This window comes from Streptacidiphilus sp. PAMC 29251 (genome assembly GCF_054208735.2).
The window spans coordinates 6,730,423-6,785,140 of the sequence record NZ_CM135725.2; the positions used below are offsets into that span (position 1 = coordinate 6,730,423).

At 71.2% G+C, this 54,718-nt stretch carries 57 protein-coding genes, 1 pseudogene and 1 riboswitch (2 of these 59 running past the window's edge); of the genes and pseudogenes, 21 read left to right on the forward strand and 37 right to left on the reverse strand.

Annotation, left to right across the window (positions count from 1 at the left end; translation table 11 throughout):
* Positions 1–460 carry the end of a tetratricopeptide repeat protein gene (locus tag ACXKR8_RS32170; protein WP_458268079.1) on the forward strand. It extends 1,439 nt beyond the left edge of the window, so only the last 460 of its 1,899 coding nucleotides appear in the window; its start codon lies beyond the left edge, outside the window; it ends in the stop codon at positions 458–460.
* 17 nt (positions 461–477) lie between these two features.
* On the opposite strand, the gene ACXKR8_RS32175 is transcribed toward ACXKR8_RS32170, so the two are convergent.
* Positions 478–888, reverse strand: a complete 411-nt coding sequence (locus ACXKR8_RS32175; protein ID WP_458268080.1) for a Fur family transcriptional regulator — start codon at positions 886–888, stop codon at positions 478–480.
* A 115-nt stretch (positions 889–1,003) separates the two neighbouring features.
* Here ACXKR8_RS32175 and ACXKR8_RS32180 point away from each other — a divergent pair.
* Positions 1,004–2,457, forward strand: a pseudogene (locus tag ACXKR8_RS32180) (catalase).
* 95 nt (positions 2,458–2,552) lie between these two features.
* Here the strand turns inward: ACXKR8_RS32180 and ACXKR8_RS32185 are convergent.
* Positions 2,553–3,209, reverse strand: coding sequence for a DedA family protein (locus ACXKR8_RS32185; RefSeq protein WP_458268082.1), 657 nt, complete (start codon positions 3,207–3,209; stop codon positions 2,553–2,555).
* 114 nt (positions 3,210–3,323) lie between these two features.
* A complete protein-coding gene (gene hisN, locus ACXKR8_RS32190) occupies positions 3,324–4,115 on the reverse strand; it encodes a histidinol-phosphatase (protein WP_458268083.1) in 792 nt (263 codons plus the stop codon).
* Between the two features lie 85 nt (positions 4,116–4,200).
* Between hisN and ACXKR8_RS32195 the strand changes: the two genes are divergently transcribed.
* The gene (locus ACXKR8_RS32195; RefSeq protein ID WP_458268084.1) at positions 4,201–4,686 is read left to right on the forward strand and encodes a MarR family winged helix-turn-helix transcriptional regulator; all 486 of its coding nucleotides are present in this window, start codon (positions 4,201–4,203) and stop codon (positions 4,684–4,686) included.
* On the opposite strand, the gene ACXKR8_RS32200 is transcribed toward ACXKR8_RS32195, so the two are convergent.
* The 4 genes from ACXKR8_RS32200 to ACXKR8_RS32215 all read right to left on the reverse strand — a co-directional run bounded on the left by ACXKR8_RS32200 (position 4,667) and on the right by ACXKR8_RS32215 (position 8,216).
* The gene (locus tag ACXKR8_RS32200) at positions 4,667–4,990 is read right to left on the reverse strand and encodes a DMT family transporter (protein ID WP_458268085.1); all 324 of its coding nucleotides are present in this window, start codon (positions 4,988–4,990) and stop codon (positions 4,667–4,669) included. The two genes, ACXKR8_RS32195 and ACXKR8_RS32200, sit on opposite strands and share 20 nt — an antisense overlap.
* Positions 4,991–5,086: 96 nt before the next feature.
* Positions 5,087–6,130 carry a ribosome small subunit-dependent GTPase A gene (gene rsgA, locus ACXKR8_RS32205; RefSeq protein WP_458268086.1) on the reverse strand — a complete coding sequence of 348 codons (1,044 nt, stop codon included), beginning with the start codon at positions 6,128–6,130 and terminating at the stop codon, positions 5,087–5,089.
* Between the two features lie 11 nt (positions 6,131–6,141).
* Positions 6,142–7,479 (reverse strand): 3-phosphoshikimate 1-carboxyvinyltransferase, encoded by a 1,338-nt coding sequence (gene aroA, locus ACXKR8_RS32210; RefSeq protein WP_458268087.1) that lies wholly within the window; start codon positions 7,477–7,479, stop codon positions 6,142–6,144.
* A gap of 23 nt (positions 7,480–7,502) precedes the next feature.
* Complete coding sequence (locus ACXKR8_RS32215; RefSeq protein WP_458268088.1) at positions 7,503–8,216, reverse strand: M50 family metallopeptidase; 714 nt, start codon at positions 8,214–8,216, stop codon at positions 7,503–7,505.
* Between the two features lie 137 nt (positions 8,217–8,353).
* Between ACXKR8_RS32215 and ACXKR8_RS32220 the strand changes: the two genes are divergently transcribed.
* The 7 genes from ACXKR8_RS32220 to def all read left to right on the forward strand — a co-directional run bounded on the left by ACXKR8_RS32220 (position 8,354) and on the right by def (position 14,687).
* On the forward strand, positions 8,354–9,100 hold the full coding sequence (locus tag ACXKR8_RS32220; RefSeq protein ID WP_458268089.1) for an SOS response-associated peptidase: 747 nt from the start codon (positions 8,354–8,356) through the stop codon (positions 9,098–9,100).
* A 244-nt stretch (positions 9,101–9,344) separates the two neighbouring features.
* Complete coding sequence (locus tag ACXKR8_RS32225; RefSeq protein ID WP_458275131.1) at positions 9,345–10,079, forward strand: sigma-70 family RNA polymerase sigma factor; 735 nt, start codon at positions 9,345–9,347, stop codon at positions 10,077–10,079.
* Entirely contained in the window at positions 10,076–10,381 is a 306-nt protein-coding gene (rsrA, locus tag ACXKR8_RS32230) for a mycothiol system anti-sigma-R factor (protein WP_458268090.1), read from the forward strand. Before ACXKR8_RS32225 ends, rsrA begins: the two co-directional genes overlap by 4 nt.
* A gap of 314 nt (positions 10,382–10,695) precedes the next feature.
* Positions 10,696–12,030, forward strand: a complete 1,335-nt coding sequence (locus tag ACXKR8_RS32235) for an HD-GYP domain-containing protein (RefSeq protein ID WP_458275132.1) — start codon at positions 10,696–10,698, stop codon at positions 12,028–12,030.
* Positions 12,027–12,737 carry an HD domain-containing protein gene (locus ACXKR8_RS32240; RefSeq protein WP_458268091.1) on the forward strand — a complete coding sequence of 237 codons (711 nt, stop codon included), beginning with the start codon at positions 12,027–12,029 and terminating at the stop codon, positions 12,735–12,737. The genes ACXKR8_RS32235 and ACXKR8_RS32240 overlap by 4 nt, the downstream gene beginning before the upstream one ends.
* A gap of 308 nt (positions 12,738–13,045) precedes the next feature.
* Positions 13,046–14,002 (forward strand): tetratricopeptide repeat protein, encoded by a 957-nt coding sequence (locus tag ACXKR8_RS32245; protein WP_458275133.1) that lies wholly within the window; start codon positions 13,046–13,048, stop codon positions 14,000–14,002.
* A 64-nt stretch (positions 14,003–14,066) separates the two neighbouring features.
* Positions 14,067–14,687: a peptide deformylase gene (gene def / locus ACXKR8_RS32250; RefSeq protein WP_458268092.1), complete on the forward strand. Its 621-nt coding sequence runs from the start codon at positions 14,067–14,069 to the stop codon at positions 14,685–14,687.
* 23 nt (positions 14,688–14,710) lie between these two features.
* Here def and ACXKR8_RS32255 read toward each other — a convergent pair whose 3' ends face one another.
* From ACXKR8_RS32255 to ACXKR8_RS32275, 5 genes are all read right to left on the reverse strand, one after another.
* A complete protein-coding gene (locus ACXKR8_RS32255) occupies positions 14,711–15,451 on the reverse strand; it encodes a L,D-transpeptidase family protein (protein WP_458268093.1) in 741 nt (246 codons plus the stop codon).
* Positions 15,448–16,206 carry a hypothetical protein gene (locus tag ACXKR8_RS32260; RefSeq protein WP_458268094.1) on the reverse strand — a complete coding sequence of 253 codons (759 nt, stop codon included), beginning with the start codon at positions 16,204–16,206 and terminating at the stop codon, positions 15,448–15,450. Before ACXKR8_RS32260 ends, ACXKR8_RS32255 begins: the two co-directional genes overlap by 4 nt.
* Positions 16,196–16,717 carry a SigE family RNA polymerase sigma factor gene (locus tag ACXKR8_RS32265; RefSeq protein ID WP_458268095.1) on the reverse strand — a complete coding sequence of 174 codons (522 nt, stop codon included), beginning with the start codon at positions 16,715–16,717 and terminating at the stop codon, positions 16,196–16,198. The genes ACXKR8_RS32260 and ACXKR8_RS32265 overlap by 11 nt, the downstream gene beginning before the upstream one ends.
* A gap of 119 nt (positions 16,718–16,836) precedes the next feature.
* Positions 16,837–17,871: a ribonucleotide-diphosphate reductase subunit beta gene (locus ACXKR8_RS32270; protein WP_458268096.1), complete on the reverse strand. Its 1,035-nt coding sequence runs from the start codon at positions 17,869–17,871 to the stop codon at positions 16,837–16,839.
* Positions 17,871–20,315, reverse strand: coding sequence for a ribonucleoside-diphosphate reductase subunit alpha (locus tag ACXKR8_RS32275; protein ID WP_458268097.1), 2,445 nt, complete (start codon positions 20,313–20,315; stop codon positions 17,871–17,873). The genes ACXKR8_RS32270 and ACXKR8_RS32275 overlap by 1 nt, the downstream gene beginning before the upstream one ends.
* 90 nt (positions 20,316–20,405) lie before the next feature.
* A riboswitch (cobalamin riboswitch) is annotated at positions 20,406–20,532 on the reverse strand.
* Positions 20,533–20,696: 164 nt separating this feature from the next.
* Here ACXKR8_RS32275 and ACXKR8_RS32280 point away from each other — a divergent pair.
* Positions 20,697–21,485, forward strand: coding sequence for a hypothetical protein (locus ACXKR8_RS32280; protein ID WP_458268098.1), 789 nt, complete (start codon positions 20,697–20,699; stop codon positions 21,483–21,485).
* Positions 21,486–21,494: 9 nt separating this feature from the next.
* On the opposite strand, the gene ACXKR8_RS32285 is transcribed toward ACXKR8_RS32280, so the two are convergent.
* From ACXKR8_RS32285 to ACXKR8_RS32320, 8 genes are all read right to left on the reverse strand, one after another.
* The gene (locus ACXKR8_RS32285; protein WP_458268099.1) at positions 21,495–22,259 is read right to left on the reverse strand and encodes a histidine phosphatase family protein; all 765 of its coding nucleotides are present in this window, start codon (positions 22,257–22,259) and stop codon (positions 21,495–21,497) included.
* 129 nt (positions 22,260–22,388) lie between these two features.
* Positions 22,389–23,984, reverse strand: a complete 1,596-nt coding sequence (gene mctP, locus ACXKR8_RS32290; RefSeq protein ID WP_458268100.1) for a monocarboxylate uptake permease MctP — start codon at positions 23,982–23,984, stop codon at positions 22,389–22,391.
* Positions 23,981–24,271, reverse strand: a complete 291-nt coding sequence (locus tag ACXKR8_RS32295; RefSeq protein WP_458268101.1) for a DUF3311 domain-containing protein — start codon at positions 24,269–24,271, stop codon at positions 23,981–23,983. The genes mctP and ACXKR8_RS32295 overlap by 4 nt, the downstream gene beginning before the upstream one ends.
* A 206-nt stretch (positions 24,272–24,477) precedes the next feature.
* Positions 24,478–25,239 (reverse strand): GntR family transcriptional regulator, encoded by a 762-nt coding sequence (locus tag ACXKR8_RS32300; RefSeq protein WP_380512480.1) that lies wholly within the window; start codon positions 25,237–25,239, stop codon positions 24,478–24,480.
* Positions 25,240–25,338: 99 nt separating this feature from the next.
* Entirely contained in the window at positions 25,339–26,916 is a 1,578-nt protein-coding gene (locus ACXKR8_RS32305; RefSeq protein ID WP_458268102.1) for a glycoside hydrolase family 3 protein, read from the reverse strand.
* A gap of 64 nt (positions 26,917–26,980) precedes the next feature.
* The gene (locus ACXKR8_RS32310; RefSeq protein ID WP_458268103.1) at positions 26,981–27,871 is read right to left on the reverse strand and encodes a carbohydrate ABC transporter permease; all 891 of its coding nucleotides are present in this window, start codon (positions 27,869–27,871) and stop codon (positions 26,981–26,983) included.
* Entirely contained in the window at positions 27,871–28,854 is a 984-nt protein-coding gene (locus ACXKR8_RS32315; RefSeq protein WP_462099938.1) for a carbohydrate ABC transporter permease, read from the reverse strand. Before ACXKR8_RS32315 ends, ACXKR8_RS32310 begins: the two co-directional genes overlap by 1 nt.
* 133 nt (positions 28,855–28,987) lie before the next feature.
* Complete coding sequence (locus ACXKR8_RS32320) at positions 28,988–30,316, reverse strand: extracellular solute-binding protein (RefSeq protein ID WP_458268105.1); 1,329 nt, start codon at positions 30,314–30,316, stop codon at positions 28,988–28,990.
* A gap of 558 nt (positions 30,317–30,874) precedes the next feature.
* Here ACXKR8_RS32320 and ACXKR8_RS32325 point away from each other — a divergent pair.
* Together ACXKR8_RS32325 and ACXKR8_RS32330 are read left to right on the forward strand one after the other, a co-directional pair.
* The gene (locus ACXKR8_RS32325; protein ID WP_458268106.1) at positions 30,875–32,191 is read left to right on the forward strand and encodes an extracellular solute-binding protein; all 1,317 of its coding nucleotides are present in this window, start codon (positions 30,875–30,877) and stop codon (positions 32,189–32,191) included.
* Between the two features lie 379 nt (positions 32,192–32,570).
* The gene (locus ACXKR8_RS32330; RefSeq protein ID WP_458268107.1) at positions 32,571–34,103 is read left to right on the forward strand and encodes a sensor histidine kinase; all 1,533 of its coding nucleotides are present in this window, start codon (positions 32,571–32,573) and stop codon (positions 34,101–34,103) included.
* 382 nt (positions 34,104–34,485) lie between these two features.
* On the opposite strand, the gene ACXKR8_RS32335 is transcribed toward ACXKR8_RS32330, so the two are convergent.
* Both ACXKR8_RS32335 and ACXKR8_RS32340 read right to left on the reverse strand, forming a co-directional pair.
* Entirely contained in the window at positions 34,486–34,737 is a 252-nt protein-coding gene (locus ACXKR8_RS32335) for a WhiB family transcriptional regulator (protein WP_030257455.1), read from the reverse strand.
* A 334-nt stretch (positions 34,738–35,071) separates the two neighbouring features.
* Positions 35,072–36,019, reverse strand: coding sequence for a diacylglycerol/lipid kinase family protein (locus tag ACXKR8_RS32340; RefSeq protein ID WP_458268108.1), 948 nt, complete (start codon positions 36,017–36,019; stop codon positions 35,072–35,074).
* A gap of 82 nt (positions 36,020–36,101) precedes the next feature.
* On the opposite strand from ACXKR8_RS32340, the gene ACXKR8_RS32345 reads away from it, so the two are divergent.
* Complete coding sequence (locus ACXKR8_RS32345; RefSeq protein ID WP_458268109.1) at positions 36,102–36,542, forward strand: hypothetical protein; 441 nt, start codon at positions 36,102–36,104, stop codon at positions 36,540–36,542.
* 26 nt (positions 36,543–36,568) lie between these two features.
* Here the strand turns inward: ACXKR8_RS32345 and ACXKR8_RS32350 are convergent, their stop codons facing one another.
* From ACXKR8_RS32350 to ACXKR8_RS32365, 4 genes are all read right to left on the reverse strand, one after another.
* Positions 36,569–37,606 (reverse strand): RNA polymerase sigma factor SigF, encoded by a 1,038-nt coding sequence (locus ACXKR8_RS32350; protein ID WP_458268110.1) that lies wholly within the window; start codon positions 37,604–37,606, stop codon positions 36,569–36,571.
* Between the two features lie 174 nt (positions 37,607–37,780).
* Positions 37,781–38,194: an ATP-binding protein gene (locus tag ACXKR8_RS32355; RefSeq protein ID WP_458268111.1), complete on the reverse strand. Its 414-nt coding sequence runs from the start codon at positions 38,192–38,194 to the stop codon at positions 37,781–37,783.
* A gap of 229 nt (positions 38,195–38,423) precedes the next feature.
* A complete protein-coding gene (locus ACXKR8_RS32360) occupies positions 38,424–38,921 on the reverse strand; it encodes a GNAT family N-acetyltransferase (protein ID WP_458268112.1) in 498 nt (165 codons plus the stop codon).
* A gap of 70 nt (positions 38,922–38,991) precedes the next feature.
* On the reverse strand, positions 38,992–39,252 hold the full coding sequence (locus tag ACXKR8_RS32365) for a UBP-type zinc finger domain-containing protein (RefSeq protein WP_458275134.1): 261 nt from the start codon (positions 39,250–39,252) through the stop codon (positions 38,992–38,994).
* An 81-nt stretch (positions 39,253–39,333) separates the two neighbouring features.
* Here ACXKR8_RS32365 and ACXKR8_RS32370 point away from each other — a divergent pair, with 81 nt between their 5' ends.
* The gene (locus tag ACXKR8_RS32370; RefSeq protein WP_458268113.1) at positions 39,334–40,941 is read left to right on the forward strand and encodes a Na+/H+ antiporter; all 1,608 of its coding nucleotides are present in this window, start codon (positions 39,334–39,336) and stop codon (positions 40,939–40,941) included.
* 13 nt (positions 40,942–40,954) lie between these two features.
* Here ACXKR8_RS32370 and ACXKR8_RS32375 read toward each other — a convergent pair whose 3' ends face one another.
* The 3 genes from ACXKR8_RS32375 to ACXKR8_RS32385 all read right to left on the reverse strand — a co-directional run bounded on the left by ACXKR8_RS32375 (position 40,955) and on the right by ACXKR8_RS32385 (position 42,974).
* A complete protein-coding gene (locus ACXKR8_RS32375; RefSeq protein WP_458268114.1) occupies positions 40,955–41,770 on the reverse strand; it encodes a class I SAM-dependent methyltransferase in 816 nt (271 codons plus the stop codon).
* A gap of 50 nt (positions 41,771–41,820) precedes the next feature.
* Positions 41,821–42,291 (reverse strand): hypothetical protein, encoded by a 471-nt coding sequence (locus ACXKR8_RS32380; RefSeq protein ID WP_462099939.1) that lies wholly within the window; start codon positions 42,289–42,291, stop codon positions 41,821–41,823.
* A 338-nt stretch (positions 42,292–42,629) separates the two neighbouring features.
* Entirely contained in the window at positions 42,630–42,974 is a 345-nt protein-coding gene (locus tag ACXKR8_RS32385) for a hypothetical protein (protein ID WP_458268116.1), read from the reverse strand.
* Between the two features lie 98 nt (positions 42,975–43,072).
* Between ACXKR8_RS32385 and ACXKR8_RS32390 the strand changes: the two genes are divergently transcribed.
* Positions 43,073–43,621 carry a GNAT family N-acetyltransferase gene (locus ACXKR8_RS32390; RefSeq protein WP_458268117.1) on the forward strand — a complete coding sequence of 183 codons (549 nt, stop codon included), beginning with the start codon at positions 43,073–43,075 and terminating at the stop codon, positions 43,619–43,621.
* Between the two features lie 210 nt (positions 43,622–43,831).
* On the opposite strand, the gene ACXKR8_RS32395 is transcribed toward ACXKR8_RS32390, so the two are convergent.
* On the reverse strand, positions 43,832–44,221 hold the full coding sequence (locus ACXKR8_RS32395) for a helix-turn-helix domain-containing protein (protein ID WP_458268118.1): 390 nt from the start codon (positions 44,219–44,221) through the stop codon (positions 43,832–43,834).
* A 119-nt stretch (positions 44,222–44,340) separates the two neighbouring features.
* Between ACXKR8_RS32395 and ACXKR8_RS32400 the strand changes: the two genes are divergently transcribed.
* Complete coding sequence (locus ACXKR8_RS32400; RefSeq protein WP_458268119.1) at positions 44,341–45,060, forward strand: HAD family hydrolase; 720 nt, start codon at positions 44,341–44,343, stop codon at positions 45,058–45,060.
* A gap of 120 nt (positions 45,061–45,180) precedes the next feature.
* On the forward strand, positions 45,181–45,339 hold the full coding sequence (locus ACXKR8_RS32405; protein WP_458268120.1) for a hypothetical protein: 159 nt from the start codon (positions 45,181–45,183) through the stop codon (positions 45,337–45,339).
* Between the two features lie 109 nt (positions 45,340–45,448).
* Here ACXKR8_RS32405 and sodN read toward each other — a convergent pair whose 3' ends face one another.
* Positions 45,449–45,844 carry a superoxide dismutase, Ni gene (gene sodN, locus ACXKR8_RS32410; RefSeq protein ID WP_458268121.1) on the reverse strand — a complete coding sequence of 132 codons (396 nt, stop codon included), beginning with the start codon at positions 45,842–45,844 and terminating at the stop codon, positions 45,449–45,451.
* Positions 45,845–46,062: 218 nt separating this feature from the next.
* On the opposite strand from sodN, the gene sodX reads away from it, so the two are divergent.
* Positions 46,063–46,530, forward strand: coding sequence for a nickel-type superoxide dismutase maturation protease (gene sodX / locus ACXKR8_RS32415; protein ID WP_458268122.1), 468 nt, complete (start codon positions 46,063–46,065; stop codon positions 46,528–46,530).
* 78 nt (positions 46,531–46,608) lie between these two features.
* Here sodX and ACXKR8_RS32420 read toward each other — a convergent pair whose 3' ends face one another.
* The 4 genes from ACXKR8_RS32420 to ACXKR8_RS32435 form a co-directional block, all read right to left on the reverse strand.
* On the reverse strand, positions 46,609–47,184 hold the full coding sequence (locus tag ACXKR8_RS32420) for a CGNR zinc finger domain-containing protein (RefSeq protein WP_458268123.1): 576 nt from the start codon (positions 47,182–47,184) through the stop codon (positions 46,609–46,611).
* A 158-nt stretch (positions 47,185–47,342) separates the two neighbouring features.
* Positions 47,343–48,110, reverse strand: coding sequence for an amino acid ABC transporter ATP-binding protein (locus ACXKR8_RS32425; RefSeq protein ID WP_458268124.1), 768 nt, complete (start codon positions 48,108–48,110; stop codon positions 47,343–47,345).
* On the reverse strand, positions 48,107–49,066 hold the full coding sequence (locus ACXKR8_RS32430; RefSeq protein ID WP_458268125.1) for an amino acid ABC transporter permease: 960 nt from the start codon (positions 49,064–49,066) through the stop codon (positions 48,107–48,109). The genes ACXKR8_RS32425 and ACXKR8_RS32430 overlap by 4 nt, the downstream gene beginning before the upstream one ends.
* A 34-nt stretch (positions 49,067–49,100) precedes the next feature.
* Positions 49,101–50,042 carry an ABC transporter substrate-binding protein gene (locus tag ACXKR8_RS32435; RefSeq protein WP_458268126.1) on the reverse strand — a complete coding sequence of 314 codons (942 nt, stop codon included), beginning with the start codon at positions 50,040–50,042 and terminating at the stop codon, positions 49,101–49,103.
* A gap of 510 nt (positions 50,043–50,552) precedes the next feature.
* On the opposite strand from ACXKR8_RS32435, the gene ACXKR8_RS32440 reads away from it, so the two are divergent.
* Positions 50,553–51,749, forward strand: a complete 1,197-nt coding sequence (locus tag ACXKR8_RS32440) for an NAD(P)-dependent malic enzyme (RefSeq protein WP_458268127.1) — start codon at positions 50,553–50,555, stop codon at positions 51,747–51,749.
* Between the two features lie 164 nt (positions 51,750–51,913).
* Positions 51,914–52,873, forward strand: a complete 960-nt coding sequence (locus ACXKR8_RS32445; protein WP_458268128.1) for a zinc-binding dehydrogenase — start codon at positions 51,914–51,916, stop codon at positions 52,871–52,873.
* Positions 52,874–52,964: 91 nt separating this feature from the next.
* Here ACXKR8_RS32445 and ACXKR8_RS32450 read toward each other — a convergent pair whose 3' ends face one another.
* Positions 52,965–53,975, reverse strand: a complete 1,011-nt coding sequence (locus ACXKR8_RS32450; protein ID WP_458268129.1) for a helix-turn-helix transcriptional regulator — start codon at positions 53,973–53,975, stop codon at positions 52,965–52,967.
* Positions 53,972–54,718, reverse strand: the 3' portion of a protein-coding gene (locus tag ACXKR8_RS32455) for a DUF4097 family beta strand repeat-containing protein (protein WP_458268130.1). Its footprint extends 132 nt past the window's final position; the window shows 747 of its 879 coding nt (coding positions 133–879); its start codon lies beyond the right edge, outside the window; it ends in the stop codon at positions 53,972–53,974. The genes ACXKR8_RS32450 and ACXKR8_RS32455 overlap by 4 nt, the downstream gene beginning before the upstream one ends.

Below are 54,718 nucleotides of genomic sequence, written 5' to 3' on the forward strand. Positions count from 1 at the left end.
CTCCGCCGAGGCGGCCTTCCGGCTCGCGGTGCTGCTGGAGCGCGGCGGGGCGGAGCGGGACTCCGAGGACGTCGACCGCTGGTACGGGGTGGCCGCCGAGGCCGGGCACAACCGGGCCCAGGTCCGGGTGGGCGTCCGGGCGGCCGAGCGGGGCGACACCGCGACCGCCGAGCGCTGGTACCGCCGGGCGGCCGAGGGCGGCAGCCGCAGCGCGGCCTTCAACCTCGGGCTGCTGCTGGCCCGTGAGGGCGGCGAGGCCGAGGCGATGCTCTGGTACACCCGTGCGGCGGACGCCGGGCACGGGCGCGCGGCGCTGCGGCTCGGCCTGATCGCGGCCCGGCGCGGGGATCTCGCCACCGCGCGGAAGTGGTGCGAGCGGGCGGCCGAGTACGGCCCGGGGGGCGTGACCGAGCGCGCCGTACGCCTGCTGGAAGCGCTGCGCACCGACCTCAGCGCGTAGTCAGCCGCACCGAAGGTTCAGGCGCAGTCGGGGCAGAGGCCGCGGTAGGTGACCTCGACCGCGGCGATGGTGAAGCCGAAACGTTCCGCCGTGGGCAGCGCCTCGATCGGGTCGCCGCTCGGATGGACGTCCCTGATCGCGCCGCAGGAGGAGCAGATCAGGTGCTGGTGGGCGTGGTGGGCGTTGGGGTCGTAGCGCTTGGCGCGCCCGTCAGTGCTGACCTCCAGCACCTCGCCGAGGGTCACCAGCTCGCCCAGGGTGTTGTAGACCGTGGCCCGGCTTATCTCCGGGAGCAGTTCCACAGCGCGCGCGTGGATCTCATCGGCGGTGAAATGGACGTGGTCCCCGTCGAGGACCTGGGCCACCACTCGACGCTGCGCGGTCAGCCGCCAGCCTCGGTCGCGGAGTCGTTCCAGCAGGTCACTCATGCAGGAGAGGCTACCAGGGGCCCGGAGTCCGTTCGAGATTAGTCTTCGTATTGACTTGGACTCTGTCTAATGTAGTGTCGCTGGCACGACCGGATCGCTTTGCGGAGGTAGTGGCGTGAGTGAATTTCTGACGACGGAGACGGGCGCTCCCGTGGCCGACAACCAGAACTCGGAGACGGCCGGACCCGACGGCCCGATCCTGTTCCAGGACCAGCTGCTGTTCGAGAAGCTCGCCCACTTCAACCGGGAGCGGATCCCGGAGCGCGTGGTGCACGCGCGGGGCGCGGGGGCCTACGGGACCTTCACCGTCACCCAGGACGTCACCGCCTTCACCCGCGTGCACTTCCTCGGCGAGGTCGGTCGGCAGACCGAGACCTTCCTGCGCTTCTCCACCGTGGCCGGCAACCTGGGCTCGGCGGACGCGGTCCGCGACCCGCGTGGCTTCGCGCTGAAGTTCTACACCGAGGAAGGCAACTACGACCTGGTCGGCAACAACACGCCGATCTTCTTCATCAAGGACCCGAGCAAGTTCCCGGACTTCATCCACACCCAGAAGCGGGACCCCTACACGGGCTCGCAGGAGGCGGACAACGTCTGGGACTTCTGGGGCCTCTCGCCGGAGTCGACCCACCAGGTCACCTTCCTCTTCGGCGACCGCGGGATCCCGGCGAGCTTCCGCCACATGGACGGCTTCGGCTCGCACACCTTCCAGTGGCAGAACGCCCAGGGCGAGGCCTTCTGGGTGAAGTACCACTTCAAGACCGACCAGGGGATCAAGAACCTGACGGCCGCCGAGGCCGCGATCCTGGCCGGCGCCGACGCCGACTCGCACCAGCGCGACCTGCGCGAGTCGATCGAGCGCGGCGAGTTCCCGAGCTGGACCGTGTCGGTGCAGATCATGCCGGTGGCCGAGGCGGCGACGTACCGCTTCAATCCGTTCGACCTCACCAAGATCTGGTCGCACGCGGACTACCCGCTGATCCAGATCGGCAAGCTGGAGCTCAACCGCAACCCGGACAACGTCTTCGCGGAGACCGAGCAGTCGATCTTCAGCCCGACCCACTTCGTGCCCGGCATCGGCCCGTCCCCGACAAGATGCTGCAGGGACGGCTGTTCGCCTACGGCGACGCCCACCGCTACCGGGTCGGCGCGAACGCCGACAACCTGCCGGTGAACCGTCCGCACGCCACCGAGGCGCGCACCTACGGCCGTGACGGCTACCTCTACGACGGCCGGCACAAGGGCGCGAAGAACTACGAGCCCAACTCCTTCGGCGGTCCGGTGCAGTCCGGCGTGCCGCTGGCGGCAGCGGTGGCCGTGACCGGGTCCACCGGGCCGCAGGCGCCGACGCTGCACGCCGAGGACAGCCACTTCGTCCAGGCCGGGGATCTCTTCCGGCTGATGACCCCGGCCGAGCAGGACCGGCTGATCGAGAACCTCTCGTCGAACATCGCGGGCGTCTCCAAGGACCGCGAGGACATCGTCGAGCGGGCGATCAGCAACTTCCGCCAGGCCGACGAGGACTTCGGCAAGCGGCTGGAGGCCGCGGTGGGCGCCCTGCGCGGCTGACGCCGCGCGGGCTGCCTCACCAACCCCATGAGCCGCGGGCTCCCGAGACCTGGCGACGGCCGGTCCGGGGGCCCGCACCCATGTCGGGCGCCGGGTCAGGACGAGACCGACTCCTGCTCCGGCTCCTGCTCGAAGCGCTCGGTCGAACGCTTCTCGGCCCGGTGCTTGAGGAACAGCAGCCCGCCGACGACCACCACGATCACGCCGACGAAGATCCAGCTGGCCAGGCTGGCGTAGTGCTCTACCCGGTGCCAGCTCGCGCCGGCGAAGTAGCCCAGCAGGACGAAGCCGGTGGCCCAGAACGCCCCGCCGAGCACGTTCCAGGTCGCGAAGGTCCGGTAGCGCATCTCGGAGACCCCGCACAGGCCGGGCACCAGTGCCCGCAGCGCGGCGGCGAACCGCCCGGCGAAGACGGCGCGGCCGCCCAGCCGCTGGATCATGTCCTTGCTCTGCGCGATGTGCGCGGGCTTGATCAGCCGCTTCGGGATCCGCTTCAGCAGGCTGTCGCCCCAGCGCTTGCCGACCGCGTAGCCGATGCTGTCGCCGATGACCGCCCCGGCGGCGGCCGCCAGGATCACCACCCACAGCTGGTTGGTGCCGTTGTAGGCGGTCACCCCGCCGATGACCACGGCGGTCTCGCCCGGGATCAGGAAGCCGAGGAAGACCGAGGACTCCAGCGCGGGCAGCAGGAACACCGCGAGCAGCACCAGGGTGCCGTTGAGCGCCAGAAGATGGTCGCTGATCCAGGACACCGGTGAATCTCCTCCAGGCAGGAAGGTAAAGGGACGTTCAAATCGTATCCGGGCAACGTCGGCCCGACGCCTGAAGGTTCCACCGTGCGGAAGTTCAGCGAACTTCGGCGGACCTCAGCCGAGGCGCTGCAGCAGCTCGCCGTGCAGCAGCCCGTTGGACGCCGCGGCATTGCCGCTGCGGACGCCGGGAACCCCGTCGAGACCGGTGAAGCGGCCGCCCGCCTCCTCGACGATCACGCAGGTCGCCGCCATGTCCCAGAGGCTCAGCTCGGGCTCGGCGCAGATGTCCACGGCGCCCTCGGCGACCATCATGTAGGACCAGAAGTCGCCGTAGGCGCGGGTGCGCCAGCAGGCGCGGGTCAGGTCGAGGAAGGCCGGCAGCCGCTCGCGCTCCTCCCAGCCGGTGAGCGAGGAGTACGCGAAGGAGGCGTCCTCCAGCTGGGAGACCTCGGAGACCTGGATCCTGGTCGCCCGGGTCAGGCTGCGCCCGGTGAAGGCGCCGGTGCCCTGCCCGGCCCACCAGCGGCGGTTCAGCGCGGGCGCGGAGACCACGCCGACCACCGGGTGCTCGCCGCCGGGGCCGAGCTCCATCAGCGCGATCAGGGTGGCCCAGACCGGGACGCCGCGGATGTAGTTCTTGGTGCCGTCGATCGGGTCGATCACCCAGCGGCGCGGGCCGTGGCCGGTGCTGCCGTACTCCTCGCCCATCACCGCGTCCCGGGGCCGGGACCGCTTGAGGTCGCCGCGGAGCAGTTCCTCGACGGCCCGGTCGGCGTCGCTGACGGGGGTGAGGTCCGGTTTGGTGTCGACCTTCAGGTCGAGCGCCTTGAAGCGCTCCAGCGTGACCGAGTCCGCACGGTCGGCGAGGACATGGGCAAGGCGGAGGTCGTCACGGTAGTCGGGCATGTGCTGCACAGTAACGATCAGAGCGGGGCAGGGCCAACGTGCCCAGGCTCAGCCACCCATGGCCGGTCACTCTAAGGTGTCGGCCATGACTGAAGATGTCGGCGACGGTGTGGACGATCGGGAACTGGTCACCTGGTGGGGTCTGGTGGTCGAGGCGTACGCGCGGACCGCGCCGTTGCTGCAGGTGGGGCCGGTCGGCGGGGTGGACCTGCCGGGGCCGTGGTTCGAGGTGCTGCTGCGGCTGCTGCGGACGCCGGGCGGGCAGCTGACGATGACCCGGCTGGCCCATGAGGTGGCGCTGAGCAGCGGCGGGTTCACCAAGCTGGCGGACCGGATGGTGCGGGTCGGGTTGATCGAGCGGCGGGGCTCGGTGGAGGACCGCCGGGTCAGCCACGCGGTGCTGACCGCCGAGGGCCGGCGGGTGGCCGAGGAGGCCCAGCGGCTGCATGTGATCGCGCTGCGGGAGCACTTCCTGGGCCCGCTGGGGGAGGAGAAGGCAGGTCAGCTGGCCGCGCTGATGCGCCGGCTGCGGGACGCCAACACCGCGCCGGTCAGTGGGTCGACCCGCTGAGCTGGAGGCCGACCACGCCGATCAGCACCAGGCTGATGGAGACGATCTTGAGCACCGAGACCGTGTCGTCCAGCCAGACCATGCCGTAGATCGCCGTCCCGGCCGCGCCGATCCCGGTCCAGACCGCGTAGGCGGGGCCGACGTGCAGGCTTTTCAGCGCCGCGGACAGCAGCGCGAAGCTGCCGATGCCGAAGAGCGCGAAGCCGACGCTCGGCCAGAGCCGGGAGAAGTTGTCGCTGAGCTTCAGGCACACGGCGAAGCCGGTCTCCAGCAGTCCGGCGATGATCACCAGCAGCCAGGCCACAGGTCCTCCCAGTGGATCGGTGAACCCCCATCCTGGGCCAGCTTCCCCGGTTCGGCGAGTCATCAGTCCACTCCAGCCCCCTCAGTCCCCCTCGCGTCAGTCCCCCTCGCGGGTCTCCCGGGTCGAGAGCAGTCGGCGCAGCGAGTAGAGCCGGGCCGGGTCGGCGTGCCCGTCGGCGACCCAGGCGTCCAGGGCGCAGTCGGGTTCGTCGTGGCTGCAGGCGCGGGGGCAGCCCTCGGTGCCGGGGACCAGGTCGGGGAAGGCCAGGATCACCCGGGCCGGTTCGATGTGGGAGAGGCCGAAGGAGCGGAAGCCCGGGGTGTCGATCACCCAGCCCGGTTCGGCGCCCTTCTCGGCCTTGGGGGCCGGCGGCAGCCGCAGCGCCAGCGCCGAGGTGGTGGTGTGCCGGCCCCGTCCGGTGACCGCGTTCACCACGCCGGTGGACCGCTGGTGGGCCGGGACCAGGGCGTTGACCAGGGTGGTCTTGCCGACGCCGGAGTGCCCGATGAACACCGTGGACAGCCCGCGCAGATGCGCGCGCACCCGCTCCGCACCCTCGCCGGCCAGGTCGTCACGCCGGGTGACGACGTGCTCCACGCCCAGCGGCGCGTAGATGTCGAGCAGCGGCTCGGCGGGGGCCAGGTCGGCCTTGGTGAGCACCAGCAGCGGGACCAGACCGGCGTCGTACGCGGCGACCAGGCAGCGGTCGATCAGCCGGGCGTGCGGCTCCGGGTCGGCCAGGGCGATCACGATGGCCAGCTTGTCCGCGTTGGCGACCACGATCCGCTCGTACGGGTCGTCGTCGTCGGCCGTGCGGCGCAGCACCGAGGCGCGCTCCTCCACCCGGACGATCCTGGCCAGCACCCCGGGCTCGCCGGAGAGGTCGCCGACCAGGCCGACCCGGTCGCCGACGACGACCCCCTTGCGGCCCAGCTCCCGGGCCTTCATCGCCCAGATCTCGCGCTCGCGCTTGGTCCCGGCCTCGACCAGGCAGGTGAAGCGGCCCCGGTCGACGGTCAGCACCATGCCCTCGGCGGCGTCCTCGTGGGTGGGCCTGATCCTGGTGCGCGGGCGGGAGCCCTTGCGGGAGGGGCGGGCCCGGATGTCGTCCTCGTCGGAGTCGTTGTCGTAGCGGCGCATCGCGGGGGCCTTCAGCCCTTCGCCGGGGCGGGGTTCAGCAGGGCGTCCCAGAGTCCGGGGAAGTCGGGCAGGGTCTTCGCGGTGGTGCCCACGTTCTCGACCTGGACACCGGGCACGACCAGGCCGAGCACGGCGGCGGCGGTGGCCAGCCGGTGGTCCTCGTAGGTGTGGAAGACGCCGGCGCGCAGCGGGCGCGGGTTGATCCGCAGGCCGTCCTCGGTCTCGGTGACGTCGCCGCCGAGGCCGTTGATCTCGTCGGCCAGGGCCCTCAGCCGGTCGGTCTCGTGCAGCCGCAGGTGGGCGATGCCGCTGAGGTGCGAGGGGGAGTCGGCGAGGGCCGCCAGCGCGGCGATCACCGGGGTGAGCTCGCCGACCTCGTGCAGGTCGGCGTCCAGGCCGTGCAGCTTGCCGCCGCCGGTGAGCCGCAGGCCCTCAGGGACCGGCTCGCAGACGGCGCCCATCCGGGTGAGCAGCTCGCGCAGCTGGTCGCCGGGCTGGCTGGTGCGTTCCGGCCAGTCGCGGATCACCACGGTGCCGCCGGTGACCAGCGCGGCGGCCAGGAACGGGGCGGCGTTGGACAGGTCCGGCTCGACCACGAGGTCCCGGCCGAGCAGCGCGCCGGGGCTGACCCGCCAGACGTCCGGCTCGCCGCCGTCCTCGGGCGCGTCCACCTGGGCGCCTGCGGCGCGCAGCATCTCCACGGTCATCCGGATGTGCGGCAGGGACGGCACCAAGCCGCCCACGTGGCGGACCTCCACTCCCTGCTGGAAGCGCGGTCCGGAGAGCAGCAGCGCGCTGACGAACTGGGACGAGGAGGAGGCGTCCAGGGTGACCGTGCCGCCGACCAGGCCGCCGGTGCCGTGCACGCTGAGCGGGAGCGCGCCGCGTCCCTCGTCCTCGATCCGCGCGCCCAGCGCGCGCAGGGCGGTGATCACACCGCCGAGCGGGCGCTCGTGCGAGCGGGGGTCGCCGTCGAAGTGGACCGTGCCGTCGGCGAGGGCCGCGACCGGCGGCAGGAAGCGCATCACCGTGCCGGCGTTGCCCACGTCCACCTGGGCCGGGCCGCACAGCGGATTGGGGAGCACCCGCCAGGCGTCGCCGCCGCCCGGGTGGCCGGTGCTGCTGTTCAGGATGTCCTCGATGCCGACGCCCAGGGCGCGCAGCCCGTCCGCCATCAGCAGGCTGTCCCGGCTGCGCAGCGGGCGCCGGACGTAGCCGGGCTGGTCCGCGAGCGAGGCCAGGACCAGGGCCCGGTTGGTCCCCGACTTGGATCCGGGCACGGTGACGACCGCGTCGACGGGGTCGGTCGCGGTCGGTGCGGGCCACAGGGGTTCCAGAGTGCCGGTCATGACTCCCGAGCCTATCCGCATCATCAGCGGGTGAGCAGCCAGCGGGCGCCCGTGGCGAGGCAGCCGAGGGCGATCAGCAGGAAGAGGGTGACCCACAGCAGCGCCGGGGTCCGGGTCAGCCGTCCCAGCTGGTCGGCGTCGGAGTCGGGGGCGCCGCCGTGCCGGCGCTTCTGCTGCAGCTCGACCACCGGGCGGACGCCGGCCAGCAGCAGGAACCACACGCTCAGATAGGCGAACGCGCCCTGCAGCTGGGAGTCGCCGAACCAGGACACGGCGAAGCAGAGGCCGCCGGTCAGCACCACGGTCAGCGCGCCGTAGGCGTTGCGGATCATCACCAGCAGGGCGGCGAGCAGCAGCACCACGCCCCAGAGCAGCGCGGTGACGTGCCCGCCGGAGATCAGCCAGGCGCCGGCCAGGCCCAGCAGCGGCGGCGCGGCGTAGCCGGCGGCGGCGGTGAGCACCATGCCGGGGCCGTGCGGCTTGCCGGAGGAGACGGTGAGCCCGCTGGTGTCCGAGTGCAGCCGGACGCCGTGCAGCCGGCGCCTGGTCAGCACGGCGGCCAGGCCGTGGCCGCCCTCGTGGGCGATGGTGACCACATTGCGGGTGTAGTGCCAGAGGAACCGGGGGACCACCGCGAGCAGGGCTATCGCGGCGGTGGCCCAGAGGATCGCGGTGGACGGCGCGGTCTGGACGCCGGTGACCTGGTCCCAGACCTGGCCGATGCTCTGCGGGTGCATGGGGGTGTTTCTCGCCTCACTGGTCGGTCCGGGACGGGTCCTGGGGTACGGGGAGGAAGCCTCGCACGGGGAGACGCCGCGGGGGTAGCTTCCGGTTCGGGCCCCGGCTGTCGGTGGCTGCTGGCATGGTGTTCGCCATGTGTGGTCGATTCGTGTCCAGCCGCCAACCGGAGGACCTGGTCCAGCTGTTCGACGTGGCCCGCTGGGATCCGGCCGAGGCGCTGGCCCAGGACTGGAACGTCGGTCCGACCAAGCCCGTGTACGCGGTGCTGGAGCGGGCGGTGCAGGAGGAGGGCCCGGCAGCCGTCCGGCAGCTGCGGACGCTGCGCTGGGGCCTGGTGCCGTCCTGGGCGAAGTCGCCGGAGGCCGCCGCGAGAATGATCAACGCGCGGGCCGAGACCGTCCATGAGAAGCCGTCCTACCGGCGTCCCTTCGCCGCCCGCCGCTGCCTGATACCCGCCGACGGCTACTACGAGTGGGCCGCCCCGGAGCCGGGGAGCAAGAAGAAGCAGCCCTACTTCATCGCCCCGGCCGACGGCTCGGTGCTGGCCATGGCCGGGCTCTACGAGTTCTGGCGCGACCGCACCCTCCCCGAGCAGGACCCCGCGGCCTGGTGGTGCAGCTGCACCGTGCTCACCGCCGCCGCCGAACCCGCGCTGGCGCCGATCCACGACCGGATGCCGCTGATGCTGCCGCCGGAGCGCTGGGAGGCCTGGCTGGACCCGGCCGTCACCGACCCGGACCAGGCCCGACTGCTGCTCGCCCCACCGGCTCCTGGGCTGCTGGCGGCCCGGCCGGTGTCGGCCGCGGTCGGCAGCATCCGCAACAACGGTCCGGAGCTGCTGCTGCCGCCGCAGGCGGAGGAACCCCTGCAGCTTTTCTGACGCGTACGCACCGGGCCGGGGAATGAGTGCTGCCGCCCCGTGGTTCACACCACTGTCGGTATCCCAGCGTCATTGGAAGGCAGCGCTCATGGTTGTAGCCGCATGCCCGGCCCGTCCCGAGGGCGTCGCGAGCTCCGTTCTGTCCTGGCCCGAGTGGCCTGTCGCGGGCAAGTCCGCCCCGAGCCCGATAGTCTCCTTGGCGAGCCGGTCCACCGTTGTGGATCGTCCGTTCATCGCTGAGGAGGTGGGTCCGGTCGCCGGGACCGAGGACGAGACGGGAGCCGCGAGCGAACCGCTGCGCGACGACGACTTCGAGGGCGACACCTTCCGTGCCGCTGCCGAGGAGTCCGAGTCCGAGCGTTCGGCGCGCTTCGAACGGGACGCCCTGGGCTACCTCGACCAGATGTACTCCGCCGCGCTGCGGATGACCCGGAACCCGGCCGACGCCGAGGACCTGCTGCAGGAGACCTTCGCCAAGGCGTTCGCCTCCTTCCACCAGTTCCGTGAGGGCACCAACCTCAAGGCGTGGCTGTACCGGATCCTGACCAACACCTTCATCAACTCGTACCGGAAGAAGCAGCGCGAGCCGCAGCGGACCGGTGCCGAGGAGATCGAGGACTGGCAGCTCGCGCGGGCCGAGTCACACATGTCGACCGGGCTCCGCTCCGCCGAGACGGTCGCGCTCGACCATCTCCCGGACAGCGATGTGAAGGACGCACTGCAGTCGATTCCGGAGGAATTCCGGATCGCGGTGTATCTGGCCGACGTCGAGGGCTTCGCCTACAAGGAGATTGCGGACATCATGGGGACACCCATCGGTACGGTGATGTCCCGTCTCCACCGCGGTCGCCGCCAGCTGCGCGACCTGCTGGAGGACTACGCCCGCGACCGTGGGCTGGTTCCGGCCGGCAGCGGCGCCGGGACCGGAGTTCCCCAGACTGGTCTCTCACAGGACCTGGCGAAAGGCTCGGGCTCATGAGCTGCGGAAACCACCACGACACCGAGTGCAGCGAGGTGCTCGACCATCTCTACGAGTACCTCGACAACGAGATGGGCGAGGGTGACTGCGCCAAGCTGAAGGAGCACTTCGACGAGTGCTCCCCCTGCCTGGAGATGTACGGCCTGGAGCAGGCGATCAAGGCCCTGGTGAAGCGCTCCTGCGGCTGCGACACCGCGCCGTCGGACCTCCGCGGCAAGGTGCTCGCCCGGATCGACCGGATCCGGGCCGGGCTCCCGGTCGAGGGCGACCTGGTCGCCGAGGACGCTGCCAACCCGCGCTGACAAGCCGGCTGACGCGCGATCAGCCGCAGGAAATTCGTGGCCCCGGGGCTTGACGCCCCGGGGCCACGGGTATTGACGCTCCGAAACACGGATGTGTCACCTGATCGTGTGACTCTGCTTCCGCCGAACGTGCCAATTCCGCCTTCGGGCGGTTTTGCCTGGTTCGGGGACATATTCTCCGTGGCAGATACCGGATCAGCGCGGAGGCCGAGATCGCTACAGCAGCAGCGGAGGCGCGCAGCCACGCGCTCCCACCCGCCGCCCGCGGCTATGTCGTCCTGGTCGTCACCGCCGCGCTGGTCTGCGTGCTGCCGATGCTGCTGGAGGTCCGCTCGGGCCCGCAGTGGGCCAGGACCGGGGTGCTGGCGCTGCTGTTCGCGATCTGCGACCGACTGGCCGGCGGCGGACGGATCGGCCGGATCGGCCGGAGCAAAGACCGGCCCGGCGGCCGGCCCGGCGAGCCGGTGCCCGGGGTCGAGCACTTCCCGGTGCTGCTGGCCGGGGTGATCCTGCTGCCGCCGGCCGCGGCGGCGCTGGTCGCCCTGCCCGGGGCGCTGCTGGCGTCCGCGGTGCCGCCCCGGGCGGTTCGCAGGGCCTGGAACGCCGCCCAACTGGGACTCAGCTGCTTCCTGGGCGGCTGCGTCTTCCACGCCCTGCACGGCTCCCGGCTGCTCGCCGAGCAGCGGCTGCCCGCGCTGCTGCTGCCGGTCCTGCTCGCCGCGCTGACGTTCTGCCTGGCCAACGGGCTGCTGATGGCCGGGGTGCTGGCCGCCGCCGAGCCCGGGGAGCACCCCGGGAGCTGGCAGGCGGTGCTGCTGCGCTGCCCGGCCTCGGTGTTCGGCACCGGGCTGATCGGGCTGATGACGGCGGTGCTCTGGGAGGGCCCCTACGGGGTGCTCGCGGCCGTGCCCGCGCTGCTGCCGCTGGGCCTCTCCAGCTGGGTGTCGGCGCAGTCCCAGCGCGAGCAGACGGCGCACCGGGCCACCGTCCGGGCCCTGGTCCAGGCGGTCGAGATCAAGGACAGCTACACCAGGGGACACAGCGAACGGGTGGGCCGGGCCGCTGTGCTGATCGCCCGTGAGCTGGGGATGGCCGAGCGCCGGGTGGCCTCGCTGCGGGTCGCCGGCACCCTGCACGACGTCGGCAAACTGGGCGTGCCGACCCGGCTGCTGCGCAAGAGCGGACCGCTCACCGACGCGGAGTACCGGGAGGTGGTGCAGCACCCCGAGTACGGCCACGAGCTGGTCCGCGGCATCGGCTTCCTGGGGGAGGCCAGGGCCGGGATCCTGCACCACCACGAGCGGATGGACGGACGCGGCTACCCGCACGGCCTGGCCGGCCGGGCGATCCCCGAGTTCGCCCGGGTGATCGCGGTCGCCGACGCCTTCGACTCGATGACCTCCACCCGCTCCTACCGGCGCGGCCGGCCGGTCCGCGAGGCGGTCGCGGAGCTGGAGCGCTGCGCGGGCAGCCAGTTCGACCCGGTCATGGTGAAGGCGCTGGCCGGGGCGCTGGAGCGGCACGACTGGCAGTCCGCCCCGGCCGCCCGGGAGGACGAGCAGGCCCCCGACATCCCGCTCGGCGTCCGCGAGCCGCTGCCGGCGCTGGCCGGACCGCGCGACCGGGCCCAGCCCCGCGGGCGCCGGTGAAGACGCTGCGGGCGCTGCACGCGCTGGCCGCGGTGCTGTGCGTGGCGCTGGCGGTGACCCAGGTGGGGCTGTGGGCGCTGCCGCTGTTCGGGCTGCCGCTGCTGCTCGGCCAGCTGTCCTTCCGCCGTTACCACGCGATCCGGGCCACCCGGCGGCAGACCGTCGCCTCGCTGGCCCGTACCACCGAGCTGGCCGGCTACACCCTGCCGGGACACGCCCGCCGGGTGGCCGACCTGGCCGACCGGATCGGCCGCGAGCTGGGCCTCGGCCGACGGGAGCTGCAGCTGCTGGAGTACGCCGCGCTGATGCACGACATCGGCCAGCTCTCGCTGGTCGACCCGGTGCCGGGCGGGGCGACCGCGCTGCTCCCGGTCGAGGAGCAGCGGCGGATCGGACGGCTGGGCAGCGAGGTGATCCGGCAGGCGGGCGTTCCCGCGCAGGTGGCGGAGATCGTGGCCCGGATCGCCGAGCCCAGCGGGACCGGCCCCGGCGGGAGCGGCCCCGGCGGGACCGGCCCCGGCGGGAGCGGTCTGCCGGGCGCCTCGGCGATCATCCGGGTCGCCAACGCCTTCGACGACCTCGGCTGCGACGACGGGGGCCTGGAGGGGCAGCTGGAGGTGCTGGCGCAGCTGCGCGGGGACGCCGCCGCCCGCTACGAGCCGCGGGCGGTGGAGGCGCTGGCCCGGCTCTGCCTGCGCGCGGCGTGACCGGGCGGTCGCGCCTCGGCCGAGCCCTCGGTCGGGCCCGTATAGCAGCTTCCCGGGTCAACCCGCAGCCGCGGCGTGGAGGATCGCCGGAACATGGTTGGATGCAGGAGGAACCGGTGGCTCGCGGGTGTGTGGCGGGTTGCCCAGCGGGCATGGAACTGGACAAGGGGCACTGCTGCGCATGGCGCGGGGGGACAGGGCGACGTAGCGTGCATCCGGGGGCGGCAGTGCGTAGCGCCCCCAGCGACACCGCACCGGAGGGACCCAGCCCGGACCGCCGGGTGGCATCGGACGAGTGGCAGGCCGAGGTGAAGATCTTCAACCGGGCACGGCAGCGGCCGTCCGCCAGCTGGCGGCAGACGACCGACCGGGCCTTCACGCTCATCGGGAACGGGCGGTTCGAGGACGCCGGGGCCCTGCTGGTGCGCGCCGCCGACCTGGAGCCCTGGCTCTCCGACTCCTGGTTCAACCTGGCGCTGCTGCACAAGTTCCGCCGGGACTGGGAGCAGGCGCGGGCCGCGGGCCTGCGCGCCGTCGCCCTGCTGGACCGCAGCACCGGCGCGCCGGACTGGTGGAACCTGGGCATCGCCGCGACCGCGCTGCAGGACTGGGCGCTGGCCCGGCGCAGCTGGCAGGCGTACGGGCTGCGGCTCGCGCCGGGCGAGGGCCCGGTGAGCCTGGACTTCGGCACCACCCCGGTCCGGCTCTCGCCCGAGGGCGAGTCCGAGGTGGTCTGGGGCCGCCGGCTGGACCCGGCCCGGGTGGAGGTGCTCTCGATCCCGCTGCCGTCCTCCGGCCGCCGCTGGGGCGAGGTGGTGCTGCACGACGGCTCCCCGCACGGCGAGCGAGTGGCGGACGGGGTGCCGTACCCGGTGTTCGACGAGATCGAGCTGTGGGCGCCCTCGCCGGTGCCGACCTTCGTGGTGCTGCTGCAGGCCGCGACCGAGGACGACCGGGACGCCCTGGAGCGGCTGGTCTCCGAGGCCGGCTACGCGGCCGAGGACTGGACCTCGTCGGTGCGGCTGCTCTGCCGCGACTGCTCGGAGAGCCGGATGCCGGCCGACGACGGCCACAGCGAGCACCACGACCCGCATGACGACGGACAGCTCGGCCACCTCAGCCACCGCAGCGCGGGCGCCCTGTGGCTGCCCGAACGCGAGTGCGGGCTGGCCGCCCCGGCCGACCTGGTCGGCCTGCTGCTGGACCGCTGGGTGGCCGGCAACCGGTCCGGCCGTGCCTACCGCGACCTGGAAGAAGTCTGTTGACGGGTGTACGCCCCGTAGGCTGGGGGTTCATCCCCGGTACGGACTGAAGGCGAGTGGCAGCGGCATGTCGGAACAGCAGGTCGAGACGGCAGTACTGGAAGAGCCCGCCCCCGTTCGCGTGGTCGGCGAGGAGCCGGACACCTCCAAGGGCGCCTTCCGACCGATCACGGTCGTCGGCAATCCTGTGCTGCACCACCCGTGCGCGACGGTCACCGAGTTCGACGAGGAGCTGTCGGCGCTGGTCGCCGACATGTTCGTGACCATGTACGCGGCGGAGGGCGTGGGCCTGGCCGCCAACCAGGTCGGGGTCGGCCGCCGGGTCTTCGTCTACGACTGCCCCGACGACGAGGGCGTGCGCCATGTCGGCGTGGTGGTGAACCCGGTGCTGGACGACCTCGACCCGGCGCAGCGGACCCTGGACGAGTCCGCCGAGGGCTGCCTCTCCGTCCCCGGCGCCTACGCGGACCTGGCCCGTCCTGAGTACGCGCTGGTCCGCGGCCAGGACCAGCACGGCAAGGAGGTCGTGGTGGAGGGCACCGGCTTCTTCGCCCGCTGCCTCCAGCACGAGACCGACCACCTGAACGGCTACCTGTACATCGACCGGCTCTCCAAGCGCGACCGCAAGGACGCGCTGCGGCAGATGGCGGAGCTGACCCCGAGGTACGAGATCGTCCCCAACGACTGACCGCGCGGGCCGCTGGAAACGCCCTAGCGCTGCAGCCTGGCCCGGTCGCCCATCACCACGACCGGGTGCAGGCCGGGGTCCAGCGTGCGCAGCAGGGTCACCATGTCGGCGCGGGGGAGGCTGACGCAGCCGTGGGTGGCGCCGCCGTGGTCCACATGGAGCCAGATGCCGCCGCCGGCCGCGGCGCCCAGCGGGCGGGTCCAGTCCAGCGGGGTGGTCCCCGGGACGTGGTTGTAGTTGATCGCGATCACATAGTCGAAGGACCCGGCCAGCGGCTCCCCCGAGAAGCCGGTGCCGGTGAGGGTGTAGCCGCTGCGGGAGCGGGTGTACGGGAGCTTGGAGCCGGGGTCGGCCAGCCTGCCGCCGGCGTCGGTGAGGGTGAAGACCCCCACCGGGGAGTGCAGGTCGTCGGCCCGGTGGCGGGTGGTCCAGCCGTGCAGGGCGTTGTGGGCGGCCCAGGTCGGCCCCGGCTGCCAGCCGGCCGCGGTGAGCCGGTAGAGCACGGCGCTGGAGCGGTCGGAACCGGGGCCGGCGCCGGTGACGATCAGGACCTGGCGCGAGCCCCCGGGTATCTGCGCCAGCGTCTTCGGGCCCAGACCCGGCAGGGTGGCCGGCGGCTGCGGAGTGGGCGACGGCACGGGCGCGGCGATCGAGGCCGGCGCCGCCGCGGCGGTCACCACGGTGCTCCGGACGGGCGCGGCGCAGCCGGCCAGGACGAGCGCGGCCAGGGCGGTGGCGGCCGGGAACGCGGTGCGGCGGTTCACTGACTGGTCTCCGAGGTCGGTGCGGGCGAGAACTGCGCGGACTGGACGATGTCCTGGACCAGCGTGGTGAGGGCCGGCGTCGCATGGTTCAGACAGGCCGCTACCACCACCACGGCGCCCGGCAGGGAGGAGGCGGTGGTCAGCACGGCCGAGAGCTGGCTGGTCCCGCCGAAGGCCCGGCAGGCCGGTTCGAGTTCGCTCTTCTGGAGCTGGGCCGACGTGATCCCCTGCTTGGTGTGGCCGGGGACGTACTCGAGCTGGAACGAGAGCAGCACCCGGTTGGCGGGCGAGAGCCCGACGGCCACCGGGCAGACCTCTCCCGACCCGTCGGGGCAGGACTTCTGCACCAGTTTCAGCGGCTGGTCGGAGACAAAGGCGATCGCACCCTTGGGGGACTGCTCGACCGTGTTGACGTGGCGCCAGTGGGCCGGCAGGACCAGGCTCAGCCCCGCCAGGTCCGGGAAGCCGACGCGCGGCGGCGCGGTGGGGGGTGCGTCGGCTCCGGCAGTCGGCGACTGCGCGACCGGGATCTGCACGGTGTCGGTCGGCCGGGCCGGCCCGCTGTGCAGCGGCAGGCCGACGGCGAGGGCGGTGGCGACGGCGGCCAGGGCGGCGGTGAGCGCCCCGCCCGTCCGCCGCCGGCGGCGGCGCCGGATCCGCTCGCGGACCTGCTGCAGCCGCTGCTCGGGCGCGCCGAGCCGGGGGACGGCCCGTTCCAGCAGGATCCGGAGCTCGTTCTCCTGGTCAGTGCTCACGGCACTCACCGCCCGCCGTGAGTTCGGCGATCGGCAGCTGTGTGCGCAGCGCGCGCAGGGCCTTGAACGCCTGGCTCTTGACCGTGCCGGTGTTGCACCCCAGGGCCTCGGCGGTCTCCTCGACGCTCAGATCCTCGAAGTAGCGGAGCACGACCACCGCGCGCTGGCGCGGGGGCAGCCGCCGGACCGCCGCGGCGAGGGCCTGTTCCAGCTCGACGCCCGCGAAGGGGTCGGCCTGGACCGCCCGCTCGGGCAGCGTGGCGAAGGGCAGCTCGCCGCGCCAGCGCCGCTTCCACCAGCTGGCATGGGTGTTGACCAGGGCCTTGCGGACATAGGCTTCCGGGCTGTCGACGGCGATCCGCCGCCAGTGCGGCCAGACCCTGGCCAGCACCGTCTGCAGCAGGTCCTCGGCCTGGTGGGCGTCGCCGGTCAGCAGCCAGGCGATACGGAGCAGCCGAGGACCGCGGGCGGCGACGAAGGCCTCGAAGTCCGATTCCGTGTCGCCGTTCATCCCGCTGACCTTTGCATCGCATCCCTGTTCGGTTCGTCTCTCTCACGCCAGGTTCAACCTGGTGGGGGCCCAATCGGTTGCCCGGGGACCTGAGAAAGAGAGAGACGAACCCGGCAGGCCTAGAAGTCGTCGTCGAAGGAGACCGAGCCCTCCACCGCGACCTGGTAGGCGGAGACCCGGCGCTCGAAGAAGTTGGTCAGCTCCTGGACGCCCTGGAGCTCCATGAAGCCGAACGGGTTCTCCGAACCGTAGCGGACCGGCAGGCCGAGCCGGGTGAGCCGCTGGTCGGCGACGCACTGCAGGTACTCGCGCATGGACTCGGTGTTCATGCCGGGCAGGCCGTCGCCGCAGAGGTCCTGGCCGAACTGCAGCTCGGCCTCGACGGCCTCCTCCAGCATCGCGGTGACCTGCCGGCCGAGCTCCTCGTCCCAGAGGTCCGGCTCCTCGGCGCGGACCGTGTCCACGACCTGGAAGGCGAAGTCCATGTGCATGGACTCGTCCCGGAACACCCAGTTGGTGCCGGTGGCCAGGCCGTGCAGCAGGCCGCGCGAGCGGAACCAGTACACATAGGCGAAGGCGCCGTAGAAGAACAGGCCCTCGATGCAGGCCGCGAAGCAGATCAGATTGAGCAGGAAGCGGCGCCGGTCGGCCTTGGTCTGCAGGCTGTCCAGCTTCTCCACTTGGTCCATCCAGCGGAAGCAGAACTGGGCCTTCTCCCGGATGGAGGGGATGTTCTCCACCGCGGCGAAGGCCGCGTTGCGGTCCTCCGGGTCCGGGAGGTAGGTGTCCAGCAGGGTCAGGTAGAACTGGACGTGCACGGCCTCCTCGAACAGCTGGCGGGACAGGTAGAGCCGGGCCTCGGGCGAGTTGATGTGCTTGTAGAGGGTCAGCACCAGGTTGTTGGACACGATCGAGTCGCCGGTGGCGAAGAACGCCACCAGCCGGCCCAGCATGTGCTTCTCGTCCGCGCTGAGCTTGGCCAGGTCGGCGACGTCGGAGGCGAGGTCGACCTCCTCCACGGTCCAGGTGTTCTTGATCGCGTTGCGGTAGTGCTCGTAGAAGTCGGGGTAGCGCATCGGACGGAGCGTCAGCTCGAAGCCCGGGTCCAGGAGATTCTTTTCAGGAGTTTGGAGCTTCTCGGGGGTGGTGCTCATTACTGGCAGGCCTCGCAGGACTCGGGGTTCTCGAGCGAGCAGGCGATCACTGCTTCGTCCTCGACAACGGGGATGACGGGTGCTGCCGCCGCCGCCCGGGCGATCCGGGTGGCCGGGCGGGAGCGCAGGTAGTAGGTGGTCTTCAGGCCGACCTTCCAGGCGTACGCGTACATCGAGCTGAGCTTGCCGATGGTGGGCGAGGCCAGGAACAGGTTCAGCGACTGGCTCTGGTCCAGGTAGGGCATCCGGGCCGCGGCCAGGTCGATCAGCGCGCGCTGCGGCAGCTCCCAGGCGGTGCGGTAGAGCGAGGCCAGGTCGGACGGCAGGCCGGGGATCTCCAGGGCCGAGCCGTTGGCGGCGCGCAGCGACTCCCGGGTGGCCGGGTTCCACAGCCCGCGGGCCTTGAGGTCGGCCACCAGGTACGGGTTGACCTGCAGGAACTCCCCGCTCAGGGTCTCCCGCTTGAAGAGGTTGGAGACCTGCGGCTCGATGCACTCATAGACACCAGCGATGGAGGCGATGGTCGCCGTCGGCGCGATGGCGAGCAGCAGCGAGTTGCGCAGACCGGTCTCGGCGACCCGGGCGCGGAGGGCGTCCCAGCGGTCGGCCCAGACCGGGGTGGTCTTGAAGTGGTCGATGTGGAGCTGGCCGCGGGCGGCGCGGGTCTCCTCGTAGGCCTCGTGCCGGCCCAGCCGCTCGGCCAGGTCGCAGCTGGTCTCGTAGGCGGCGAGCATGATCCGCTCGGAGATCTGCGTGGACAGCGCCCTGGCCTCGGCGGAGTCGAAGTCGAGCCGGAGCTTGAAGAAGACGTCCTGCAGGCCCATCACGCCCAGGCCGACCGGACGCCAGCGGGCGTTGGACACCCCGGCCTCGGGGGTCGGGTAGAAGTTGATGTCCACCACCCGGTCCAGGAAGGTCACCGCGGTGCGGACGGTGGAGTCGATCCGCTCCCAGTCCATCTCGCCGGACGGCAGCACATGGGCGCCCAGGTTGACCGAGCCGAGGTTGCAGACCGCGGTCTCGCCGTCGTTGGTCACCTCCAGGATCTCGGTGCAGAGGTTGGAGGAGTGGACCGTGCGGCCCGGCAGCGCGGTCTGGTTGGCGGCGCGGTTGGAGGCGTCCTTGAAGGTCATCCAGCCGTTGCCGGTCTGCGCCAGGGTGCGCATCATCCGGGCGTAGAGGGCCCGGGCCGGGAGGGTGCGGATGGCCAGCCCGGCCGCCTCGGCCTTGGCGTAGGCGGCGTCGAACTCGGCGCCCCACAGGTCCACCAGCTCGGGGACGTCGCCCGGGGAGAACAGCGACCACTCGGTGTCGGCGTCCACCCGGCGCATGAACTCGTCCGGGACCCAGTGCGCCAGGTTCAGGTTGTGGGTGCGGCGGGCCTCCTCGCCGGTGCTGTCGCGCAGTTCCAGGAACTCCTCGACGTCCGCGTGCCAGGTCTCCAGGTAGACGCAGGCCGCGCCCTTGCGGCGGCCGCCCTGGTTCACCGCGGCGACCGAGGAGTCGAGGGTGCGCAGGAACGGCACGATGCCGTTGGACTGGCCGTTGGTGCCGCGGATCAGGCTGCCCCGGGAGCGGATCCGGCTGTAGGAGAGGCCGATGCCGCCGGCGTGCTTGCTGAGCCGGGCGATCTGGGCGTAGCGCTCGTAGATCGAGTCCAGCTCGTCCAGCGGGGAGTCCAGCAGGTAGCAGGAGGACATCTGCGGGTGCCGGGTGCCGGAGTTGAACAGGGTGGGGGAGGAGGGCAGGTACTCGAGACGGCTCATCAGCCGGTACAGCTCGGCCACCTCGGCGACGGACTCCGTACCGTCCCCGACCTGGAGGCCGCAGGCGACGCGGAGCAGGAAGTGCTGCGGGGTCTCGATCACCTGACGGGTGATCGGGTGGCGCAGCAGGTAGCGGGAGTAGACCGTGCGCAGGCCGAAGTACTCGAAGCGGTCGTCGGCGGTGAAGTCGACCACCGCGTCCAGCGCCTCGGCGTGGGCGGCCACGAAGGCGGCGGTGGTGTCGCCGATCAGGCCCTCGCGGTGGCCGACCGCGATGGAGGCGGCGAAGCAGGTGGCGCCCTGTCCCGATGCCTCCTCGCGGATCTCCTCGGCCAGCAGCCGGGCGGCCAGCCGGGAGTACTGCGGGTCCTCGGCGATCAGCGCGGCGGAGGCCTCGATGGCCAGGCCGCGCAGCTCGGAGTAGTCGGCGATGGAGCTGCGGCCGCGCAGGGCGGCGGCGGCGACCCGGCCGGGGTCCACCTCAGTGAGGTCGGGGGAGCGCTCGGTGAGGGTGCGCAGCAGCGCGGTGCCGGGGGAGTCGGGGACGACGGGGCTGTCCGGCGCCAACGGGCCCTCGCCCTGGTGCGCGACTGTCGTCGTCGCTGCTGCGGTCTCGGTGATCGTCACTGTGCGCTCCTCGTTGGCGGCCGGTCGGCTGCGGGCCGCTGCCGGAGGCATGAGGAAGCGTGACGTCGCTGCGCGGAGCGCAGCACGGAACGCGTCCCCGGCCCACCCGCGAGGCCCGGACGTGCGTCGCCCCCCGGGGCATGCCGGGGAGAGCTGTCCGCAGGTACTCGGACTCGCGGGCGCATACGAAGCAACCCGCTCACCGCTGCGGGGCAGTCCCGGAATCGCACCGGGTTCCCCTGCATGGACAGCGAGAACGAGCATACATGTAGGGGTGCTTCTGGAAAGCACCCCTACATGTAGTGTCGCGAGTGCGCGGAGTCACCCCTCCAGCGCTGCCGGAAGGCGGGACATCTGGCGGTGTGTCAGATTCGGGGGGTAGTCGCGGGGGCGTCAGGCTCCCCGGCGCGAGCGGGAGCGAGGCGGGACCGGATGACGGTGCTGGGAACGGCTGTGCGGCGGGGGATCGGGGCCGGGGCGGCGGCGGGGCTGCTGCTGGTGCTGGGCACGGCCGGGACGGCGGAGGCGGTCTCCGCCGCCGCGGCGCCACAGGTGAAGATCTGCGGGAAGAACGCCACCAACCTCCGGAAGCCGCCATTGGCGCTGAGGTTCGACAAGCTGCACAAGGTCTACTACGTCGGCGGGTCCTGGTCCCGGTTCGGGCTCAAGGCGGGGAACAGCACCGGGGCCCGCTGCGCGGCGGTCCGCCCGGTGCTGGTGTTCGGGGCCCGGAACAGGCCGCTGCGCCAGGGCGACGTCCGGCTGCAGTGGAAGGCGAAGGCGGGGAGGGGCGGCAAGGCCGGCTGGCACGGGTCGGCCATGGTCGCCGAGAACGGGGTGCTGATGGGGCTGGCCGGACCGGCCAAGGGGCTGACCCTGCCGGCCGGGGCGCGGACCACGGTGCCGCTGCGGATGCGGTTCGCCACCGGCGCGCCGACCGGGCAGTGGCTGACCCTGGCGATCGGCTACGAGCCGGTGCTGCTGGAGGGGCAGACCGTGCCGCTGCCGGTGGGGGTCTCCGACCCGCACCTGTTCCGGGTGGCCCACCGGCCCCGTCCGCAGCCCCGTCCGCACCCCCGCCCGAGCACCGGGCCGCAGCGGCCGCAGCTGGCGGAGACCGGGGCCCCGGCGGCCACCGTGGCGGCCGCCGGCACCGCGCTGCTCTCCCTGGTCGGCGGCGCGGGCCTGGTCCGGCTCTCGCGCCGCCGCAGCAGTGACTAGCCGCAACGGCTAGTCCAGGTGGGTGGTGGTGTTGTAGCAGTCCAGGGCGAGCTGCCCGGACGGGGTGCGGGACCAGCGGGTGATCGAGGCGTTGCCGACCGCGCCCGCGCGGTCCACGGCGAGGATCGCCGCCTCGTCCAGGTCGTCCAGGATGTGGCGGAGCATCAGCACCACCGCGTCGTGGGCCACCAGCAGCACCCGGCGGGACTCCTCGACCTCGTAGAGGTCGCGGAGCAGGCTGCGGCAGCGCAGGGCGACGTCCGCCAGCGACTCGCCGCCGGGCGGGCGCCAGCGCAGCTCGCCGAGCAGCCGGCGGCGGGCCGCCTCGGCCGGGTGGTACAGCTCGATCGCGGCCTTGGTGACCATCTCCAGGACGCCCAGCTCGCGGTCCCGCAGCCGCTCGTCGGTGCGGACCGAGGGCAGCGGCAGCCCGGCCCGGTCGATCTCGGCGACCACCAGCTCGGCGGTCTCCTGGGCCCGCAGGTAGGGGGAGACCCAGAGGCTCTGCGGCAGCGGCCCGTCGGTACGGGCGGCCAGCCTGCGGCCCAGCGCGGTGGCCTGGTCCCGGCCCAGGGTGGTCAGGCTGAGGTCCGCGTCGCGGCAGGTGATGCCCGTGTCCAGCGCGCCGGCCGCCTCGGCGGCGGCGAAGGCGGCGTTGGCGGTGCTCTGGCCGTGCCGGGTGACGGTCAGCGAGAGCGGGCGTGGGAGGGCGGTGTGCGGCGGCGGTGGGACGGGTGCGGGCTGGCTGCGCTGGTGATGGTCGGTGAGCTCCACGGGTTCCCCCTGCGGGTCGTCCGGCCCGGCGCGGAGGTGCGTACGGGCCGCCGCTTCCAGTGTGCGGGAGCGGCGGCCCGTCAGGGGGGCGCAAAGGTGGTGCGTCAGGGAGCGAGGGGCGCGAGCCCCCTACGGCGTGAGGGCCGGGAGGGGCGCGGTGGCGGTGAGGTAGTCGGTGGGGGTGGTCTCGTCGGGGAGGGCGGACACCTTGGCGGCGCGCAGGGCCAGGGTGAGCACGGCGGCGACGGCGAGGTTGAGGACGAAGGCGGTGACGCCGATGTAGCCGATCTGGCCGATGCCGGGGATGTTGGCGGCGCTGCCGCCGAAGTGGGAGCCGGGTTTGCCGGGTGCGGCGATGCCGTAGGCCTCGTAGGTGCCGTAGGCCATCCCGGCGGCCCAGCCGGCCAGCAGGGCCCAGTGGTGGAACCAGCGCGAGAACAGCCCGCTGACGATGGCCGGGAAGGTCTGCAGGATCCAGATCCCGCCGAGCAGCTGCAGATTGATCGAGAACTGCTTGTCGATGCCCAGCACGAAGCCCAGCGCGCCCAGCTTCACCAGCAGCGACACGATCTTGGCGACCCTGGTCTCCTGCGCCGGGGTCGCGGCCGGGCGGAAGAACTCCCGGTAGATGTTCCGGGTGAACAGGTTGGCCGCCGCGATGGACATGATCGCGGCCGGCACCAGCGCGCCGATCCCGATCGCCGCGAAGGCCACCCCGGCGAACCAGGACGGGAACATCTGCTGGAACAGCTGCGGCACGGCGAGCTGGGCGTTGTAGCCCTTGACGCCCTTGCCGACGCCGGCCGCCAGCGCCATGAAGCCCAGCAGCGAGAGCAGCCCGAGCATCAGCGAGTAGGCCGGCAGGATCGCCAGGTTGCGGCGGATCGTGTTGCGGTCCTTGGCGGCCAGCACCCCGGTCGCCGAGTGCGGGTACATGAACAGCGCCATCGCCGAGCCCAGCGCCAGCGTCGCGTACGACCACTGCGCCTTGGGGCCTGGGATCAGCGAGCCCTTGGGCTTGCCGGTGGCCGGGCTGGTCTGCGCCAGCGAGGCGGCGGCGTCGTGGAAGACATGGCCGTAGCCGCCGAGCCGGATCGGGATGTAGATCACCGCCACGATCACCACGATGTAGACCAGGGTGTCCTTGACGAAGGCGATCAGTGCCGGGGCCCGCAGCCCGGAGGAGTAGGTGTACGCGGCCAGTACCGCGAAGGCGATCAGCAGCGGCAGGTCCTTGGCCCAGCCGCTGGAGCCGCCCACCCCCATGGTGTCCAGCACCGCCTGGATCCCGACCAGTTGCAGCGCGATGTACGGCATGGTGGCGAGGATGCCGGTCAGCGCCACGGCCAAGGCCAGGTAGCGGGAGCCGTAGCGGCCCCGGGCGAAGTCGGCCAGGGTGACATAGCCGCGGGCCCGGGCCACCGACCAGAGCCGGGGCAGGAACAGGAACACCAGCGGCCAGGCGACGATCGTGTACGGGACGGCGTAGAAGCCGGCCGCGCCCACGCCGTAGATCAGCGCGGGGACGGCGATGAAGGTGTACGCCGTGTAGAGGTCGCCGCCGAGCAGGAACCAGCTGACGATGGTGCCGAAGCCGCGTCCGCCGAGGCCCCACTCGTCCAGGTGCAGGGCGTTGTCGGGGCGGCGCCAGCGGGCGGCGAAGAAGCCGATGCCGGTGACGGCCAGGAAGAAGAGCAGGAAGACGGTGAAGCTGACGGCGTTCACACCGGCTCACCGCCCTGGGCGGCATGCGCGGCGCGCTGCTTCTCCTCGCGCCGGATCAGCAGGTAGGCGCCCCCGGTGAAGACCGCGGAGACCACCACCCAGGCCAGCTGGTACCAGTAGAAGAAGGGGATGCCGAGGAAGGCCGGGTCGAGCCGGGAGTAGGAGCCGACCCAGAGCAGGGCCACGAAGGGCGCCGCCAGCAGGAGCGCGCAGGCGATCCTGGTGGGCGTGACCAGGGGCGGGCGGGCCGGCGCGGAGGGGGCGGGGGGCGGTGCTGTTTCGGCCATGGATGCGGCTCCGGGGGCTGGCGGACGACGGACCCCTGGAATCTAAGCCGTTGTCGGGCTCACGTCACGTGTGGATACAGGAATCACCGGGATCGTGGAGTGAGCCTACGGCGCACGGGAGCGCGGAACGTACCCGAACAACTGTGCCCCGACCGCGGATCGCGATCGGGGCACCGGTCCAGCTGCAGAGGACGGTTGACGGCCGGTCAGTCCGGACGGCGCAGCCGCGCGGTGAACTTGTACCGGTCGCCGCGGTAGACCGAGCGGACCCACTCCACCGGCTCGCCCGCGGCGTCGAAGGAGTGCCGGGAGAGCAGCAGCATCGGCAGCCCGACGTCGGTGCCCAGCTGTCCGGCCTCCAGCGGGGTGGCCAGCGAGGTCTCGATGGTCTCCTCGGCCTCGGCCACGTGCACGCCGTAGACCTCGCTCAGCGCGGAGTAGAGCGAGTTGTACTTCACCAGGTTGCGGCGCAGCGCCGGGAAGCGCTTGGCCGAGAGGTGGGCCGCCTCGATCGCCATCGGGTCGCCGTTGGCGAGCCGGAGCCGCTCCACCCGGAGCACCCGGCCGCCGGGGCGGATGTCGAGCAGCGCGGCCAGCCGGTCGTCGGCGGTGATGTAGCCGACCTCCAGCAGCCGCGAGGTGGGCTCCAGGCCCTGCGCCCGCATGTCCTCGGTGTACGAGGTGAGCTGCAGCGCCTGGGACACCTTGGGCTTGGCGACAAAGGTGCCCTTGCCCTGGATCCGCTCGAGCCGGCCCTCGACGACCAGCTCCTGCAGCGCCTGGCGGACCGTCGTGCGGGAGGTCTCGAACTCCAGGGCGAGGGTGCGCTCGGGCGGTACCGGGGTGCCGGGCGCCTGGGTCTGCGTGATCTGCAGCAGGTGTCGCTTGAGCCGGTAGTACTTGGGGACGCGTGCGGTGACGGTACCCTCCCCGGCCGATTCCACGTCGGGACCCCCTTCGGTCGTCATCGCCGTTCCCACTCCCTGTTCCTGTTCCTCGGCTCTCACCGGCATCTCAGTACTCCTGCGGCACTCATGGTGGCATGCCGAGCGATTGCGGACAGGCCGTCAGGCGACCCTGATGGCTCCCGAGGTCGCTCCGGCGAGTGCCTCGGCGGCGGCGACGCCGCACACCCTGGCCCCGCCGTAGGTCGTCAGGACGGTGACGCCGCGGCCTGCGAAGGTCTCCTCCAGGCCGTGCGCCGCGCCGATCTCGACCACCACCGCGTCAGGGCGTGCGGTCGTCAACTCCAGTGCGGCGCGCTTCATCCAGGAGTAGCGGTGCAGGTCGCGCACCACGATGACGAGCGGACGTCCGACGGCCGCGCCGAGCAGCGGGACGGTGTCCACCCGGCCCTCGGAGTCGTCCACGGAGGTGTTCAGCAGTCCGGCGCTCTGCAGCGTCGAGGACGGTGCGTCCACCCTGGTGACGGTGGTGCCGGGGATCAGGTCGGCGAGCGGTCCCGACAGGCCCCAGGCGGTCTCGCCGCCGACCGCGAAATTGGCGGCCGGGGAGAACTCGACCACGTGCGGGATGCCCTCCATCGGGCGGAGGTCGCCGCGGATCCGCAGCGCGCGGCGGGCGGCGGTGAGGCCGATGCCGGGCTCCACGGTGGCGGCGGCCTGCGCCCGTACCCCGGCGGACCAGCGGGCCACCGCCCGGTTGCGCTCGGCGGCCTCGTGCAGCCGCTCCTCGCCGACCCGGCCCTCGCGGACCGCCCAGAGCAGGGCGTCCCGCAGGTAGAGGAAGGTGGCCTCGTCCTGCAGGCCGCCGCCGACGCAGATGGTGTCGGCGCCGCCGGCGATGGCCTTGACGGTGCCCTCGGCGATGCCGTGGGTGCCGGAGATGGCGCCCATCTCGATGCCGTCGGTGACGATCAGGCCGTCGTAGCCGAGGTCCTTGCGGAGCAGGTCGGTGAGGATCGCCCGGGACATGGTGGCCGGCAGGTCGGTGTCGTACGCCGGGAAGAGGATGTGCGCGGTCATGATCGACTTGGCGCCCGCGGCGACCGCGGCCCGGAACGGGGCCAGGTGCGCGCCGAACAGGTCCAGCGGCATGTCGATCCTGGGCAGCCCCAGATGGGTGTCGGCGGCGGTGTCGCCGTGCCCGGGGAAGTGCTTGGCGCAGGCGGCCACGCCGGCCGACTGCAGCCCCCGGACGTACGCCGCGGTGTGGCGGGCCGCCAGCTCGCCGTCGCCGCCGAAGGAGCGGACGCCGATCACCGGGTTGTCCGGGTTGGAGTTGACGTCCGCGTCCGGCGCGTAGTTCAGGTTGATCCCGGCCGCGGCCAGGTCGATGCCGATCGAGCGGGCGACGCTCTCGGTGAGTCCGATGTCGTCCACCGCGCCGAGGGCGAGGTTGCCCGGGTACGAGGAGCCGGTCATCACCTCGAGGCGGGTGACGTCGCCGCCCTCCTCGTCGGTGGCGATCAGCAGGTCCGGGTTGAGCGCGTACATCGCCGAGGTGAGCGCGGCGACCTGGTCGCGGCCGGCGATGTTGCGCCCGTAGAGGGCGACACCGCCGAGCTCGCCCGACTCCAGGCGCCGCCGCACCCACTCCGGGGCGGTGAGGCCGGTGAAGCCCGGCTGGAGCACCGCTCCGGCGTCTGCGAGGAGTTGGACGGTGTCCTGGCCGGGATTCGTCATGGTTCCTTCCTAGCGTTTCTCAGAGTGCGGCGCGGATCAGGTGCGGACGGGGACCGACGGTGGTTCAGCCCTTGACCGCACCGGCGGTGAGGCCGGAGGAGAGGCGCTTCTGGAGGAAGACAAAGATGATGATCACGGGCAGTGACACCATCAGCGCGCCGGCCATCTGAGAGCCGTAGTCGGCACCGTGGGTGGGAGTGGTGGAGTAGAACGTCAGCCAGACCATCGCGGTGTGGTGGCTGGTGCTGCTGAGGAAGGTGTTGGCGAGGACGAACTCGTTCCAGGCCTGGATCCAGCTGTAGACGCCGGTGGTGATCAGGCCGGGCACGGTCAGCGGCAGGATCACCCGGAAGAAGGCGCCCCAGCGGGTGCAGCCGTCGACCATGGCCGCCTCGTCCAGCTCCTTGGGGATGTTGACGATGAAGGAGCGCAGGGTCCACACCACGTACGGGACGGTGAACACCAGGTAGGCGAGGACCACGCCGAACAGGGTGTCGTAGAGCTGCACCCCGTTCAGGACCACGAACAGCGGGATCACGATGGTCAGCAGCGGCACCATCTGCACCACCATCATGGCGATGATGAACTGGTTGCGGCCGCGGAAGTTGAAGCGCGCCACCGCGACCGCGGCCAGGAAGCCGATCACCAGGCCCAGCAGCACCGAGCCGATGGTGATCAGGGCGGTGTTCTTCAGGGCCGGCAGGAAGTCCGGGTCGTTGAAGATGGTGTGGTAGCTGGAGAAGTCGAAGTGCGACGGCCAGAAGCTGGGGTTCTGGGTCAGCAGGTCGTGGCTGGACTCGAAGGTGGTCAGCACCATCCAGTAGATCGGGAAGCCCATCACGATGGCGAAGCCGACCGCGACGGCGTTCCAGATCCCGGTCATCCAGCGCTTCTCGCCGGGCGCGCCGTCCCGGCGGAACGCCTTGGCCAGCAGGGGGGAGGTGGTCAGCGCCATCAGTCCTGAGCTCCGATCTTGATGATCTGGCGGATGTAGAAGACCATCACGGCCAGCATGAGCAGGATCATGGCGATGGAGATCACGCCACTGCTGCTGTAGTGGGAAGAGACGATGCCCTTCTCGTACAGGTAGATGCCGATGGTCCAGTAGCCCGGCTCGGGCGAGGACTGGCGCAGGGACCAGATCTGGGCGAAGACCTGGAAGTCCCAGATGAAGCTGAGCGAGATGGACAGCATCAGGAAGGGCCGGATCACCGGCAGCACCACGTACCAGAAGGACTGCCAGACATTGGCGCCGTCCAGCCGGGAGGCCTCGACCAGCTCCTTGGGCACCTGGGTCATCGCCGCGTTCAGGCCGATCACCAGGAACGGCAGCGCGCCCCAGACCACCACCAGCGCCACCACCACGTACAGGCCCTGGGTGGGGTTGGCGAACCAGTCGTGGTTCTGCATGCCCTTGCCGCCGAGGCGGTAGCAGATGTAGTCGATGACCCCGGAGGTGCCGGCGAACATCCAGCGGAAGATCGTTCCGGTGACGATCGCGGGGATCGACCAGACGAACATCAGCACGGTGACCACGAGCACCTTGGCCCAGGGCGACACCCGGTTCAGCAGGGTGGCGAAGAGCAGGCCGAGCGCGATCGAGAGGAAGACGACCTCGACCGTGAAGAACAGGCTGCGCCGGACGACCTCCCAGAACTGCGGGTCGCTGAGCACCTTCTGGAAGCCCTGGATGCCGATCCAGCGGACCAGGTCCGGGTTGGTGAAGGTGACGTAGCTGTTGACGTTCTGGAACGCCAGGATGACGACCTTGACCAGCGGGTAGCCCAGCACCCCGACCATCGCCACCAGGGCCGGAAGGATCAGGACGTACGGGATGTAGGCGCCCCGGACCCGGATCCCGGCTCTGCGGCTCGCCACAATGTCGGGATCCGGCCGCCCGGCGGACACCGGTGGGCTCTCAGACTCAATCGCGCTCATCAGGGTCCTTCCGGGGCCCGGTACCTCTGGTCGTTTTCGGTGGCCGTCGGCAGGGACTGCTCGGAGGCGACGGCCACAGCAGGGCGGGGGCCCGGTGCCCGGGAGTGCGGCACCGGGCCCCCGCTCGGGTGGATCAGCTGCCGTTCAGGTCACCGATGATGGTGGTCTGCGCGGTGGTCAGCGAAGCGGTGACGTCCTTGCCCGTGGCGATCGCGCTGAACGCGTTCTGCAGGGCGGTCTCGTCGGAGCCGGACCAGTTCGGCGAGTTCGGGGAGAACCAGCTCGGGGCCAGCGCCGCGTCACCGGTCGCCTTGTTGGCCGGCGCGGCGGCCTCGTAGGCGGGGATCAGGGTCTTGTTGTTCGGGATGGCGTACTTGGCGAGCAGGGTCTGCTGCGCGGTGTTGGTGTAGATCCGGATGAACTCGGCGCCCAGGCCGGCGTTCTTGGCCTTGGCCGGGACGGCCAGGTCGGAACCGCCGAGGAAGGCCGGGGTCGGGGTGCCGGCGGCGGTTCCGGGAACGGCCACCTCCGCCAGGTCGGCGGCCAGCTTCGGGTTGCCGACCTTGGGGTCGGCGACCGAGCCGGCCTCCCAGCCGTTGCCGATGATGGCGGCGATGTTGCCCTTGGCCATCAGCGCGTCCTGGTTGGACTCGTCCACGGTGGTGCCGCCGACCGAGTACGACTTCTGCAGGTCGGCCCAGGTCTGGATGCCGGAGACGAAGGCCGGGTCGGACAGGGTGCCGGTCCAGGTGGCGCCGCTGGCCTTGGCGATGACGCCCTTGATGCCGTAGCTGCCGGCGCCGAAGGAGGCAGCGGTGTACCAGTCCTTGCCCGGGAGGTAGAGCGCGGAGAAGTTCTTGACGCCGGCGTTCTTGGCCTTGACCGCGTCGAGGTCCGTCTTCAGCTCGGCCAGCGTGGTCGGCGCGGCGGTGATGCCGGCCGCCGCGAACAGGTCCTTGCGGTAGATCAGGACGCGGGCGCCCGCGTAGTACGGGACGGCGTAGGTCTTGGTGCCGTCGGCGCTCTGGCCGGAGGCCGCCAGCGACTCGAGCCAGGTGGAGGAGTTGTCGAACTTGGCCTTGGCGCTGGTCAGGTCCACCAGCTGGTTGGCGGCGATGTACTTGGCCGCCTGGGTGTTGCCCAGCTCGATCGCGTCGGGGGCGGCGCTGCTGGAGGCCAGGGCCGGGTCGACCTTGGTGGTGTAGTCGGTCCAGGTCTGCCACTCGATGTTGACCTTGGCGCCGGTCTCGGCCTCGAACTGGGTGGTGGCCGCAGAGACGACGTCCGGCCAGCCCTTCTGTGCGTCCTGCTGCATCCACACGGTGATGGTCTTGCCCTTGCCGTCGGTGCTCAGCACGCTGGCGGCCTTGGCGGGCGCCTTGGCAGTGGTGGCACTGGAGCTGCAGGCGGCTGCGCTGAGCACGGTGGCGAGCGCCGCGATGGCTGCGATCTTGCGCTTCAAAACATCCTCCGGGGGATGAGCGAGACAGGGCACCGGTGGGACCCCAGGTAGTCCTGAGCCCGGCCGTGCCAGAAGGGGTTTCCTCAATGAGGGTCTTGCAGTCTTCTTCGGCATTACTCGCGGTACTGGCGGTACCGGCAAACCTGATTGGTGTAGACCAGTGATCGGAGATTGGCATGGACCAATGTGGAGCGTCAAGGGTTCTAGACGCAGTGTGCCAAGCCGTTACCAACGCTTGACAAGCGAAGACCCTGCGGATGAACGCTGGAACCAGGACTGGACCAATCTGCAGTCTCAAAACGGTACAGGAGCGGACAGTTGGGGCCGATCGTCGGCAGGTGTCGGTCCGGTAACAGCTTGGGCCGGAGGGCTTGCGCTTCCTTGACGGTTATTGCAGTCGGGGACAAGACTCCGGCAATTGGTCTATGCCAAAGGCGTTCTGGCGCCGCAGGTCATGGTGTGGACCGATTTCATTCGCACTGAACTTCCGTGTCCGGGGGGGACACCGGCGAAACCGCTGGAACGGAACGGGGTTCGAGGCATCCTGAGGAGGATGGTGTGAACCGACGACGGAAAAGCGCTTCTGGACGCCTGAGACGCTCGAGACGCTGGGCGACCGCGCTGACCACGGCGGCACTGCTGGCGGGGGTCGCCGCCTGCGGCTCCGGGGGCGGCGGAGCCAAGGGCACGCCGGTCTCCTACCGGGGCAAGACCCTCACCGTCTGGCTGATGGCCGGTGACAACCCGCAGAGCTGGGTCGACTCGGTCACCGCGCAGTTCGAGACCGCCTACCCCGGCGCCAAGCTGGTGGTCCAGCCGCAGCAGTGGACCGGGATCCAGTCCAAGCTGACCTCCGCGCTGGCCGGGCTGACCCCGCCGGACGTGGTCGAGATCGGCAACACCCAGACCGCCTACTACGCCTCCACCGGCGGCCTGCTCCCGCTCGACCCGTACCGCACGGACCTCGGCGGCGACAGCTGGACCCCGTCGATGGACAAGTCCACGATCGTCGGCAACCAGCACTTCGCGGCTCCGTGGTTCGCCGGCAGTCGGGTGGTGATGTACAACAAGAAGCTCTGGCAGGCCGCCGGGCTCAAGCCGCCGAAGACCATGGCGGAGTGGCTGACCGACCTGGCGAAGCTGCAGCACACCAAGGGCGTCACCTCCGCGCTCTACCTGCCCGGGCAGAACTGGTACGCCTTCGACGGCTTCCTCCAGGACGCCGGCGCGGACATCCTCACCCTGAAGGACAACCGCTGGGTGGGCGACCTCGACAGCCCGGCGGCGCTGCAGGCCGCCCAGCTGTTCAAGACGCTCCAGTCCTTCGGCAAGGCCCCCAAGGACCAGGACGAGCAGCACCCGGTCCAGGCCACCGTGTTCGCCAAGGGCAATGTCGCCTCGATGATCGCCATGGGCTACGAGGAGTCCGCGGTGACCGCGGCCAACAAGAGCATGGCGGGGAACATCGGCTACTTCCCGATCCCCGGCGCCAAGGCCGGGACGCCGGCGAAGACCTTCCTCGGCGGGTCCAACCTCGCCGTGGCGCAGACCTCGACCCAGCGGACGCTGGCGCTGGGCTTCCTGAAGATCGCGCTCGACGACCAGAACGAGAAGGCCTATGTGAAGCTCAACGGCTTCCTGCCGAACCGGGCCAGCCTCTACCCGGCCCTGGACGGCAACGCCTACGCGGCGGCGGCGCAGCAGGCCGCGCCGAACGCGGGGTTCACCCCGCTGGTGACGGCCTGGGGGAATGTGGAGAGCCCGCCGAATCCGATCTCCACGCTGTTCCTGACCCCGATCCTGGAGGGGCACGACCCGGTCGCGGCGGCCGACGCGGCCGACGCCAAGCTGGCGGCGCGGATCAGGATGGGCTGAGCGGGGCTGGGCTGAACGGTGCTGGGGCTTCGGCCCCGGCCCGGACAGCACGACGGGCCGCGGCGCCGTACAGGACCCTCAGCCTGTCCGGCACCGCGGCCCGAGGTAGAGCCGGCTGGGTCCGTACGCGGCGGGTGTGCGGGCCCGCGGGGCGTACCGGACGGTCTGGCCGGCCTTCTTCAAGCGGGGAGATCCGGTGCGCGGTCAGGGCAGATAGCGCGGTGGAGGCTTCCCTTGGTGCTGTTCCCCATTGTGGACTAGACCAATTGAAGTTGTCCAGACCAATGCGCAACCTTGTCGAAACATCCTGGTCGGAGCCCCGCGACAGGCCGGGGCCCCGCGACAGGTCGGGCGGGCGCGGGCCGGATACGCTCGGTGGATGCCTTCCCTCAATGAGCTGGTGCGCCACCACACCAACCTGGACACCGCCGACGTGGAGTGGATCCACCTGCTGGTGTCCGAGTGGCAGCTGCTCTCCGACCTCTCCTTCGCCGACCTGGTGCTCTGGGTGCCCACCCGGGACGGCAGCCGCTATGTCTCGCTGGCGCAGATGCGGCCCAACACCGGACCCACCTCGTACCAGGACGACATGGTCGGCCACCTGGTCCCGCGCGGCCGCCGGCCGATGCTGGACGTCGCGCTGGACGAGGGGCGGATCGTCCGCGAGGGCGATCCGGAGTGGCGCGAGGACGTACCGGTGCGGGTCGAGTCGATCCCGGTCCGGCGCGAGGGGCGGGTGCTGGGGGTGATCGCCCGCAACACCAACCTGCTGACCGTGCGCACCCCCAGCCGGCTCGAACTGACCTATCTGCAGAGCGCCTCCGACCTGGCCCAGATGATCGCCGCCGGGACCTTCCCCTTCCCCGGCGAGCAGGTCGACATGGACGCCTCGCCGCGGGCCGGCGACGGCCTGATCCGGCTGGACGCCGAGGGCCTGGTCACCTATGCCAGCCCCAACGCGCTGTCCGCGTACCACCGGCTCGGTCTGGCCACCGACATGGTCGGGCTGCACCTCGGCCGGACCACCGCCGAACTCGCCCCGCCCACCCGCGGCCCGGTGGACGAGGCGCTGGCCAAGCTCGCCAGCGGCTGGGCGCCCCGGCAGACCGAGGTCGAGTCGGTCGAGGGCGTGGTGCAGCTGCGGGCCATCCCGCTGAAGCCCAAGGGCGAGCTGATCGGCTCGCTGGTGCTGCTGCGCGACGTCACCGAGCTGCGCCGGCGCGAGCGCGAACTGATGACCAAGGACGCCACCATCCGGGAGATCCACCACCGGGTGAAGAACAATCTGCAGACCGTCGCCGCCCTGCTGCGGCTGCAGTCCCGCCGGATGGACAACGAGGACGCCAGGGCCGCCCTGGACGAGGCGGTCCGCCGGGTCGGCTCCATCGCCATCGTGCACGAGACGCTGTCGCAGAACCTGGACGAGCACGTCGCCTTCGACGAGATCGCCGACCGGGTGCTGGCCATGGTGATGGAGCTGTCCCAGGACGGCCGGGTCACCGCGCGGCGCAGCGGCAGTTTCGGCATCCTCTCCGCCGACGTGGCCACCCCGCTGGCGATGGTGCTCACCGAGGTCCTGCAGAACGCCCTGGAACACGCGTACGGGCCGAAGGCGGGGGGCGCGGTCACCGTGCAGGCGGTGCGGGGGCGGATGCCCGCCGGGGACGCGGGCTGGGCCAGTTGGGGGAACGGCGGCGGGAACCGGGGCGAGGAGCAGTTGCTGATCACGATCACCGACGACGGGGTCGGACTGCCGGAGGGCTTCGACCCGCAGAAGGCCGGGAACCTGGGGCTGCAGATCGTCAGAACCCTGGTGGTGGGGGAGCTCGGGGGCAGCTTCGACATGGTGCCCGCGGCGTCCGGCGGCACCAAGGTGGTGCTGGAGATCCCGGTGGTGCGGAACAGTCGCTGACGCTCCGTCAGAAGCCGGTAGGGGTGCCTGAATCGGGAGCGAATAAACGAGGCCCTGTCGACCGGGGGGGAGGGTCGACAGGGCCTCTCAGACCTGTTCCGGCCGTCGGGGGGAGTCGGCCGGAACAGGGGTTCTGGGTGCGGGCTGTACCGCGTGCATCGCACGGGCGGCTGCCCTCGGTTCCGACGGTATCAAACTGTCGGGACCGGTGAGCGCCGCGAGTGGTGTGCGTTGCCTCGGAAGTGCCTCGGGGCCTGCTCCACCGGTGTGGCGCGGAGCGGCTCGTGACACTCGATCAAGGGCTGATCAGGTGATGCGCTGCTTTGCTTCGGTGCTGCTTCTGGTACTGCTCTGCTGAATGCTGGGTCTGAATGCCTGAACGTCAGGCGGTGCGCGCACGGTTGCGGGCGGCGCGGCGCTTCATGGCGCGACGCTCGTCCTCGCTCATTCCGCCCCAGACGCCGGCGTCCTGACCGGTCTCGAGGGCCCACTGCAGACAACTCTCCATGACCGGGCAGCGACGGCACACAGCCTTCGCCTCCTCGATCTGCAGCAGGGCGGGCCCCGTGTTGCCGATGGGGAAGAACAGCTCGGGGTCTTCTTCCCGGCAGACAGCGCGGTGGCGCCAGTCCATGATGATCCAACTCCTCCAGCCGAACGGGTGGTCCCGACGGCTCATCGGTGGCTTGTGAATGTGAACGCTTTCACGAACCCGGTGGCAGACACAGGTCAACGGGTGGGTCGACATGGGGGTGCCTGCGACATTGCAGTGGATTCGGGCGACTCAGGCGGGTCTCCGGTAACGGTCCGTCCCGATCGCCATGTAAAGGTTCGCAAACCTCGACTCCGGATACAACCCCCTTCGAGTAGGAATTTTTGATTCGTCGGTGTCGCCTAGGTCACACCCTGTACTTCTATGGAGTGAAGGGGTTCGCACGTTCGAGAAGAAGGACTTTCGACCCTTCTGATCACACAATCACACGCAGTGCGCGACGTACGCCTGAGAAGGTGACTTCGTTCCGCTCTCCAAGGTGGTCTCCATCGACCTGAAATGGCAGGGTTTCCTGGGAATGCAAGGTGAATTCCTGCAGATCGTGGTAAGCGACCACATGTTTGCCCCGCGGACCGGCCGCTGAGGCGTCCAACAGCTGCGGGATCATGCGCAAGGTCTGGGGCAGGGTCATCCGGGTGAGGCCGAAGAGGTCCAGATCGGTGTCGAATCCGGCCTCGGGGGAGGCGTAGAGCGGGCGGTTGCCCAGGAAAGTCCAGGGCGAGGTGTTGGCCACTATGGACACGACCAGCCCGTCCACCGGCTCGGCGCCGGGAATGCGGAGAGTGATCGGGCCCGCCCTGCGGTGCTCCCGTTCGCCCAGGTAGTGGCGTACGGCCTGCTTGATGTAGAGCGTGTGGGTGGAGCGTCTGCCGCTGCGGCGGTGCTGCTCCACCCGGCCCACCACGCCGGCGTCGAAGCCGAAGCCCGCGGTGAAGGTGAACCAGCGCTCCGGCAGGCCCTCGGTGACCGCCCGGCCCAGCCCGATGGTCCGCTCGCTGCCCGCGGCGAGCGCGTCCAGCAGGGCGCCGGTCGCCTCGACCGGGTCATTGGGAAGGCCCAGGGCGCGTGCGAAGACATTGGTGCTGCCGCCGGGGACGACCGCGAGACGGGGCAGGTGTTCGGAGGGTCCTTCGGCGAGCAGCCCGTTGACGACCTCGTTCACCGTGCCGTCCCCGCCCAGGGCGACCACCAGGTCGACGGTGCCGGAGGCGGCCGCGTCCCTGGCCAGATCGCGGGCGTGGCCCCGGTACTCGGTCGCCGCGACCTCCAACTTCAGGTCACTGGCCAGCGCATGGGCCAGGACGTCCTTGGTCCGGCCGCTGGTGGTGGTCGCCTTCGGGTTGACGACCAGGAGCGCACGCATACCGTCAGCTTACCTACCGGCAGGTATGTGTCGGCGGAAGGGGCCACCGCAATCGTGGCGGGCGGCCCGCTAGCCTGGTTCGGTGACTGCCGACATCTCGCCGAACACCCGCACCGCCGCTGCCGCGGCCGACCGTCCCTGGACCCTGGTGGGCGGCGCCGCCATAGCGCTGGTCCAGGGGGTGCTGATCAGCGGGTACGGCGCCTACCTGATGGTCGCGGCCCTGTTCACCCACACCAGGACCGGCGTCGGGCTGACCGAGTACGGCGCGGCCATCGTGCTGCTGCTGGGCCTGCTGCCGCTGTTCGCCGGCCGCGCGCTGCTGCGGCTGCAGCGCTGGGGGCGCAGCCCGGCGGTGATGGTCGACACCCTCTGCCTGGCCGTCACCTACTTCACCTTCCAGAACGGCGGCGGGCAGATCGCCTTCGGCGTGCTGAGCGCGGCCTTCGGCGTCGCCGGGGTGCTGCTGCTGCTGCACCCGAGGACCACAGCGGCGCTGTGGCCCTCGGATGACAAGCGGTAGCCCCACCCGGACTGCCGGCTGGGCGGCTACTCCTCGAGCAGCAGCTTGTCGCGGAGCTGGGCCAGGGTCCTGGCCAGCAGCCGGGAGACGTGCATCTGCGAGATGCCGACCTCGGCCGCGATCTGGGACTGGGTCATGTTGCGGAAGAACCGCAGCACCAGGATCCGCTGCTCCCGCTGCGGCAGCTGGGCCAGCAGCGGCTTGAGCGACTCGCGGTACTCCACGCCCTCCAGCGCGTCGTCCTCGGAGCCCAGGGTGTCCGCGACGGCGGGCGACTCGTCGTCCGTGTCCGGCACGTCCAGCGAGAGGGTGCTGTAGGCGTTGGCGGACTCCAGGCCCTCCAGCACCTCCTCCTCGGAGATGCCGAGCCGCTCGGCCAGCTCGTGCACGGTGGGGGAGCGGCCGTGCTGCTGGGACAGCTCGCCGGTGGCGGTGGTCAGCGAGAGCCGCAGCTCCTGGAGCCGGCGCGGAACCCGGACGGCCCAGCCCTTGTCCCGGAAGTGCCGCTTGATCTCGCCGACGATGGTGGGCGTGGCGTAGGTGGAGAACTCCACGCCGCGCTCGACGTCGAACCGGTCCACGGACTTGATCAGCCCGATCGTGGCGACCTGGGTCAGGTCGTCCAGCGGCTCGCCGCGGTTGCGGAAGCGCCGGGCCAGGTGCTCGACCAGCGGGATGTGCATCCGGACCAGCTGGTTGCGCAGCTCCACCCGCTCCGGCGAGTCCTTGGCCAGGTCGGCCAGTTGGACGAACAGGGCCCTGGCCGCCTCGCGGTCGGGCGCGCCGTGGCGCTGCGAGGCCGGCCTGCCGCCGCCCCAGACATGGGGCGGGGCGGGGGCGTGCTCGGGATCCGCCCCCTCGGCCTCGGCCGCCTCGGCGGCGACCTCGCCGAGGACGTCGGCGGCCACGTCGGCGAGGACGTCGTCGCCGTCCTCGCCGTCGTCGACCTCCACGTCCGCGTTGTCCACCTCGGCGGCGTCGACCTCGGCGCCGACCGTGCCGCCGGGGACCGTGCCGCCGGGCCCGTCCTTCTGGTCCGGACGGTCGGGATCGTCTGCGAACACCCTGTCCTCCGCCTGCTCCGCCCCGGCGCGTACCGGCTCAGGGGCGCCCGCCTGTGCGGGCACAGCTGACTGCACCCCGGCACCGCTTGTGCGGTCCAGATCACTCACGGCGATCCCCCGTTCCATTCCGTTCCGGGATCAACTTGTTTGCACCGCTACCGCTGCTGCCGTCGGTTACGGCTGGCCCGGCCCCGCGCCGCGCTTCTTGTGCAGGCTGATGGAGACCGTGCGGTCCTCCCCGACCGTGGCCTCGACCTCGCCGGCCAGTGCGGAGAGCACCGTCCAGGCGAAGGTGTCGCGCTCGGGAGCGCGGCCGTCCGTGGTCGGCGCCGAGACGGTGATCCGCAAGGAGTCGCCGACCAGGCGGAACACGCAGGTCAGGACGCTGCCGGGAACCGCCTGCTGAAGCAGGATGGCGCAGGCCTCGTCCACCGCGATCCGGAGGTCCTCGATCTCGTCGAGGGTGAAGTCGAGCCGGGCCGCGAGGCCCGCTGTCGCGGTCCGCAGGACCGAGAGGTAGGCACCCGCCGCGGGCAGCCGGACTTCGACGAAGTCCTTCGCCTCGGGCTCGCCGTCGATCTGGGACACCCTCACCTCCGATGGTGTTGCGCCGCAGCCGCGGATGGTGCCGCGGCGGCGGTTGACTCACAGTTGCTTCAGCTGTTGCTTCGGCAGTTGCTCCGGTGCGGAGGACGCTGACGCCCTGCCGCGAAGTGACGCTACCGCGATCCTCGGCGCGGTGTCGCCCACGTCCGCCGCAGGTGACTCATGGTAAGTCGTCAGAAGCGAAGCGTGGCAATGTGGGTGAGGATATCTCTCACCCGGTCCCATCCGTCCCGCCGGCTGCGCCCAGCTCCGCCAGCGGTCGGCCGCTCAGCCGGAACACCGTCCACTCGTCCATCGGCAGCGCGCCCAGCGAGCGGTAGAAGCCGATCGAGGGCTCGTTCCAGTCCAGCACCGACCACTGCAGCCTGCTGTAGCCGCGCTCGGTGCAGATCCTGGCCAGCTCGACCAGCAGCGCCTTCCCGTGGCCGCCGCCGCGGGCCTCCGGGCGGACGTAGAGGTCCTCCAGGTAGATCCCGTGCACGCCGTCCCAGGTCGAGAAGTTCAGGAACCAGAGCGCGAAGCCCACCGGCTCGCCGGTGGCGTCGTCCTCGGCGATGTGCGCGAAGGCGGCCGGGCTCGGGCCGAACAGCGCGGCGCGCAGCTGCTCCTCGGTGGCCCTGGCCTCGTGCGAGGCCTTCTCGTAGAGGGCGAGGTCCTGGACGAACTGCAGGATCTGCGGGACGTCCTCGGGACGTGCGGTTCTGATCATGCCCCCAGCCTACAAACCGGCGGCTCGGAGCAGTGGTCGGATCTTCAGACCAGCGGCTCGGACCGGCCGCTCAGACCAGCGAGCGGTGCTCGTAGCACCAGCGCCAGGAGTCGCCCGGCTCGAAGGAGCGCATCACCGGATGCCCGGTGGCCCGGGAGTGCGCGGTGGCGTGCCGGCTGGGGCTGGAGTCGCAGCAGGCGACATGGCCGCAGGTCAGGCAGAGCCGCAGCTGCACCGGATGCTGGCCGATGGCGACGCACTCCTCGCAGTCCTTGGAGAGCGGTTCGGGCTCGGGCGAGGGGAGGTCGGTGGTGTGCGAGCAACCATGCATTCCAGCCATACCGGCCAGCCTACGCGCCCGTCCGCGCGCCGCACGCCCCACCCGCACGCCCCCTGTGCTTCGGTGTGTGCCATGTCCTCCAGCGCACTGCTGCCCCTGGTCGCGGGCAGCGCCGCCGTGGCCGGCCTGGCCCGGCGGCTCCGGCTCTCCGCCCCGCTGCTGCTCGTCGCCGCCGGGCTGCTGGCCTCCTACCTGCCCGGAATCCCCGACTACGCGCTCGACCCGGAACTCGTGCTGCCGCTGGTGCTGCCGCCGCTGCTCTACACGGCGGCCCTGGACAGCTCCTACCGCGGCCTGCGCGCCAACGTCCGCCCGGTCGCGCTGCTGTCCGTCGGCTACGTGCTGTTCAGCACCGTCGCGGTCGGCCTGATCGCCTACGCGGTCATCCCCGGGCTGCCGATCGCCGCCGCCTTCGTGCTCGGCGCGGTAGTGGCCCCGCCGGACGCGGTCGCGGCCACCGCCATCGCCCGCAAGGTCGGGCTGCCGCGCCGGATCGTCACCATCCTGCAGGGCGAGAGCCTGGTCAACGACGCCACCGCGATCACCGCCTACCGGGTCGCCGTGGCCGCCGCCGTCGGCGAGGGCTTCTCCTGGGGGACGGCCTTCGGCGAATTCCTGCTGGCCGCGCTCGGCGGCACCGCGGTCGGGCTGGTGCTGATGGTGCCGCTGCAGTGGGCCAGGACCCGGCTGCGGGACCGGCTGCTGCTGAACACCTTCTCGCTGCTGGTACCGTTCGCCGCCTACGCCGCGGCCGAGGCCTTCCACGCCTCCGGGGTGATCGCCGTGGTCGTGGTCGGCCTCTACCTCGGCCACCACGCCCACACCGTCGACTTCGCGCTGCGGCTGCAGGAGGACTCGGTCTGGCGGATGGTCGCCTTCATCCTGGAGTCGGCGGTGTTCGCGCTGATCGGGCTGCAGTTGCCGGTGGTGCTGCGGGCCCTCGGCCACTACTCGACCGGCGAGCTGCTGCTCTGGGCGGTGGTGGTGCTCGCGGCGGTGATCGTGATGCGGTTCGTCTGGTGCTGGCCGGCCACGTACCTGCCGGTGCTGCTCAGCCCGAAGCTCCGGGAGCGGGAGGGGATGCCCGAGTGGACCAGGCCGTTCGTCATCGCCTGGGCCGGGATGCGCGGGGTGGTGTCGCTCGCGGTGGCCTTCTCGATCCCGGAGACGGTGACCGCGGGCAAGGGCGGGACCCCTTTCCCCGACCGGGATCTGATTCTCTATCTGACTTTTGTGGTGGTGATCGGCACCCTGCTGCTGCAGGGCCTGACCCTGCCCCGGCTGGTCCGCGCGCTGCCGCTGCCCGAGCCCGACCCGCAGCGCGAGGTGCTGCTGGAGGCCCAGGCCCAGAACGACGCCTCGCTGGCCGCCACCGAGCGCCTCGACGTCCTGCTCACCGAGGCCCGCAACCGGCTGCCGGAGGCGCTGGAGACCCGGCTCCGCAGGGTCCTGGACCGCCGTCAGAACGCCGTCTGGGAACGGCTGGGCCCGGTGGTGGACGAGGAGAGCGGCGAGTCGGCCGACGCCGTCTACCGCCGCCTCGGCAAGGAGACCATCGCCGCCGAGCGGGAGGTCTTCGTCCAGCTCCGCGACGACGACCGGATCGACGACGAACTGCTGCGCCGGCTGATCCGCAACCTGGACTTCGAGGAGGCCCTGGTCGACCGGGGGGAGGAGTAGCCGGCGGCCGGCGTCAGCAGGGCACAGCCCTTGCTCGGGCCAGGAGGGCCGTGTGCGGCAGCAGCAGCGAGCCGTCGGCGGCCGCGAACTCCTGGGAGAGCAGGTCGAAGTGACGCTTGATCTCGGCGCGGGTCGCTTCCGGCTGGCTCAGCAGGATCTGGCCGATGAAGGCGACCCCTGCGGCCGGGCCGCCCCACCATCGCTCGGGGTCGGTCCGATGGTCCCAGCGGATGGTCTCGCAAGCGGCCTCGCGCAGCCCAGCAGAGGTCAGCAGCGCGGTCAGGCCGGCCGGGTCGCGCGGAAAGTCGTGCTCGGACGCGAGCGCGGGCAGATGCGACGGCCGCCCCACACCCGCCGCCGCGACCGCCCGGCCCAGTAGTTCCTGGCCGGAGCCGGCCGGGACGGACCAGATCGTCAGCGCGATCGTGCCGCCCGGTCGGACCACGCGGCGCAGCTCCGCCAGGGCGTCCCCGGGGCGGCCCACGTGGTTGAGCACGAAGTTGCCGACCACGGCGTCGAACATGCCGTCAGCGAAGGGAAGCTCCGGCAGCACCGCGAGCTGGACATCGGCGGCGGGGGCCGCCCGCGCGGCCAGCTCCAGCATGCTGGGCTCGGCGTCGACCGCGGTCACCTTCGCACCGCGCGCGCAGGCCGCCGCCGCTGCCGTCCCGGTCCCGGTGCCGACGTCGAGAACCCTGGTGCCCTCGCCCACCCCGGCGGCGTCGAGCAGCCGCGGCACCGGATACGCACACAGGTCGGCAAAGCTCCCAGCGAACGCCGCCGCCCGCCCGGCCCAGGTCCGCCGCTCACACTCGTCGAAGGCTGTCACCGACGCATCGTACGACCCTCGGCGGTGCTCCATATCCCGGGGACGCCGGCTCAGTCGAGGCGTCTGTCGGCTCGTGCGTGGAAGGATTCGACGCCGCGCCACGGCGACGGACCGCCCAGTGACCGGGCAAGTCGTTCCTGCGACGGGTCGAGGGAGCGTCGAGCCGCATTGACGAACGTCAGATGCGCCTCGCCCAGCGCCGTGTGAATCGGACGGAGTTCCTCCAGGTCGGTCGGCTGACGACCATGGAAGAGCATGGTGAAGTTCTCCACGACTTCGCAGAGCTGCTCCGCTGCGGCGCTGGTCTCCCGGTTCGCCACCAGACTCACGGAATTCGTGGCGGCCACGAACGGCCCCCAGTCGACGGCCGGCCTGCGCTCATCGAGGAACGCCTCACGCAACTCTGCCTCCACAGCCCCGAAGGCTTGCAGGAACCGCTCGTAGGCCGCGGTCTGGCTCCCCTGCAGCCATTGCCGGTTCTGGCCGCGCCGCCCGACGGCACCGCCTGCGACGACGCCCACGAGGGTGGCGGTGACGCCACCCGCAGTGGATATCAGAAGGTCCCATGGAACAGCCAAGGCACGTCTCCCTCACGGTGGATGGGCAGGGGCGCTCACCTGAACCTCCCCAGCGGCGGCCACCGCTGTCAGCGTGGCGAAAACCGCGCTCCCCCGACGGGCAGAGTATTCCGCGGCACCCTCACGACGCACCACCAGGTTGTGGGTCGCAGCGGGCGCGCCTTCCTGCGGACGATCGAGCCGCGACTACGCCATCGGTGACCGGGTGCGGTCAGTCGGCTTGAGTGGAGATCAGGCCTTCTTGGTCTCCGAGTAACCGGCCAGGCCAGTGACCTGCAGCTCTAGCCGCTGCACGTCGCTGACCTGTCGCGGTGGGTGCCGAGGGGGATGGTCTCGTCCAGGACGGTGGCGAGGAGCAGGGTGTAGGTGGAGGCGTGCTGGTCGACCAGGGTGCGCAGGCGCTCAAGGCCGTCCGGCTCGGGCTGGTGGCCGCGTAATTCGCTTGCGGCGAGGTAGTAGGCGAAGGGGTCGAGGGCGGAGCGGTCGATCAGGACGACGTCGGCGGTGAGGGGAGTTTCGAGTTCGGCGCAGATGCCGGCGGCGATGATCCACTGGGTGGTGTCGGCGGTCTGCTGGTGGAGCTTGGGGAAGCCGAGCTGTGCTGGGAGCCAGTACCGTGCGGGCATCAACGCCCCCTTGACCAGGAACTGGATCACTCGGCAGATGTGTCCCCCTCTGCGACACCGTCTCCTGGTGTCGCTGCCGTTGAGAGGAATTGCCCGCCATGATTGAACTCGGACCCGTTGCCTGGCCACCTGCCCTGATCAGGACCGAGCGGCTCGTGCTCCGCGAGTCAGAGGCCCGGGACCGTGCGGCGGTCATCGAGCTGTTCGCCTCGCCGGAGGTGGGCACCTATATCGGTGGCCCTCAGCCGCGTGACGAGCTTGAGTGCGCGGTGCCTGAGGTTCCTGGGCGGCGCCCAGGTTTTTTCGTGGTCGATCTCGACGGAGCGATGATCGGCATGATCACGCTCGATCGGCGCGACGCAGAGCGTCTGGGTCACATCCGTCCGGAGGCCGGGGAGGCCGAGCTCGGCTACATGTTCCTGCCGGAGGCATGGGGTTGCGGGTATGCGGCCGAGGCGTGTGGGGCGGCACTCGACTGGTTCGCTGGCGCGCTTCCCGGCGAGCCGGTGGTGCTCGACACCCAGACCGCCAACGACCGCGCGATGCGCCTCGCGGCGAAGCTTGGGTTCACCGAGGTGGAGCGGTTCGAGGAGTACGGCACCGAGCAGTGGTTCGGCGTGTGGTCCTCGGTCACGCCGTCGGATTGAGCTCGTGCTCGACTCGGGCTGCTCGTGACTCTCACCTTCGCCCACCGGTGTGCAGGACTGCGGCGGCGGCGAGGCCGATGGTGGTCACATCCACGCCGGTCAGCGTGTACCGAAGGTCAACTGGTATTCCTTCGGCCAGGCTCGCGACGATCCTCAATAGTCGGCTCTCCCCACCCGAGCACGGCAGATGCCCTTCCTCCAGCGCGGTGATCACTTCGGGCCAATTGACGGCGCCATCGGGGCACCGCCTGGTGGGTGAGGACTGCAGGACCGCCATGCCGCCTCGACCCGCTCGCGCAGCAGTTGCGTCTCGACCGGTGCGGAGCTGAGGGGCGGACCGTAGCCCATCAGGGCCTGGGCGATGGCCGGCGCGGCGGTGTCCGGCGACTTCACCGCGGCGGCCGGTGCTTCCGCGAGTAGTGCAGCAGTGGGCACACCGAGTTCCCGGGCGATCGCATGCAGGACACGGATCGTCGGGACCCGCAGGCCCCGCTCGATCTGGGAGTTGTAGTCCACGGATACTCCCGCCAGGCCGGCGACGACCTCCTGCGATCGCTGGCCCCGGTAGTGGCGGATCCTGTCGCCGATGGGTAGATCCATGGCCGCCTCCATCCGTGCCGCAGCCTCTATTCGCCAGGCTAGGGCCGCTGCTGATGACCTGTCCCCGATCTCCGGATTCGTGTGACAGGGTGGGTTCCCAGGCGACAGAGGGAGCGGGCATGGGGGCATTCCGGCTGGTGCTGTGGGACGTGGACCACACTCTGATCGCGTCGGGTGGCGTGGGCGGCGAGATCTCCGAGCAGGCGTTCCGGAAGGTGACCGGGACGCGCCAGCAGCATCACCCGAACGTGGTCGGCCGCACTGAGCGCGCCATCCTCGCCGAGTCCTGCAGACTGCACGGCCTGGACCCGGACGACTACGCCTTCGAGGACTACGCCGATGCTCTCGCAGAGGGCTATCTGCAGCGCGCTGCCGAGCTGCGCGAGCGCGGCCATGCCCTCCCGGGCGCAGCCCGGGCCCTGGACGCCGTGGCGAAGCTGGACGGCGTACGGCAGACCGTGGTGTCCGGCAATGTACGGCGAGTCGCGGAAACCAAGCTGGCCGTCTTCGGCCTGGACGCGCACATCATCTTCGACCTGGGCGGCTATGCCGAGGACTCGGACGTGCGAGCCGACCTCGTCCGAGCCGCCTACAAGCGGGCGACCGACGTGGACGGCCCGGTCTACGGGATCGCCGAGCTCTTGATCCTCGGTGACACACCGTCCGACATCGAAGCAGCCCACACCGCCGGCGCGGTGGCGATCGGCGTAGCCACGGGGAAGAGCGGTGAGGACGAGCTGCGAGATGCGGGTGCAGATGCCACGCTGCCCGACCTGGTCGACACCGATCGGGTGCTGGCGCTGATCCGTGACGGCGTCACCGACGGCCCCCGGAGATGACGGATCCCCTCGCTCGGCGCGAGGCCGGGCGGGGGCGATGGTGGTGTGTCAGTTGGGTGGGCGGCAGTTGAGGATGACCCACCAGTGGAGGGTCACGCCAGCGTGGCGGTGGAGGCCCGTATGGGGCACGAGCTGGCCGGGGTGGAGGGCGTGTACAGCCATGTGACGGCCGGGATGGGGCTGCGGATCGAGAAGGGCCTGCAGGATCCGTGGGAGGTGTCGCTGTCGCCCGGAGAAGTTGATCTCCCGAATATCGCCCATCTCGTCTCCGTGGCCTGAGCCAGGGCGCGGCAGAGCCCCCGCCGGTGATCCGGTGGGGGCTCTGCTGCACCTGGTCCGGCCTGCGGGGGAAGGTCTTAGTGATCTTCCCCCGCGGACCGTTTCGCGATCAGGCCTTCTTGGTCTCCCAGAAGATCTTGTCGACCTCGGCGATGAGGTCGAGGGCCTTCTGGCCGGTGGCCGGGTCGGTCGACGCCTTGGCGGCGCTGAGCGCCTTCAGGGTGTCGTTGACCAGCTGGTGGAGCTGCGGGTAGGCCTCGAAGTGCGGGGCCTTGAAGTAGTCGGACCAGAGCACCGAGATGTGGTGCTTGGCCAGCTCGGCGCGCTCCTCCTTGACGAAGATGGCGCGGGCGCGGAAGTGCGGGTCGTCGTTGGCCTGGTACTTCTCCTGCGTGGCCTTGACCGACTCGGCCTCAATGCGGGCCTGTGCCGGGTCGTAGACGCCGCAGGGCAGGTCGCAGTGGGCGTGGACAGTGATCCGCGGTGCAAACAGCCGAGAGAACATGGAAGTCCCTTTCCTGTGATCGTCTTCCCGGGCATGAGATTACTCCCGATCGCCGGACGAATCGCGCCGAGGCCGTGGTCCTAGGGCAAAAGCTGTAGGCAGCGTGGACTTCCGGGCGCAGTGGGAGAAGATGGAACCGGGTACGCAGCAAGGCGATGGCGAGCCGGTGCCGTGCCAGGTGGCAGGTACGGCCGAACGGGACGAACGGGATGAACGGCATGGCGGAGCAGACGCACGAACCGGCCCCTGGCCCGCTCCCGCAGGAGCCGCCGGAAGGGGGAGTCCACCCCGGGCGGTTCGGGGTGCTCGATGTTGACGGGCCGTCAATGGCCCCCACCCTCGCCCACGGCGACCGGCTGTTCTGCCGCTACGGCGGCCGGGTCCGGGCCGGCGCGATCGTGGTGGCCCGGCATCCGCTGCGGCAGGAGCTGTTCGTGGTGAAGCGCGCGGTGGAGCGGCGCAGCGGCGGGTGGTGGCTGCTGTCCGACAACAGCAGGGTGGAGAGCGACAGCCGCGACTTCGGCCCGGTGCCGGACGAGCTGGTGCTCGGCCGGGTGCTGCTGCGGATCAGCCCGCGGCCGTCCTGGCTGGCCCCGGCCGGCTGGCTGGAGCCGCTGCTGATCCGGGCCCCGTACGGGCTGGCCCGCCGCTTCGGGGCGTTCCGCCGGGTCCGTCCCGGGCTGTGAGCCGTCGTCCTGGGCTGTGAGCCGTCGTCCCGGGCCGGTAGAGCCGCCGCCCGGGGCGACCGCGCCGACCGCCCGGCGTTACGGCTCCGCGCGGGCCTCGTCGCGCTTGCGGGCGCGGTAGGCGGCGACGTTGGCCCGGGTGGCGCAGCGGTCGGAGCAGTAGCGGCGGGAGCGGTTGGTGGAGGTGTCCAGGTAGGCGTTGCGGCAGGGCGCGGCCTGGCAGATGCCGAGCCGGTCCACGCCGTGCTGGGTCAGGTGCACGGCCAGGCCCATGCTCGCCCCCGCCGCGAACAGCGCGGTGGCGGTGCCGGCGTTCTCGCCGAGATGCATGTGCCACTGCGGGCGGCCCCGGTCGTCCAGCAGGCCGTGTCCGGAGACGGTCGGGCTGACCGGGTACTCGGTCAGCAGTTCGTTGAGCAGGTTGACCGCCCGGGTCTCGTCGCCCTCGGCGGCGGACTCGAACACCGCGCGCAGCCTGATCCGGACCGACCGCAGCCGCGGCAGATCCCCCTCGTCGGCGAGCTTGATCCCTCGGCTGCCGCTGCTGAACAGCTTGCGCACGGACTCTACGGTGGTGAGCCCGTCCTTGCGCCGATCGGGCTCCTCCGTGTTCACCAGCCTGACGGCCAGGTCCGCGTAGGAGGCGAGCTCCACGGTGTGCTCCTCGGTAGTAACGGCTGAGCCGGTTTCCAGGGTATTACGCCGCGGCCCCGGCCTCCGCTGTGGAGGGGCCGGGGCCGCGGGGGGAGGTGCGCTGCAGAGGGGTCAGCGCACCCGGGGGGGCTCCTTCTTTTCAGAGCACCTCGGAGAGGTCAGAGCACCTTGGAGAGGAAGGCGCGGGTGCGCTCGTGCTGGGGGTTGGTCAGCACCTCGCGCGGGTGGCCGGACTCGACCACGATGCCGTCGTCCATGAAGACCAGGGCGTCGCCGACCTCGCGGGCGAAGCCCATCTCATGGGTGACCACGATCATGGTCATCCCCTCCTCGGCCAGGCCGCGCATAACGTCCAGCACGTCCCCGACCAGCTCCGGGTCGAGCGCCGAGGTGGGCTCGTCGAAGAGCATCAGCTTGGGCTCCATGGCGAGCGCACGGGCGATCGCCACCCGCTGCTGCTGGCCGCCGGAGAGCTGGGACGGGTAGTTGCCGGCCTTGTCGCCGAGGCCCACCCGGGCCAGCAGCGTCTCGGCCCGGGCCCGGGCGGCGGCCTTGGGCTCGCCCTTGACCCGGACCGGGGCCTCGATGATGTTCTCCATCGCGGTGAGGTGCGGGAACAGGTTGAAGCGCTGGAACACCATGCCGATGTCCCGCCGCTTCAGCGCGACCTCGCGGTCCTTCAGCTCGTAGAGCTTGCCGTTCCTCTCCGCGTAGCCGACCAGCTCGCCGTCGACCGAGAGCCGGCCCGCGTTGATCTTCTCCAGGTGGTTGATGCAGCGCAGGAAGGTGGACTTGCCCGACCCGGACGGGCCGACCAGGCAGAACACCTCCCCGGCCTTCACCTCCAGGTCGATGCCCTTGAGCACCTCGACGGCGCCGTAGGACTTGTGCACCTGTTCGGCGCGGACCATGGGCTCGGTGGTCATGCCGCACCTCCGGGCTTGCTGTGGAACCGGGTCGACAGGAGGTTCTCGCGGATCTTCTGCACCGGCGTCTTCGGCAGCGAGCGGTTGGTGCCGCGCGCGTAGTAGCGCTCCACGTAGTACTGGCCCACCGAGAGGACGGAGGTGAAGAGCAGGTACCAGAGGCTGATGCCGATGTACGAGGGGATCACATAGAGGGTGCGGGCGCCGATGTCCCCGCCCGCACGGGTCAGCTCCACCAGGGAGACCGCGCTGACCAGCGAGGTGGTCTTCAGCATGGAGATGGTCTCGTTGCCGGCCGGGGGGATGATCACGCGCATGGCCTGCGGCAGCACGATCCTGCGCAGCGCCTGGGCGCGGGTCAGGCCCAGCGAGGAGGCGGCCTCGGCCTGGCCCTCGTCCACGGAGAGGATGCCAGCGCGGACGATCTCCGAGAAGTACGCGGCCTCGTTCAGGCCGAGGCCGAGCACGCAGGCCGTGAACAGCGACACCAGGTCGTTGTAGTTCCAGGAGTGGAAGGTCGGCCCGAACGGGATCCCGATCCCGACCCGGGGGAAGACCGCGCCCATGAAGTTCCAGAAGAACAGCTGGACCAGGACCGGGGTGCCCCGGAAGACCCAGATGTAGATCCAGGAGACCCCGGAGAGCACCGGGTTGTGGGAAAGCCGCATGATCGCGAGCAGGATGCCGCCGACGATGCCGATCACCATGGCGAACACGGTGAGCAGCAGGGTCCGCTGCAGACCGGAGATCACGGTGGGAGCGGTGAAGACCTGGCCGACGACGTCCCAGTGCAGGACCGAGTTGGAGACCATCGCGTTCAGGAACATCGCCGCGAGCACAGCGATCGCGGCGACGGCGATCCAGCGTCCGGGGTGCCTGACCGGGACGGCCCGAATGTCCTCGGGCCGTCCTTTCGCCAACGGCACCCCAGGCTGTGTGTCCTGGGGAGTTGTCATAGTGGGTGCGCTCTCGTTCCCGTTGACCGGCGGATCAGCTGGTGGCGCCGTTGAGGGTGATCTGGTCCGCGGTCAGCGCACCGGAGGAGACGCCCCACTTGCTGAGGATCTGGGCGTAGGTGCCGTCCGTGATCAGGTCCTTGATCGCACCCTGGATGGCCGGGCCGAGCGCGCTGCCCTTGGGGACGACGATGCCGTAGGGGGCGTTGTTGTAGTTCGCGCCGAGCTTCTCCAGCGCGCCGTTGCTCTGCTTCACGGCGTAGTCGATGACCTCGGAGTCGGCCATCATCGCCTGGACCCGCTTGGAGACCAGCGCGGTGTTGGCGTCGGTCTGGGCCTCGAAGGCGTTGCCGCCACCGGGGATGATCTTCTTGCCGGCCTTGAGGCAGGCGGGGTTGATGGTGTCCTTGATCTCGGACTGCTCGGTGGTGGCGCTCTGCACCGCGACCTTGAAGCCGCAGAGGTCGGCGGCGGTGGCGCCGATCTTGTCCGGGTTGCCGGCGAGCACGGCGACGGCCTCACCGGCGGTGAAGTAGTGCACCAGGTCGACCTGCTTCTCGCGCTCCACGTTGTCCGTGAAGGAGGACAGGCTGAGGTCGTACTTCTTGGCGGTGATGCCGCCGAGGATGTCGTCGAAGCCGGCGCTCTGCCAGTCCGCCTTGAGGCCCAGCTTGGCCAGGATCGCGTTGCCCATGTCGACGTCCATGCCGACGACCTTGCCGGTGGCGTCCTTGAACTCGTCCGGGGCGTAGGTCGAGTCGGTCGCGACGGTCAGCGTGCCCTTCGCCTTGAGGTCGGCCGGGACCAGAGCCACGAGGGCGGAGTCGGGACCGGCGGCGTTCACCGTCTGCGAGGCGTTGGGGGCCGCGCCGGTGTTGCCGTCGATCTTGGAGCTGCCACAGGCGGTGAGCATCAGCGAGCTCGCCGCGACAACCGAACAGGTGGCGATGATGCGCTTGGCTATGGATCGGGCCATGAGGGGATTCCTCCTGTGAGGAGCGGGAAAAGCGGTCGTCACGGCGGGGTGCACATCTTTATGCGACGCCACATGTAGTGAATGAGATCGAATCTTGCCACCCCCGGACTGACATTCGGGTCACCACCTGTGTCAAAATCCCATAACGGGTGACCCCCGTTGCATGAGCAGGCCACCGGATCGGGACCGATCCGGGAGGCGTGAGGACCGGAAGCCGACGACGCAGGCTCCGGAGCCGAAGCGCTTCACTGGCACGGCCCGCTCCTCACTGACGGCCCCTCCTACCTTTGTCGCCCCTTCCTCCCGTCCCTCGTTCGAGTGCTCATCCACCACTCTGCGGGGTGATCGAACGACGATGGGTCCCGTGCAGGCCCTGTGACGTGGACGAATGGACGAAGGTACGGCCGACGCGCCCGCACTAGTGTCGAGATCGGCACCCCGCGACGTATCGCAGCACCACCGACTTGCAGCACAACCAACCCTCACCCGTACGACGACGAAGAGGTCATCGTGGCAGCCGAGATCATCAGCTCCCGTTCACTGGACGAGCAGGACCCCATCGACCCAGCCTTCGCGCTGCACCGCGGCGGGAAGATGGAGATCACCGCGACCGTGCCGGTTCGCGACGCGGACGACCTCTCCCTGGCCTACACCCCCGGGGTGGCCCGGGTGTGCAGTGCCATCGCCGAGAACCCCGACCTGGTCAACGACTACACCTGGAAGTCCAACGTGGTGGCGGTCGTCACCGACGGCACCGCGGTGCTGGGCCTGGGCGACATCGGCCCGGAGGCCTCGCTGCCGGTGATGGAGGGCAAGGCGATCCTGTTCAAGCAGTTCGCCGGGGTCGACGCGGTCCCGATCGCGCTGGCCACCAAGGACACCGACGAGATCGTCGAGACGGTGATCCGGCTGGCCCCCTCCTTCGGCGGGATCAACCTGGAGGACATCTCTGCGCCGCGCTGCTTCGAGATCGAGCGCCGGCTGCAGGAGGCCCTGGACATCCCGGTCTTCCACGACGACCAGCACGGCACCGCCGTGGTCACCCTGGCCGCGCTGCGGAACGCCGCCCGGCTGACCGGACGGACCCTGGCCGACCTGCGCGCGGTCATCTCCGGCGCGGGCGCGGCGGGCATCGCCATCGCCAAGATCCTGGTCGGCGCCGGCATCGGCGACGTGGTCCTGTGCGACCGCCAGGGCGCGGTGCACGTGGGCCGCACCGACCTGACCGACGTCAAGCGGGAGATCGCCGAGCTCACCAACCGGGGCGGACTGTCCGGCTCGCTGGTGGAGGTGCTGGCCGGCGCGGACGTCTTCATCGGGGTCTCCGGCGGTACGGTGCCGGAGCCGGCGGTCGCGAGCATGGCCAAGGACTGCCTGATCTTCGCGATGGCCAACCCCGACCCCGAGGTGCACCCGGAGGTGGCGCACCGCTACGCGGCGGTGGTGGCCACCGGCCGCAGCGACTTCCCGAACCAGATCAACAATGTGCTGGCCTTCCCCGGGATCTTCGCGGGTGCGCTCCAGGTCCGGGCGAGCCGGATCACCGAGGGCATGAAGATCGCGGCGGCGGACGCGCTGGCGGACCTGGTCGGCGACGACCTCTCGGCCGCCGAGGTCATCCCCAGCCCGTTCGACCCGCGGGTCGCCCCGGCGGTGACCAAGGCCGTCGCGGCGGCGGCCCGCGCCGAGGGCGTCGCCCGGCGGTAGGTCACGCAGGGGTAGGTCGCCCGGCGGTAGGTCGCCCGGCGGTGGCAAGCGGCGCGGGGCCGGGGCGCGAGCCCCGGCACCCCGCGGTCGCTTCGCGCTACCGGACGAATGTCACATCGCGTCGCGGTTCCGGGTGACGCCGGGTCAGTCCTAGGGTCGGAGGCATGTTCGCTGCCTATGCTGCCCGTACTGACGCCGACGACCCGCTGAGCGGGCTTGAACTGGGCGAGCGCCCCGAGCCGGAGGCGCGCTCCGGCTGGAGCACCGTCACGGTGAAGGCCGCGAGCCTGAACCACCACGACCTCTGGTCACTGCGCGGGGTCGGCCTGCCGGCCGGGAAACTGCCGATGATCCTCGGCTGCGACGCGGCCGGGGTGGACCAGGACGGCAACGAGGTCGTGATCCACTCGGTCATCGGCCAGACCGGCCACGGGGTGGGGCCCACGGAGTCCCGCTCCATCCTCACCGAGCACTACCAGGGCACCTTCGCCCAGCAGGTCTCCGTGCCGACCTGGAACCTGCTGCCCAAGCCGGCCGAGCTCTCCTTCGAGCAGGCGGCCTGCCTGCCCACGGCCTGGCTGACCGCCTACCGGATGCTGTTCACCAACGCGGGCGTCAAGCCCGGCGCGACGGTGCTGGTCCAGGGCGCGGGGGGCGGGGTCGCCACCGCGCTGATCGTGCTCGGCCGGGCCGCCGGACTGCGGATGTGGGCCACCAGCCGGGACGAGGCCAAGGCCGCGCGGGCGCTGGAGCTGGGCGCGGACCAGGTATTCGCCAGCGGGGCGCGACTGCCGGAGCGGGTGGACGCGGTGATGGAGACGGTAGGTGCCGCGACCTGGTCGCACTCGGTGAAGTCGCTGAAGCCGGGCGGGACGATCGTGATCTCCGGCGCGACCAGCGGGGCGAACCCTCCGGCGGAGCTGACCCGGGTGTTCTTCCTGGAGCTGAAGGTGGTCGGCTCGACCATGGGCAGCAAGGAGGAGTTGGCGGGGCTGCTGCAGCTGTGCGCCACGACGGGGGTGCGGCCGGTGATCGACAGTGTGCTGCCGCTGGCCGCTGCGCGGGAGGGGTTCGCGCGGCTGGAGAAGGGTGACGTGTTCGGCAAGGTGGTGTTGACGCCGTAGCGGAGGCAGGTGTGCGGGGGCGCGGGGTCTGAGCGGACGTTGCCCCTGGTGGGGGGCTTGTCGCGCAGTTCCCCGCGCCCCTGAAAGGGCGTCAGCCGCGGAGGCGGCGGGCGGCGTTGGCCAGGACGGCTCGGGCGCGGGTGAGGTCGGCGGCGTTGAAGCCGGCGTCCCTGGCCTGGTCCCGGACCTCGTCGCGGAAGCGGTCGAGCAGGCCGCCCAGTTCGCGCAGCGGGTCCCCGGCCGGGTTGGTGATGGTCCACGGCGGCAGGTCCGCCGCGGCCGGACCGGCGTCGGTGTCGTCCTTGTCCAGGTCGATCCGCACGCTGTCCTCCGGCGTCGGCGGGGCGCCCCAGCGGGACGGGTCGGCCAGCCCGGAGAGGGTGCGGGTCAGCTCGGAGAGGCCGTCGGTCAGGCCGGTCGGCCAGTCGCCGTTCTTGGCGCCGGACCTGATCTGCTCGCCGATCCGGTGCGCCTCGGCGCGGACCTGGTCGCGGACCGCCCTGGTCTGCTCGCGGGTGGCTCGGGCCTCCTCGCGGGCGCTGCGGGCCTGCTCCTTGGCCTGGTGGGCCTGCTCCTTCGCCTGCTCCTTGGCCTGGCGCCAGTCCTCCTTGGCGCGCTGCCAGGCCTCCTTGTCCATGCCGGGGGGCATGGTCCACGGGCTGTCGCCCCAGACCGGGTCGGTTCCCCAGCCCTTCTCGGTGTTCTTGGTCTGCCGACGGGACTCCTTGGCCGCGAGCCGCATCTCCTCGCGGAGGTCCTTCGCCGAGTCGCGGACGTCCTCGCGGATCTGGTCGGCGAGCTGGGCCACGGAGTCGCGGATCTCACTCTCCAGGGCCTCGATCTCCGGTGCGCGGGCCGCCAGTTCGGCGCGTCCGGCGTCGGTGATCCGGTAGACCTTGCGGCCGCCCTCGACGGTGTGGGCGACCAGGCCCTCCTGCTCCAGCTTGGCCAGCCGAGGGTAGACCGTGCCGGCGGACGGCGCGTACAGGCCGTGGAAGCGCTCCTCCAGCAGCCGGATCACCTCGTAGCCGTGCCGGGGGGCCTCGTCCAGCAGCTTGAGCAGGTAGAGACGGAGGCGGCCGTGAGCGAAGACAGGACTCATGCCTGGTCCTCCTTGGTGAAGTCGAGGGCGAGCGGGGCCGCGTCGTCCTCGGGGGCGGGGCGGCGGAGCAGGGCGACCGAGCCGGAGACCGTGGTGATCTTCAGCTTGCCGGTGCCCTTGCCGAGGGTTCCGGTGAGCTGCTTGGCGCCCCAACTGCCGCCGACATGGAGCTCGTCGAAGGCGCTGGAGACACTGCCGCTGGTGGTGTTGGCGTGGACCTTGGCGTCGGTCGGGGCCGGGATGCGGACCGCGACCTCGCCGGAGACATTGGTGAGGCTGACGTCGATGGCGTTGTCCTGGGCCAGGTCCACGGTGACCGCGCCGCTGACGGAGTTGGCCTTGATGCTGCCGCCGGTGCCCTCGAACACGGTCAGCTCACCGGAGACGGTGTTGACCTTGAGGTCGCCGGACACCCCCTGCGCCTGGACGCTGCCGGAGGCGGTGTTGGCCTCGACCGGTCCGGAGAGCCCGACCAGGGTGGTCGAGCCGCTGGCGCTGTGCACGGTCACCGCGGCGGTGATGCCGGAGATGACGGTGTCGGAGGAGGCCGAGCCGAGCTCGACCTTGGCCCCGGCCGGGACGGCCAGCGAGACCACGGCCCGGCGCCGGGCATGCTCGGACCACGTGCGGAGGAACGGCAGCAGACTCCGCCAGGAGAAGTCCTTCCAGGTCAGATCGTCGTAGGTGACGGTGAGCTCGCCGTCGACCAGGGTCACCGTGAGCGGCGGCCCCTCCAGCTCGGT

Coding starts and splice junctions, on each gene's coding strand:
- ACXKR8_RS32270 (WP_458268096.1), bottom strand. CDS start 17,871: ATGAGCACCACCCCCGAGAAGCTCCAAACTCCTGAAAAGAATCTCCTG.
- rsgA (WP_458268086.1), bottom strand. CDS start 6,130: ATGCGCCGCTACGACAACGACTCCGACGAGGACGACATCCGGGCCCGC.
- ACXKR8_RS32310 (WP_458268103.1), bottom strand. CDS start 27,871: ATGGCGCTGACCACCTCCCCCCTGCTGGCCAAGGCGTTCCGCCGGGAC.
- ACXKR8_RS32215 (WP_458268088.1), bottom strand. CDS start 8,216: ATGCACCCGCAGAGCATCGGCCAGGTCTGGGACCAGGTCACCGGCGTC.
- aroA (WP_458268087.1), bottom strand. CDS start 7,479: ATGACCGGCACTCTGGAACCCCTGTGGCCCGCACCGACCGCGACCGAC.
- sodN (WP_458268121.1), bottom strand. CDS start 45,844: ATGTTCTCTCGGCTGTTTGCACCGCGGATCACTGTCCACGCCCACTGC.
- ACXKR8_RS32265 (WP_458268095.1), bottom strand. CDS start 16,717: ATGAACGGCGACACGGAATCGGACTTCGAGGCCTTCGTCGCCGCCCGC.
- ACXKR8_RS32435 (WP_458268126.1), bottom strand. CDS start 50,042: ATGGCCCGATCCATAGCCAAGCGCATCATCGCCACCTGTTCGGTTGTC.
- ACXKR8_RS32400 (WP_458268119.1), top strand. CDS start 44,341: ATGGGGGCATTCCGGCTGGTGCTGTGGGACGTGGACCACACTCTGATC.
- def (WP_458268092.1), top strand. CDS start 14,067: ATGTCGGAACAGCAGGTCGAGACGGCAGTACTGGAAGAGCCCGCCCCC.
- hisN (WP_458268083.1), bottom strand. CDS start 4,115: ATGCCCGACTACCGTGACGACCTCCGCCTTGCCCATGTCCTCGCCGAC.
- ACXKR8_RS32335 (WP_030257455.1), bottom strand. CDS start 34,737: ATGGACTGGCGCCACCGCGCTGTCTGCCGGGAAGAAGACCCCGAGCTG.
- ACXKR8_RS32390 (WP_458268117.1), top strand. CDS start 43,073: ATGATTGAACTCGGACCCGTTGCCTGGCCACCTGCCCTGATCAGGACC.
- ACXKR8_RS32370 (WP_458268113.1), top strand. CDS start 39,334: ATGTCCTCCAGCGCACTGCTGCCCCTGGTCGCGGGCAGCGCCGCCGTG.
- ACXKR8_RS32425 (WP_458268124.1), bottom strand. CDS start 48,110: ATGACCACCGAGCCCATGGTCCGCGCCGAACAGGTGCACAAGTCCTAC.
- ACXKR8_RS32430 (WP_458268125.1), bottom strand. CDS start 49,066: ATGACAACTCCCCAGGACACACAGCCTGGGGTGCCGTTGGCGAAAGGA.
- ACXKR8_RS32405 (WP_458268120.1), top strand. CDS start 45,181: ATGGGGCACGAGCTGGCCGGGGTGGAGGGCGTGTACAGCCATGTGACG.
- ACXKR8_RS32300 (WP_380512480.1), bottom strand. CDS start 25,239: ATGACGACCGAAGGGGGTCCCGACGTGGAATCGGCCGGGGAGGGTACC.
- rsrA (WP_458268090.1), top strand. CDS start 10,076: ATGAGCTGCGGAAACCACCACGACACCGAGTGCAGCGAGGTGCTCGAC.
- ACXKR8_RS32275 (WP_458268097.1), bottom strand. CDS start 20,315: ATGCCTCCGGCAGCGGCCCGCAGCCGACCGGCCGCCAACGAGGAGCGC.
- ACXKR8_RS32315 (WP_462099938.1), bottom strand. CDS start 28,854: ATGAGCGCGATTGAGTCTGAGAGCCCACCGGTGTCCGCCGGGCGGCCG.
- sodX (WP_458268122.1), top strand. CDS start 46,063: ATGGCGGAGCAGACGCACGAACCGGCCCCTGGCCCGCTCCCGCAGGAG.
- ACXKR8_RS32445 (WP_458268128.1), top strand. CDS start 51,914: ATGTTCGCTGCCTATGCTGCCCGTACTGACGCCGACGACCCGCTGAGC.
- ACXKR8_RS32450 (WP_458268129.1), bottom strand. CDS start 53,975: ATGAGTCCTGTCTTCGCTCACGGCCGCCTCCGTCTCTACCTGCTCAAG.
- ACXKR8_RS32195 (WP_458268084.1), top strand. CDS start 4,201: ATGACTGAAGATGTCGGCGACGGTGTGGACGATCGGGAACTGGTCACC.
- ACXKR8_RS32340 (WP_458268108.1), bottom strand. CDS start 36,019: ATGCGTGCGCTCCTGGTCGTCAACCCGAAGGCGACCACCACCAGCGGC.
- ACXKR8_RS32175 (WP_458268080.1), bottom strand. CDS start 888: ATGAGTGACCTGCTGGAACGACTCCGCGACCGAGGCTGGCGGCTGACC.
- ACXKR8_RS32385 (WP_458268116.1), bottom strand. CDS start 42,974: ATGCCCGCACGGTACTGGCTCCCAGCACAGCTCGGCTTCCCCAAGCTC.
- ACXKR8_RS32360 (WP_458268112.1), bottom strand. CDS start 38,921: ATGATCAGAACCGCACGTCCCGAGGACGTCCCGCAGATCCTGCAGTTC.
- ACXKR8_RS32305 (WP_458268102.1), bottom strand. CDS start 26,916: ATGACGAATCCCGGCCAGGACACCGTCCAACTCCTCGCAGACGCCGGA.
- ACXKR8_RS32235 (WP_458275132.1), top strand. CDS start 10,696: ATGCTGCTGGAGGTCCGCTCGGGCCCGCAGTGGGCCAGGACCGGGGTG.
- ACXKR8_RS32220 (WP_458268089.1), top strand. CDS start 8,354: ATGTGTGGTCGATTCGTGTCCAGCCGCCAACCGGAGGACCTGGTCCAG.
- ACXKR8_RS32280 (WP_458268098.1), top strand. CDS start 20,697: ATGACGGTGCTGGGAACGGCTGTGCGGCGGGGGATCGGGGCCGGGGCG.
- ACXKR8_RS32365 (WP_458275134.1), bottom strand. CDS start 39,252: ATGCATGGTTGCTCGCACACCACCGACCTCCCCTCGCCCGAGCCCGAA.
- ACXKR8_RS32295 (WP_458268101.1), bottom strand. CDS start 24,271: ATGGCCGAAACAGCACCGCCCCCCGCCCCCTCCGCGCCGGCCCGCCCG.
- ACXKR8_RS32330 (WP_458268107.1), top strand. CDS start 32,571: ATGCCTTCCCTCAATGAGCTGGTGCGCCACCACACCAACCTGGACACC.
- ACXKR8_RS32395 (WP_458268118.1), bottom strand. CDS start 44,221: ATGGATCTACCCATCGGCGACAGGATCCGCCACTACCGGGGCCAGCGA.